Consider the following 57,671-nt stretch of genomic DNA (forward strand, 5'->3'; position numbering starts at 1 on the left):
TCAGGTTGAACTGGCTTATGAAGGTAAGCGTTTCGACGACATGTGTCGTTGGATGCTTTGGGATGGAGGAGAAGGACAGGGAAGCCTTAATGCGTCATGGGCGCTCAGCGGATTTGGCGGTAATACTTGTACTTATTTGAATGTGGAGCCTTTTAATGGTAAACGTCGGGATAATCTTGAGCTTCGGGTGAATGACAACGTTGCAAATGGTATTGCCAATGCGAATCGGGATAGTGATCCGATTAAAGCCAACCGACCTGCCGCATGGAATTTAAAAAATAACAAAGACGCCAGTGCTGAACTGATCGACTTTTATACGACTAAGCTGACCCGTAAAGAAAGACTTGGTGATTCGAATGGTAAATATGTCGATTTTAAACCTAAGTACTACTTCCTGGGTCTAAGTAGAAATGTACAGCAAAATAACGTTACATTAAAGCAAAATATCGGTTGGGAAGATTTGAATAACGGAAATGCCCCCGGTACCTTCGATCCTTTGGCAGAATAATCTTTTTAAAAATAGAATTTGTGATAGCAGGATTTCCTGCTATCATTTTTTTAAGATCCCCCTATTAACAATTATTAAGACATGAAGAGGAATGTATTTGCGGGAGTTTGTGCTTTGTTTTTGCTGGCATATACTACCGAAGTTAGGGCCCAATACCCCACCATTTCGGATGAAGACAAAAAAGCTTCTCAGGAGTTGATTGACGAAACCTATCGTTTGTCTGATATCGCCTGGGAGAAGGCCCTGCCAACTGTTGAGAAAGAAGCGGCTGAAGGCCGTCCCTATATCCCCTGGGCCGGTCGCCCGAGTGATTTGCCTCAGGCCGATATTCCAAGTTTTCCGGGAGCTGAAGGTGGCGGTATGTACACCTTTGGTGGCCGTGGCGGAAAAGTGATTACGGTGACCAGTCTGGCCGACAGCGGTCCGGGTACCTTGCGCGAAGCTTGCGAAACCGGCGGCGCCCGTATCGTGGTATTCAATGTGGCAGGGATTATCAGGCTCGAACGCCCGATTATTGTCCGTGCCCCCTACATCACCATTGCCGGGCAAACCGCCCCGGGCGACGGTGTTTGCCTGGCCGGTGAAAGTTTCTGGATCAACACGCACGACGTGATTATCCGTCACATGCGCTTTCGCCGGGGCGAAACCTGGGTGGGCCGTCGCGACGACGCGATTGGCGGAAATCCCGTCGGTAATATTATGATCGACCATGTGTCGGCAAGCTGGGGTTTGGACGAAAACATGTCGATTTACCGTCACATGTGGAACGAAGGCATCGGAAAACCGGACCTTAAATTACCTACCGTAAATATCACGATCCAAAATTCCATTTTCTCCGAAGCCCTGGATACCTGGAACCATTCGTTCGGAAGTACTCTGGGCGGCGAAAACTGCTCGTTTATACGCAACCTGTGGGCCAACAACACGGGCCGCAACCCATCAATCGGCTGGAACGGTACCTTCAATTTTGTAAACAACGTGATTTTTAACTGGATGCACCGTTCGGTAGATGGAGGCGACTACACCGCCAAATACAATATCATCAATAACTATTATAAACCCGGACCGGTAACTCCGGTTGACCGTCCGATCGGCTATCGCATTCTGAAACCCGAATCGGGGCGCAGCGCCCTGAAACAACGGGTCTACGGAAAAGCTTACGTGCACGGTAACATTGTTGAAGGAAACGAAAAAGTGACCAAAGACAACTGGGCAGGCGGCGTTCAGCTTGAAAATACGCCCGATCCGAATAACCGCTATGCCGAAACCTTACTGGCCGACAGCCTGGGCGCTTACAAAGAAATGGTTTACTGGCGCCGTCCGTTTGATATGCCCTATATGAGTATGATGCCGGCAACCGATGCTTTTAGCTATGTATTGGAAAATGCCGGGGCGACCATGCCGCGCCGCGACCCGGTTGATCAGCGGATTTCGCGCGTGGTTAAAACCGGTGTTATCGAATATGAGAAAAAAGTGAGTACGAAGGATGTTCCGAAATTTAAACATCGCCGTTTGCCGGACGATTCCTATAAAATGGGAATTATTACAGATCCTTCGCAAGTAGGCGGTTATCCCGCATATAAAGGAACCCCTTATGTGGACACCGATAAAGATGGCATGCCTGATGCATGGGAAAAACAGTTTGTTTTGAACCCGAACGATCCTTCGGATGCCAATGGCGATTTGAACGGCGATGGTTATACCAACATTGAAAAATACATCAATGGCATTGATCCGCGCACCCGGATTAACTGGCAGGACCTGAGGAACAACTTCGATACGCTGAAAGATAAAAAGAACGGTTTACTTGAATAACTGCTTTTTGGTTGGTCTCATGAATTTGGAGACGGCAATCATTTTTTTTAAATTGATATAAACATGCAAACGATCTATCGAATCATCAGTATAAGTCTGTTGTTTGGTATGCTATGCTCCGGTGTGGATACTTATGCACAGAATAGCGAACATACCTCCAAACAGCCCGAACCCGGACAAATTCCCCCGCATCCGACGCGATTGCCCGAAGCTGTCATTCCGGCATTTCCCGGAGCATGGGGCGCCGGTATGTTCACTACGGGCGGACGTGGCGGCAAAGTCATCGCCGTGACGAATCTCAGCGACAATGGCCCTGGCAGCCTGCGCGCCGCGCTCGAAACGGAAGGACCTCGTATCGTCGTGTTCCGTGTGGCAGGTACGATTAAGATCCACGAGGATCTCAATATCAATCATCCCGATATCACTATAGCCGGCCAGTCTGCGCCGGGTGATGGTATTTGCGTGGCCGGTACGCTCAATATCAACACATACAATGTCGTTATCCGACACTTGCGTGTGCGGCGTGGTGTTCCCGTCGGCGGGCAAGGCGACGACAACATCGGCGGTAATCCGGCACATCATATCATCATCGACCATTGTTCGACCAGTTGGGGCATGGACGAAAACATTTCGCTCTACCGGCACATGAGGCCTTCACTCGATGGAAGTACCCAAATAAAAGATGCAGCCGAAAACATTACGGTCCAGTGGACGATATCCAGCGAAGCGCTTGACGCCCGCGGTCACGCCTTTGGCGGCACCTGGGGAGGAAAACCTTCCACATTTCATCACAACCTTTTTGCCTGCAACACGGCCCGGAATCCATCTATTGGCATGTCCGGCCCGTTTGATTTCCGAAACAACGTCATCTTCAACTGGCGCCATCGTACGATGGATGGCGGCGACGAAACCTCCCTCGTCAACGTCATCAACAATTACTACAAGCCCGGCCCTGCCACCAATGACAACATGCGCGCTGTTTTTGCCCGCATCGAATCGCGCAGCATGTATTCGCCCGGCAGCGCATGGGCTGAAGGCGACTGGTATCCCAAGGCCCAAAACCGGCCCGGCAAATGGTATGTGGCCGGCAATGTCATGGATGGTAATGAAGAGGTCACCGCCAACAACTGGGCCGGCATGGTCGGTCCTGAACAACTCGCCCGTGTGAACACGCCGTTCGAAGGTTGGCCTGTTGCGCCGCATGAAACCGCCGGGGCTGCTTTTGAATCCGTGCTCGCGAAAGTTGGCGCCACGCTGCCAAAGCGCGACGCTGTCGATGCGCGTGTCACAGAAATGGTGCGCACCGGAAAGCCGATGACGACAACTGGCATCATCAAGGATATTTCGGAAGTCGGAGGGTATCCTGCCTTGTCTTTCAACCCTGCCGAAGTTCCGGTTGACAGCGATGGCGACGGCATGCCCGACGAATGGGAAATCAAATACAAGTTTGATCCCAAAAACCAGGCAGATGGCGCGCTTGATTCAGACGGTGACGGTTATACGAACGTTGAAGAATACCTCAATGGCACCAATCCGCTTGAAAAAATTAACTACCGGAACCTCGGCAACAACATCGATACCATCTCCGGTTAATTTAGCCACACAAACCGGCTGTGTATGAAAAAAATCATCATTGGTAATAAAATGAGATATTTGAAATTGTTGTTTATGGCTTTAATCATTATGCAGGTTGCTTTTGCGCAACATGCTGATGGTGAAACGGCTCATTCGGAGCGTTATAAAATAGGGGTGGTGGACCTGATGATCCTGAAGCGGCAGAAGGTTAGCGCGTTCCCCCTGGCGAAAGAGCTGAGAGCCGATGGGGTGGAAGTGGACATGGGCGGATTGGGAAACCGTCCGACCTTCGACAATAAGTTGGCCGATCCCATTGTACGTAAAGCTTATCTCGACACAGCCCGAGTACTGAACCTGGAGATCAGTTCGCTGGCGATGACGGGCTTTTATTCCCAGTCGTTTCCCACGCGCGAAGGGGTTGAGCTTACCGTTCAGGACTGCATCAATACGATGGCGCTGATGGGAGTGAAAGTGGGCTTTTTGCCACTGGGGGTCGAGGGCGACCTGAACAAATATCCCGAACGGCGTCAAGCCATTGTTGAACGTTTAAAAGTGGTGGCGAAAAAAGCCGAAGCTGCAGGGGTTGTTATTGCCATTGAAACCGCCCTCGACGCTGCCTGCGAGCGGGAGTTACTCAGCGAGATCGGCTCGCCTGCCGTTCAAATCAGTTTCAATTTTTCAAATCCCTTGGCTGCCGGCCGCGACCTTTACCGCGAGTTGGAAATTTTAGGTAAAGACTGCATTGCCCAGATCCACTGCACCAACAAAGACGGCGTGTGGCTGCAAAATGATCCGGAAATTGATATGCAGAGGGTAAAGCAGAAGCTCGATCAAATGGGTTGGAGCGGTTGGTTACTGGTAGAGCGTTCGCGCGACGCAGCCAAACCGCAGGATGTGCGGGCTAATTTTGGAGCCAATGTGGCGTATTTAAAGTCAGTTTTTCAGAAATAATCAATACATTGAGATCATGTTTAAGATGTCGTTAAATATTATGGCCATCATGTTGTTGATGGTTTTACAGGGCGTTGCACAAAAAAGTACCGGGAAAAAACATGCCGATGAAGCCTATTGGGAAGTGGTGAGCAAACGGGCCGAAAAGATTGTGAATGCGCTTAATATTCAGGATGAAGCAAATTTTGTGAGGGTACGTGACCTGGTTGCCCAACAGTATTATGATTTGAATGGGATTCACGATCAAAGCAAGGCCGCCAAGGAGCAAGTGAAAAAAGAAAATGAGAACAAGGAATCAGTCACAGCAAAGACTGCGAAAATTCAGCAAAAGGCGGATAAAGAACTGGCTAAATTACACAGGCAATACCTGAAAAATCTGGCCAAAGAGTTGAACGACGAACAAATTGAAGGCGTTAAAAACGGCATGACCTACGGCGTGCTACCCATTACCTATGCCGGTTATCTCGATATGATCCCGGAGCTGACCCGGGAGGAACAGCAGCAAATCTACGACTGGCTGGTTGAAGCCCGTGAACAGGCGATGGATGCCGGTTCGTCGGACGAGAAGCACGGCTGGTTCGGAAAATACAAAGGGCGGATTAATAACTATCTGTCGGCCCGTGGTTACGATTTGAAGACGAAAAGTAAAGAATGGGAAGAAAGGGTTCGCGAAGCTCAGAAAATTAAGCGCTGAACCGAATTCCTTGCCGGTTAATAAATAGGACTCTGAGCGGTCTGCAAGACCCAGCGATGAGTCGGTGTTGGACTACACCCGCCGGGCCCAGGGCTATGCACTTACCGCAGGTTTTTAGTGATTTTTAAAAATAAAACAGGCAGAAAGCGGCCTGAGGTTCTTTGACGTATGACAGGTTTTTGTGCTTTTTCACGCCAATGACACAAGCACGTTGATGGCTATGCCCTGTTTTTTTGCCGTTTTTGCCGGTAACGGGGCATACCTCTCCCGGTTGCGCGGGAACGCAAGTTGGAGTTGTTGATTATGATTGTGTTAACGGTTTGTTCAACTGGCCCCATGCCGGAGACCGGATGCGTGGCAGTTCTCTTACAGCGATCATCTTCCCGGTTTTGCACACCGGGCAAAGGCAGGGGTTTATGCCAGTCAGCCTTGCAAACCGTTCAACATTGGTTTCGGGAGGTTTTTGCTTTTTGATTAGCGCGTCAATGTCGGGCTTTTCTTCCGAAACAAACTGTAATTGAAGGTTCCGTTTTACGGTGTGGTTGTATATACCAAAGCGCCGGATCTTGACAAACCGCCGGGGCAGGATGTGCAAAGCAAACCGCCGCAGGAACTCCACACCATCAAGGGTAACGGGCTTCTTAACGGCCCTGTCGCGGTAATCTTTGGCAACGAAGGTTACTTTTCCACCGGCAATGTTCAGGATGCGCTGGTTGGTAATGGCCACCCGGTGGGTATATTGCCCCAGGTATCTGACTACATGTTCGGCGCTGGCCAGCGAAGGCTCGCAGTGAACTACCCATTTGGTTTGATAAGCCTGCTGCACGGGTTCGTTGAAAAGGGAAAGTTCGTTTTGTTTTCGCAGGGCCCGTTTAAGGCTGTCGAGGAACTTGCTTTAAAGGCTTCGCTCAGCTGGTGTACCGGGTAAAGGTATTGTCCCGAATGGCCGATATTTTTCCATATTCCATCCAGTGTGTATCCGGCAGCGGGTACCAGGCAATGGAGATGGGGATGCAACGAAAGATTCTGCCCCCAGGAGTGCAATACAGCTACCGCCCCGGTTTCAACGCCAAAATGCGAGTAACCAAACTGGCGCAGGGTTTGCCAGACCGCCGCAAACAGCAGGTCGTAATACATTTTTTGGTTATGCAGGCAAACGGTATTCAACACGTGCGGAACGGTAAACACCAGGTGGTAATGCTTCACGGGCAAGGTGGCATGCGCCAGGTCGTCAATCCAGAAAGCCTGTTTGGCCGCCTGGCATTTCGGACAGTGCCTGTCTCTGCAACTATTGTAGCTGTAACGTACGGTCCCGCAGTTTTCACAGGCTTCTTCGTGCCCGCCCAATGCGGCAGTACGGCAAGAGGTGATCCGGCCCAACACTTTCTGTTGCAGGGGGGTAAGCGTTGTTTTGTCGTGCAATGCCGGGCCAAATAAGTTGACCACATCGGCCAGTTCAAACCTTGTCCTCATTTTCCGATGAACCGGTGTTTTTTTTCTTCTTTTTCTTCGGAAAGTCATACAGCGTGTCCATCCAGCGGGCTGTGGGGTTTAATCAGCGTGCATTGGGCCACATGAAGATAAATCATGGTGGTGGTAATGTCGGCATGACCAAGCAGTTCTTTCAGGGTGACAATGTTTAGTCCCTGTTCCAGCAGGTGGGTGGCATACGAGTGGCGCAGCGAATGCAGGTTAACCTCCTTTGTAATCGAAGTTTTCTTCAGGTTTTCACGCATCACCCACGATAAACCCCGCACGCTGTAACGGCCATCGGGCTCCTTCCCGTTAAACAGCCAGATATGCGGGTTCTCGGCTTTCAGGTACTTTTTCAGGCCAAGGGCCATACTTTCGGCCAGCGGAACAATGCGGTCTTTTTTGTATTTACTTTGGCGGATGTGAATGGTTTTGCGCTCAAAATCGATGTCGGAGATTTTCAGGTTGATTACTTCCTGGCCGCGCAGTCCGGCCGAATAAATGAGCGTCAGCACAACCCGTTGTTTCAAAAGGCTTGGTGCTGCAAAGAGTTCTTTCAGCTCAAGGTGGTTCAAAATGACCGGTAACTTGGTGTCTTTTTTCAGCGAAGGCAGGGCGATCGCATTTTTATTCATCCCCAGCAGTCGGTAATAGTAGCGCAGCCCGTATACCATGTGCTTAAAACTGCTTCGCGAAGGCGAGCGTGGATCACGGGCCAAAGCGGCCAGGTATTCGTTGATCTCTTCGGGATCGATCTGCTCGGGCAACTTCCCGAAATGAACGACAAACAGCGCGATACGGCGGATGTAATTGTTTAATGTACTTTTGCTTTGCCCGCGCAAAGTCACCTGTTGTTCCAGCTTGCGGACAACTTTTTCAAACTCAGGAACAAGCACAATGGCCTGCTCAATCATCGTAAAACCCGATTTCTTTCTCATATTCAGAAATTTTAAGGTAAATAATCTCCGAGTATAGGAAGAATCGGGTAATTTTAAACCAGCTACCCGCGAAGGCGGGTTTAGTTCAATCGAGTAGACTGCCCCGCCAGTAATTAGCTGACGGGGAGAGCCTCTCACACCACTGTACGTACGGGTCTCGTATACAGCGGTTCATTAAGATATGGGGCAACTTTCTCGTAATACGTAAGCAACGCTTGATAACCTCTTTTTCGCAATCGCTCCAGGGTAATGGTCGTTCCCAGAATCGGGCTTTGGGCAATAGCCCATCCCCCCATTCGCGAACGGCTCCATTGGTAGGCCTGTTCGGGTGAAACACCCAACCGGATCAGGTTCTTTCGTTTCCGTTCCGGCTTTTTCCAATGATGCCAGATACAGTACCGCAGGCGATTCCTCAACCACCCGTCGATATCCTTCAGTTTGACCTGGATACTGGCCATCCGGAAGTAATTAAGCCAACCCTGGGAGACTTCTTTGAGCTTTTGGATGCGCTCGTCGAAGCTCATCGGGGTGGTTTTTCGGGTGATCGTTTTCAGCTTTTCTTTGAGTGATTTCCAACTCTTTTCGCTTGCAACCAGTTGGTATTTGCCTTTCTCCCCTTTTCGGTAAGTGGGTACGAATCCGTAGCCCAAAACCTTGAAGTTGACCGGACGGCGGATGCCGCTTTTCTCCCGGTTGATGGGCAGTTTCAGCTTATCCTTTAGAAACAGGAAAATGCTGTTGCCAATCTTGCAGGCTGCCGTTTTACTGTTGGTGTACACACTAAAATCATCGGCATAGCGCACATAGCGAAATCCTTGCTTTTCCAGTTCTTTGTCCAACTCATTGAGCATGATGTTGGACAACAGCGGGCTAAGCGGGCTTCCCTGTGGCACGCCTTTACGGCGCTTGACCAAGTTGCCGTTGATTTGAATCGGCGCTCTCAGCCATTTGCGGATCAGCCGTAGCGTGAGCGGGCATTTGACCTTCCTGTAGATCAATTGCAGTAAAATACAGTGGTCTACTTCATCGAAGAAGCTTTTCAGGTCGATATCAACAATATGCTGATAGCCCGAGTTGATGTATTCCTGCGCTTTTAACACGGCCTGCCGGGCATTGCGGTTAGGCCGGAAACCATAGCTGTAATCTTCAAACTCCATCTCAAATTTGACAGCTAAAACCTGACCAACGGCTTGTTGAAGCATCCGGTCGGTTACGGTAGGTACGCCCAACAGGCGGACTTTACCGTTGCTTTTGGGGATTTCCACCCCTCGAATGGCTTGTGGTTGGTACTTCCCTTGCCGGATTTCGGATTCTATCTGCTCCCTGTTAGTGGTCAGGTGGGCATATAGTTCCTTCACCGGCATACCATCAACGCCTGCCGAACCTTTGTTCGACACCACCTGACGGTAAGCACGCATCATATTCCTCCGGTTGAGTACCTGTTCAATCATTCCCGTTTTCGTTTTATTCGGTTGCCCTGTTCCGCTTAAGACAGGGCTGGCAATGCCTCCCTGACGAATTTGGAACATCTTAATGTTCGGCCCTTCACTACCTCGGTGAGTCCTCCGATTCATTCATCGGCTCGTTACCGATAGCTACTATGTCCGGCAGCTGCCGGATGACTTCTCACTCCGGCCAACACGTGGTTAGTGAGATCTCCCCTGGTAAAAGCTTTTCCCTTCCTCCAATGCCTGCGTGATCTACATAGTGTCTCTAAGAAAACCTGCAATAATTTATAGATCAACAATATAGTATTGATATCTTTTTTGAATCTTTTGGGTTAATTGTTTTGATAAGTTGATTATAGTGCAGATATTCAGGGTATTATTACATGAGGATAGGATATTTTGACCACTTGACAAAAAAAGATTGAACCATGAGAAAAAGATTCGAACAACAATTGGGGTTAGGGCAATTGCCAATCGAAGCTACTTATATTAATCCCAAAAGCAAGAATGCTTTAGATCAACTTTTAGCAGCGTTGAAGGCGATCTATTGCAACAAGAAATACAACGAAGAGATATTCAGTATTTTGGAAGATCATATCAATTCCGGGAAGAAAAATACGGGAAGGACAGGAATGGACCTATGGAGTATTTTTGTTTTGGCCCAGGTTCGCTTGTGTTTGAATTTAAGTTATGATGTGTTGCACGATCAGGCAAACAACCACCACAATATGCGGTGTTTGATGGGCGTAGAAAAGGGCTTTGGTTTTGAACGTATCGAGTTTGAATACCAGAATATTTATGACAATGTCGCCCTGCTTAGCGATGAAATGGTTTGGGAATTAAACAAGGTAATCCTGGATTTTGGGCATGGAGAGGTGTTTAAAAAAAAAGAACATACAGCATTGCGCTTAAAATCAGATAGTTTTGTTGTTGAAAGCAATGTTCATTTCCCCACAGACTACAACCTGTTGTGGGACTGTGCCCGAAAATGCATCGGCACCGTTTCAAGGATAATGAACAAACATAAGGATATTGGAGGTTGGCGCAAGATCGGCAATTGGCGTACAGAGTTGAAAAAGTTGATGCGCAATTTGGGCCATGCCAACCGTTCAGGAGGCAAAAACAAGAAAGAAAAAGTAGTTGCCGCGGCCGAAGAATACCTCAATAAATCAAGGTTATTGCTCAAAAAACTAAACGAAGAAAAGTCCGGTTTCCCGCTAACGGACATGGGCGATCTGGTATTGATCATTACGTTGGAGCACTACATGGAACTTCTTGAAAAGCATATTGACCTGGTCGACAGGCGTATATTAAAAGGCGAAACCATTCCGCATGAAGAAAAGATGTTTTCGGTATTTGAAACCTACACCGAGTGGATTACAAAAGGGAAGATGAACCCCAGTGTTGAACTGGGCAAAAAACTGAACATCACCACCGACCAGTGGGGGCTGATCGTGGATTACCAAATAATGGAACAACAACAAGACCGGGACATTGTTATCGAAATGGCCGACAGGATTTTAACAGAACATAAAGTCGCATCGTGGAGCTTCGACAAAGGCTACTGGTTAAAAGAAAACAAGGAAACCCTTCAGTTGGAAGTTGACCAGGTTATCATCCCCAAACTTGGGAAGCGCAACAAAAAAGAGAAAAAGGAAGAACGCAGCAGGTCATTTAAAAAACTGAAAAACAAGCACAGCGCGATCGAATCAAACATCAACGAATTGGAACACCGGGGGCTCGACCGTTGTCCCGACCGGAGTTATGCGCATTTTAAAAAGTACATCGGGTTGGGCGTGTGCGCCTACAACCTCAAGAAAATTGGGAAACAAATCCTGAAGTTGGAGCGTGAAGCGCTTGAAGCGCCCACCAAGCAGATTAGGAAAGCTGCTTAGTAAAATCGGTTCAAGGAAAAAACATGAAAATTAAACATGAAAGGGAGAATTATGCCTGGAAACTAAAAAATTACACCGAAAACCCAATTTTCGGTGGCGAAAATTACGGCAACCAATTAATAGGCTAAAAAATTTAGTGGTAGTAACCGAAAAAACAAGCCGATTACATATAATTATGTACACCTTTCGAAAAAAACGGGTAGTTTTCTTAAAGACACTACATAGTGACCCTTTTGGTATTCTTGGGGCGTTACAATGATGTGCTTGCTTACCCGAATAACTATGCCTCATATCACGTTTCTGTTCGTCAGTACCGGATTTTGCCGTTTGACTTCCTTCACTGCTGCCGTCGCCAGCAACCAGCTTGTCACTTGCTAATACTTCCGGGCGTTACCCCAGCGTATAGGGACTTACACCCTTTGGAAAAATACACACTTGTTATTTCGCTACTATGTAAAGTTTATTTGTATTTTTAAACTTTTTCCAGAGCTTACAACAAGTGTGCGCGCTGCTTATGCAGGGCGCACACATCGTGTATAAAACATTGGGGGTTAGGTGGTTATCTGCAGGTTTCTGCCCCGATTTAGCATTTGTGTCGGCAGATAGTGACGAAGCACGCAATCCCCAACGTTTCATACACGTAACCGTTGGGCGTCATTCTAAAAAACTGCGAGACAGACAAAATAATCATCAAAAACGCAAATTTGAAATATATTTGCAAATTTGAATTTATGAATATATATTTGCAGTTTAAATTAATAAGACAATTAAGATATGTTAATAGAATTCAGCATAGAGAATTTCCTGTCATTTAAAGACTTGACTACACTTTCAATGGTTGTAGCGAAGTCTTTCAAGGAACACCAAGACTCCCATGTAATAAAGACAGGTGGTGGTTTGAGTTTGCTTAAAACTGCCGTGATTTACGGAAATAATGCAAGTGGAAAGAGTAATTTACTAGAAGCAATGGGATTCATGAGACAAACCGTCTTGAATTCATTCAGAGATGCTTTAATGGATAATAACGAACGAAAATTTCCATTAGAGAAATTTGCTTTGAACACCCAATCTGAGAAAGAAACTAGCTTTTTTGAGATTTCATTTATTCACAAAGGGACAAAATATCGCTATGGCTTTGAGATTGATTACGACAAAATAGTTTCAGAATGGCTATTTCATACTACTAGTAAAGAAGTATATCTATTCAAACGGGATTTACAAAAAATTGAAATAAATAAATCAGCCTTTAAAGAAGGTTTAGGTAAAGAGGAAGACGTAAAAGAAAATGTTCTTTTTCTTTCACTTCTTGCAACACTTGGCAAAGAAACATCAACAAACATTGTTGAATGGTTTAAAAAATTCAATTTTGTAAATGGTATTCATGACCGAGGACACAAAAGATACACGATTGATAAATTGAAAGCCGACAAGCGATTTTTTAATTGGGTTTTACACTTTGTGAAATACTTAGAAATTGCGAATCTATCTACAACAGAAGAGGATGTAAATGAAATTGATTTGGATATTTTGAGAGAAAAAGAAAAGGATGAAGAAATTATAAATCTTTTGACAAGCATTCAAAAAATCCAATCAAAGCAGCCTAAAAGAGACCAGCTAATAACATTCCACAGAAAATACGATGAAAACAATGTCCTAGTTGATACTGTTCCTTTTAACTTTGACAAACAAGAATCTGAAGGAACTAAGAAAATTCTATATTTACTTGGCCCTTGGTATGATACCCTCCAAAACGGAAAAGTTTTAATTATTGATGAGCTTGATTCAAGATTACACAGCCATTTGACTTTAAGATTGGTAGACTTTTTTCACAAGTTTAACAAAAGTAATGCTCAACTAATTTGTGCAGTTCATGATATTTCATTACTCAATAAGGAAACTTTCAGAAGAGACCAAATATGGTTTGTAGAGAAAAATCAATTTGGAGCATCTGAACTAACTTCATTAGGCGACTTCAAAACAGATAAGGTTAGAAATAAATCAGCGTTTGATAAAAACTATTTGGAAGGTAAATATGGAGCAATACCTTATTTTGATATTGATGAAAAACTAAATGAACTTTTGTATGGGAAAAGGGAAGCAGAACAAGTTTAAAGAAAGGAATGCTGCTTCCTACAAAAGAGAAGTCAAGAGCATTGATATAAAACAAGGTCGAAAAGAACCATTAATCGTATTAAGTTTTAAGGATTTTGACAGAAATCAAGGTCAAAATTTTGAAGAGTGGGAACACGAACAATTATTGGCATTAGCTGTCAATAAATTGAGAGAAGTATGCCAATTAACTGTTGGACAAGCAACCGCTCAACAAATAATAAAGCCATATACAAAAGTCGGTTTTCCTCCTGATTCAGGATTTGTTCATCCTAAACATATTTTACCCGACGTGATTTGGTGTTCAATGCATATTCAAGGAAAAGAGTGTGTTATTGGTTACTTTGAGGATAATATTTTTCAAATAGTTTTTCTGGATAAAGAGCATGAGTTTTGGATAACAAAGAAGAGAAATACTTGACAATAATAAAGAACGAACGCCCAATATGGGGTAGTGTCAAGTCAACGATACTCCGTGGTAATCGAGTATCCTGTCCGGCAACTGCCGGACGGCATGACTATACGTCATTTAAGCGTTGAAACAACAATCGTTGTCATTTAGCATTCTAATTGATACAAAAAATAACGGTTTATGAATGATTCATTCAAAAACAATATGAAAACCTTCACATGGCAACACGGTGCGAAGGTTTTGTCTTTTTTTCTGCTGCAAAGCGTTGTTTTGACAAGCCTCGCGCAGCAACCGGTTTTCAAGCCTCTGAAAATTTCAGGTGACGAGCTCGTCGGTATGCCCGATTCGTTGGGCAACCGGATACCCGATTTTTCTTATGCCGGTTACATGGCCGGAGAGCAGGCAATTCCGCAGGTGCCGGTGAAAGTGGTTGTTCCCGCCAGGGACGGCGATGCCACGGCTGCCATTCAGTCGGCGATTGATTATGTGGCTGCATTGCCCGCCGATGCCTGCGGATTCAGGGGCGCCGTTTTACTTGAACGGGGAACACATGTGGTTTCCGGAGGCCTGGTCATTCACACTTCAGGGATTGTATTGCGCGGGTACGGGCAAGGCGAAAACGGAACAGTGCTTTTGGGAGCCGGAAAAGACCGGCAAACCCTGCTTCGGGTTCTTGGTTCGGATAACCGTCAGGAGGATGAATCCGTCGAAATTACCGATTCCTATCTGCCGGTTGGAGCCTTTTCGTTCTCAGTAGAGGATGGACACGGTCTGAACCCCGGCGATCAGCTGACGGTTTGGCGCCCTGCGACCAACGAATGGATTGAAAAGCTGGGAATGAAGGAGTTTGGCGGCGAAACCGGCTGGCTGGGTTGGCGTGAGGGTGATCAGGATATCCGCTGGGACCGCACGGTGGTTTCGGTGGACGAAAACCGGGTGACGGTTGATGCCCCGGTCACCACTGCAATTGACCGGCAAATGGGCGGAGGCAGGCTGATTCGTTACCAATTTCCCGGCCGGATTAGCCAGGTGGGGATTGAAAATATGACCCTCCGCTCGGCGTTCGATCCGGAAAATCCGAAAGATGAAAACCACCGGTGGATGGCCATTACGATAGAAAATGCACAGGATGCCTGGGTGAGGCAAATCACCTTTGAACATTTTGCCGGATCGGCTGTAGCAGTTTTCGAAAGTGCCCGCCGTATTACGGTGGAAGATTGCCTTTCGTTGAAACCGGTTTCTGAAATTGGCGGACAACGTCGTTATTCATTCTTTATAAATGGTACCCAAACCCTGGTGCAGCGTTGTTACGCCGAATTTGGCTACCACGATTTTGCTGTAGGCGCCTGCGCTGCCGGGCCAATCGCTTTTGTACAATGCGAATCGCATTTGCCGTTTAATTACAGCGGTACCATTGATAACTGGGCATCGGGTATTTTGCTCGATGTTGTAAATGTCGACGGTCATGCCCTGGGATTCCCGAATCGCGGGCCGGAAGGGCGCGGCGCCGGGTGGACCGGGGCCAACAGCATGATGTGGCAGTGCTCGGCCGCCCGGATGGACAATCCTGCGCCTCCGGGAGCTATGAACTGGGCCTATGGAGCCTGGTCGTTATTCAACGGTAATGGCTACTGGGAAAGTCCGAACAGTCATGTCAATCCGCGAAGTCTTTATTACGCACAACTCAAAAGCCGCTTAAAGGTTGACCTGACTGATCGTGCCCGGCTGCTGATTGTTGAAACGAATGCGACCAGCAGTCCCACCGTGGAGCAGGCAGCTGAACTGACGGTATTGTCGCGTCAGCCGGCAACTACCTTGCAGGAATGGATCGCCCGGGCACCCGAACTTAATCCCATAACAGTAACATCTTCAGGTGTAAAAACGATTGATCAGATTGGAATTCAACAAAATAAGGAAAAAGCTTCCGGTTTGCCGGCGAGCCTGAAAAACGGCTGGCTGGTCCGGGACGGCCGGGTACTGACCGGCATGCGTCAATCGGTTCCCTGGTGGAGCGGCAATATCCGCCCGAAGGGATTAGCGGGAGCGAAACCGGCGATAACCCGTTATGTTCCGGGACGTACTGGGACCGGATATACTGATGACCTGAATCAGCTTACCGACAACATGCTGAAAAATAACCTGATCGGCATGGAGCAAAATTATGCGCTTTGGTACGAGCGCCGGCGCGACGACCATGAACGTGTCCGCCGGATGGACGGCTATGTGTGGCCCCCTTTTTACGAACTTCCCTTTGCCCGCTCGGGCCGGGGAACGGCCTGGGACGGTTTGAGCAAGTACGATCTGACAAAGTACAATCCCTGGTACTGGATGCGATTGAAACAATTTGCCGACCTGGCCGACCAAAAAGGACTGGTACTGGTACATCAAAACTATTTTCAACACAACATTCTGGAAGCGGGGGCTCATTGGGCCGATTCGCCCTGGCGGCCGGTCAACAACATCAACGATACTGGTTTTCCGGAGCCGCCACCCTATGCAGGCGATAAACGGATTTTTGTGGATGAGCCTTTTTATGATGTCACGCATCCGGTACGCCGGGAATTACACCGGGCCTATATCCGCCAATGCCTGGAAAACTTTCGCGGAAACACGGGAGTGATTCAACTCACCAGTGAAGAATATACCGGACCGCTGCACTTTGTTCAATTCTGGATTGACGTGATCAGCGAATGGGAACAGGAAACAGGCGAACAAGTTATCATAGGTTTGAGCGCTACCAAAGATGTACAGGATGCGATTCTGGCCGACCCGGTCCGTTCCCGGTTGGTTGACGTGATTGATATTCGCTATTGGGCTTACCGCGCCGACAGCAGTTTGTATGCGCCCCCGGGCGGACAGCATTTGGCTCCGCGCCAGCATGCCCGCCTGGTTAGTTCGGGAAAACGTTCGTTCGAACAGGTTTACCGTGCTGTGAGCGAATACAAATCGGCCTATCCCGAAAAGGCTGTCATGTATTCTGAAGGGCAGTATACGGCTTTTGGCTGGGCGGTTTTTATGGCCGGCGGATCACTGGCAGCAATTCCTCCGGTTGAGCCGGTTGGGTTTTTGAAGAGCGCTTCGTCGATGCAACCCGTTGACTGTCGGAACGAGGGAGTTTACATTTTGCAGAATAAAGCGGGAGAATCGATCATTTACCTGGACGGGGGACAGGACACAACATTGGATTTTTCGTTCATGAAAGGAAATTTCAGCTTGCACCCGATCGATCCTCAAACGGGTAAACTGACTGGCAAAATCAGTAAGTTAAACCTTGGAAAACCAGTCCGTCTGGAAAATTTGGGTAAAAATCCGCTTATATTTTGGATCAGCCGTTGAGATAAGCGAATTGAAGCAAATGATTTTTTTATTGTTCAGGTTTTTACCCGTTGGCGATAAGCCCGTGGCGAAATGCCCATCTTTTTTTGAAAGTCTTTCGAAAAATAGTAGGGATCGGAATAACCAAGTAAAAAAGCGATTTGTTTGACTTTCAGCTTGGTATGGTCGAGATATTCGCACGATCGGGTAATTTTCAGGTGGGAGAAATAACTCAAGGGACTATAGTTGGTTTCTTTTCTGAAGATCGTTGAAAGGTAAGTAACCGAAAAACCTACTTCATTGGCAATGTCCTGAAGCGACAATTTCCGGTCGATGTTCTGTTCCATAAAACGAATGGTCTTCTGAATCAGCGGATTGTCTTCTACCTGGATGTCTTCGCTGGTTTTCGAGGCGAAAACGAAGGTGGCCAGCAGGTGGGTAAACGTGAAGTTTACATAGTGCATGTTGGCATAAAGATAACCGCGCGACAGGTTGTTGAATAGTTCGTCAATCAGCATTTTGCGGTTTGCCACACGGTTGTTTACCGAAGGAATCAAGTCGCGGACGACGGTAAATTCCTGTTCCAGAATTTTACTTTTTGAGCCGTTGAACTGGCAAAAGAACAGGATGGTGGGTTCGGTTGGCCCGGAAATCAGTTTATAAGTAAAGCCGTTGGGGATAATGCAAAATTGTTCGGCCGATAAAACAACATCATCCGTTGCAATTTTTAAGTGGCAACCTCCTTTTAGACAATATAGAAGTAAATGATTCCGAAGGGGCGTGCTTTCTTCCAGAACAGAGTGTTTCCCGAAAAGTAATTCGGAAAGTTCACAGAGATAAAGATCTTTTGTTAACGGATCTACCGTTTGCCCTTCAATAATAAATGGAGGTATTTTGACGAACCGTTTTTTGACGATCATTAAAAGAAGGATTAGACAATCAAATAAAGTAAGATTTTCCATCTTTTTCAAAGAAAATCCTATTTTTTCTGTCTGTTTTAGCAGGTAGATTTGTAACTAAAACTAAATCTGAATGTTATGAATGATCTATTAGAAAAACTGGCCGAATGTGTTGAATTTGGCAAAATAAATAAAGCTGCTCCGTTCCCGCCGCAAATGAAGGGACAAGACGGCGCCGACGAAATTACCCGGCAGGCGCTCGAATCGGCTGTCCCGGCACAGGACATTCTGACTTACGGACTAATGCCCGGCATGGAACGGATCGGGATTAAATTCCGTGAGAATAAAGTGTTTGTTCCCCAGGTGTTGATGTCAGCAAAAGCAATGAGCACCGCCATGATTCACCTGAAACCTTATTTTGCTTCGGGCGAGGCCAAACAAAAAGGCACTTTTATTATTGGAACTGTGCTGGGCGATTTGCACGATATTGGTAAAAACCTGGTGTCGATGATGGTGGAAGGAAACGGCTACAAGGTGATTGACCTTGGCACGGATGTGGGGTCCGATAAATATTTGGCGGCCTTAAAAGAAAATCCCGGCGCGGTGATTGGTCTGTCGGCGCTGTTAACCACGACGATGGTCAATATGGAAAAAATTACGAAAGAAATTAAGGAAGTGTTCCCGCAAACCCTGGTGGCTATTGGCGGCGCCCCGGTGAATGACGATTTTTGTAAAAAGATTGGAGCCGATGCGTATGCCGCTGATCCGCAGGGGATTGTTGAGTTTCTGAATACAAAAATTGCTTAAGACAGAAAAATGAACGGATTAAAATTACTTGAAAAGGCATTTCGACTGGAAGAGGTAGAGCGCGCACCCTGGGTTCCCTTTGTGGGTGTTCATGGCGGCAGGCTGATTGGTGTGGATGCCGAGGCGTATTTGAAATCTTCAAAAAACATTGTTGACGGGATCAGCAAAGCGATTGAATTGTACAAACCCGACGGAATTCCGGTGTTGTTTGATTTGCAGATCGAAGCGGAGATACTAGGTTGTAAAATAGTGTGGAGCAAAGAAAATCCTCCGGCGGTGGTTTCACATCCGCTGGTTGAAGGGGTATCGCTTGATTCCTTAAAATTGCCTTCAGCAACGGATGGACGCTTACCTGTTGAACTTGAAGCGACATCAATCCTGCGAAAAAAATATCCGGAACTGGCCTTGTACGGTTTAATTACCGGACCGTTTACCCTGGCCCTTCACCTGATGGGGACCGATGTGTTTATGAAATTGTTTGAAGATCCGGATTACGTGGGAGAAGTGATGGAATTTTGCAGCCAGGCGGGGATAAAACATGCAGAGATGTTACTCGAGGCAGGCTGCGACGTGGTTGCCGTGGTTGACCCGATGACCAGCCAGATCGACCCCATGTCATTCGAAACCTTCGTAAGTCCGTATGCCCGGAGAATTTTCGACTTTGTGCGGTCGAAAAATAAGTACAGTTCATTCTTCGTATGCGGCCATGCGCAACAAAATATTGAAGTGATGTGCGATTGCAGGCCCGATAATATTTCGATTGACGAGAATATTCCGCTGGACTACGTCAGGGATGTGGCTTTGCAAAAAGGAATCAGCTTTGGAGGAAACCTGAAACTGACCAGCGTGTTGCTGTTGGGCAACGAGTTGGATTCGAAAAAAGAAGCCGTGAACTGTCTTGATCTGGGCGGGAACAAGGGCTTTATTTTGGCTCCCGGTTGCGATTTGCCCATGGATACACCTATTGAAAACCTGCAGGCGGTAACCGAATTGGTTTACGACGATTATGCCCGGCAGGTGACCCGCGAAATGGAACACAGTTCATCGCTTCAACCCTTAAGTCTTGACGGTCATTTTACTGAAGGGAAGGTGATTGTCGATATCATCACCCTCGATTCGGCTTCCTGCGCGCCTTGTCAGTATATGGTGGAAGCGGTCAAACAGGCTTCTGCCGGATTCGGTGATCGGGTCGTGGTAAACGAGCATAAAATTAAAGACATCGACGGTATTCGGATGATGATGGCCCTGGGCGTACAGAACGTACCTACCACCTGTATCAACGGCAAGATTGAATTTATCAGTCAAATACCCCCGAAAACAGCAATCGTGCAGGCCATTAAAAACAGGCTGGGGCAATGAGCATTCCGCTGCATCTGGTGACCGGTTTTCTGGGAAGCGGGAAAACTTCTTTCCTGAATCATTTTATCAGCCGGGACGAAGGGAAAAGAAAGATTGCGATTATTCAGAATGAGTTTTCGCCGGTTAATATCGACGGGCGAAAACTTCGGCAAACATCCGGACACGAAATCCTGGAGATAAATAACGGATCGGTGTTCTGTGTTTGTTTACTGGGATCGTTCATTAATTCACTGTCTGATTTTGTCGATAAATACCAGCCGGATGTATTGATTATGGAAGCATCCGGCTTATCCGACCCGATCGGCGTGGGGCAGGTTTTTCAGGCCGAAAAGCTGAAAGGGAAGGTTTACCTCGAACACGTTTGGTGCCTGGTTGACATGCTAAATTTCGACCGGATTCCGGCTGTAAAGTTGAGGTTAAACCACCAGTTGAGGGTGGCCGATACCATCATTATGAATAAAATTGATCTGGCCGGCGACAAAATTGCCGGGATTGTTTCCGAGGTAAAAAAGATAAACCCTTATGCCCGGTTGCTTCCGGCGACTTACGGAAAAGTAGAGTTTAACGATGCGAAAAAGTCAATCCGCTTTTTCCCGGAAGAGGAGTCGCTTGGCCGGCCCGATGTCGAATCGGTGGTGATCAGGAATAACCGGGAAATCAACAGGGAACGCCTGTTTCAGTTTCTCGAAAAACTGAAGCCAAACTGTATCAGGTATAAAGGTTTTATTAAATTAGTTGGCGGGAAAACGGTTCTTGTGCAAGGCGTGTTTAACGATTATACTTGCAAAGAGGTCACGAACTTCCCGGAGGCGGGAGAAATGGTTTTGATTGGGCATTTTGAAGAACGGAAAAACCTGCAAACCATGTTTGATGAGTATAGCAGCTTATGACCAGAGAAATTTCTTTTTGTTTTGATGAACTGAATATCGATCGGCTCCGGCTGATCAAACTGCTTGGGTACGACGAAGGTTTTTTCCCTGACCCTTTCCCGGAGTATCTGAAACAGGCGTTCGGATTTGCTGCTGGTCTCGACGATATACGGGGAGCATTCCGGATGGTTGACCGGTTCGCCTGGGGCGAAAACAACCGGTCGGTATGGGTTGATGAACAGGAGTTTAAGGTTGGAAAGACGATTGCCGGCGAGCTGAAGGGTTCCGGCAAACTGGTTTTTTTTGTATGTACGGCAGGAAAAACCGTCAGCGAAAAGTCGGAACAATTGCTCAAAGGCGACGACCCGGTATTTGGCTATGTGTACGATGTGTTGGGAACGCTGATAGCTGAAGCGGCGGGAGACCGGCTCCAGGAAATAATCAGAGACGAAATTGCCGGGAGCCATGAAAAGATGACCAATCGTTACAGCCCGGGCTACTGTCATTGGCAGGTGGCCGATCAGCATAAACTGTTCTCCCTTTTGGGCCAATCGCCTTGTGGTGTTCAATTAACACCTTCGTCTCTGATGTATCCCGTCAAGTCAATCAGCGGACTGATTGGCATCGGGCGGGATGTTAAATTTCGTGATTATCAGTGTACCCTGTGCGAAATGGAACACTGTTTTTACCGCGAAGTTCATCGGGTTTAAGCCTTGGAGCGCGAAATTGACCAAAAGTTAGTTGAACAATCATGAAGCGTTTGCCCCGAATAGCTGGCGCCGACGTTCCTGTTCCGGCAATTTCAACCTGCGTTTTGTACATTTTGAACTACCGGCCGGTGGCTGCAACTTTTCGGGGCAAACACTTATTTCCCTGATTGTAAACAGTTATTCCTGTGCCTTACCTTTTTCTTTGTGGGCCTGATACCAATGACCGGCAACCAGGCCGAAACCTCCCATCAGGAAGATCATGGATACATAAGCGGTGCCGCTTTCCAGACTGGTGTACATGTCGAGAATATTGCCAAACAACACGCCAACGGCAATTCCCATAAAAAGGAAGCCTATTTTTAGCAGAAAGTAGTTCAGCGAAAAAAAACTTCCGCCACGAGGCCTTACGTTAAAGAGAGAGGCGTCGGCCCCTTTTTCAATTAAGGCCATTCGTTCTTTGTTCCGGGTACTGATATACACGTACCACATGGCGAAAATAAACGCGAAAAAACTGACCGGGATTACAATTGCTTCATTCATGACGTTATCATTTTTATTGTTATTAATTTCAAATTCGTCCTTATGACGCAGCTTGATGTCACCGGTTACAAGTTTGTCTGTTTATTTTTGTATTTCTCGGCTTTTTGGTTGGTCTGCGGGTATTTTTCAGGTAAAGAATAAATAATTTTGAACGATCTGTAACCTGAATGATATATTGTCGTCATATGGGAAATATGAGCCCTAAAGATGATCAATATTATATTGAGCAGGTGTTGCAGGGAAATGCAGCAGCTTTTTCATACCTGGTTGAAAAATACCAGGATCTGATTTATGGGCTGGCCTTAAAAATGCTGCGAAATGCAGAAGATGCAGAAGAATTGGCGCAGGATAGTTTTGTGAAGGCTTATCGTTCATTAAATTCGTACCGGCAGAAATCGAAGTTCTCCACCTAGTTGTACAGCATCACCTATAATGGGTGTATAACCTTGTTGCGTAAGCGAAAAGTGGAAGTGCGGTCGCTGGACGAGCAGTATTTAAGTGAAAAGGACGAAATTAAAATACACGAACAGCTAAGCGAAATCAATAAGGCAGAGCTGGAGAAATGTTTGAATGAAGCGCTTTCGATGCTTCCTGAACAGGATCAGGTATTGATTACCTTGTATTATTACGAGGAACAAAAAGTGGAAGAGATCAGCCAGATTACCGGTTTGTCGGAAAGCAACGTGAAGGTGAAAATTCACCGGGCGCGAAAAAAAATGTACGAGCTGCTCAGCAGTTCTTTTAAGGAAGAGATCTACAGTATATTATAAAGGGGAAGAACATGAAAACACAGGATCAGCAATTCAGGGAGATGATGAAGTCGTACCGGCCCGAACGGGCCCCGGTTGATTTTACGAAAAAAGTGATGGCGCAAATACATCAGCAATCCATTGTAAAAGTGTATGAGCCGGTGTTTGGCCGATGGTTTTTACCTGTGCTTGGCGTTTTGTTTGTTCTGTTTATTCTTTACGCTTTATTGGGCTCCGACACGGCGGCCAGTACCGGAAAACCGGGATTAGCCGATATGTTGTTTTCAAAAGTGCCCAAAGCCGACTTCACAGCGGTGGCGAACGCGGGCGACCAGTTAACCGGAATCTTTGGTCAGCTTCCCTCCGTACTCGTATTTGCCTTGGTTGCAGCCGCGTTATTACTTCTTCTCGACTGGTTTATTCAACGACGGTACAAACCGCTTACCGGAAGATGACAAATGGAGTTGCCCGATAAATACAGAGCGTGTTCATCGGGCAATTTCGTTTTATAACTTTACCACACCAAATCGGAGTCGAAAAGTTTTTCCGGTTCAAGATTGTTTTCTTCAATGGATTTGAAGTGTTTGTAAGTGCCTACCTTTAACTCGTAGGTGGCATGTTCGTCGCAAACAATCATTCCTTTCGGGTGTAACTGAAGAGCGCTGATCGTCCACATGTGGTTTACCCCTTCTTCAACGGCATGCTTAAGAGCGCGGGCTTTTCCAAAACCATTCACGATGATAAGCACTTCTTTTGAATCGAGGATGGTGGCTACGCCTACCGTTAAGGCTAGTTTGGGCACCTGGTTGACATCGTTGTTGAAAAAACGCGAATTGGCGACAATGGTGTCATAATTCAATTCTTTGTCGCGGGTGCGCGAGGCAAGCGACGACCCGGGTTCGTTAAAGGCGATGTGTCCGTCGGGCCCGATTCCTCCCAGGAACAGATCAATTCCGCCAAGCCAATTAATTTTTTGTTCGTAGCGGGCGCATTCTTCCTTCAGGTTTTCCGGGTTGCCATTCAGGATATTCACATTTTCAGGAAGGATATCGATTTCACTGAAAAAATTGTTCCACATAAACGTGTGGTAGCTTTGCGGATGATCTTTGGGGATACCAACGTATTCGTCCATGTTAAAGGTTACTACGTGTCTGAAACTGATTTTCCCGCTTTTGTTCAGCGCAATTAATTCTTTGTAAACGCCAAGCGGGGAGGAGCCGGTTGGTAAGCCCAGCACAAAGGGTTTTTCGCTTGTTGGCGCTGCCAGCTGAATTTTCCGGGCGATGTAGTTTGCGGTCCATTTCGACAGGGCCTCGTAGTTGTTTTGAATAATAAGTCTCATGTTGTTTGTATTTTTAAAGCTTCCTGTAATTGCAGGATCACCCGGTTTCCCAGGTCGGTTTTTCGTTCAATATGATTTAATACTTCTTTTACAAAATCATTGTCTTCAAAACGGCCGCGTACTTGTTCAAAGTCCCGTTGCTTAATTTTATGATCTCCGTCGATTCCAAATCCGGTCATGGCATCCATGCGGAATTCTTTTTTTGCGTCTTCATACAGCATCCGGTCGATCCGGATTACGCTTTCGCGCCATTCCTTAACCAGTTCAATCAGTTCGTTCACCGAGAATTCGGTAACGGGTTTATGCAGGTAGGTTTCAATAAAATCGGCCGTCCAGTTCCACTCGTATTCGTAATAATTGGCATGTAGTTCATAAAAAAACTGTTCAATATCTTCGAGGCGGTTAACCCGGTTGTGTTCAATGGCTTCGAGCAAGTCAATCACTTCGGCTTTGGGCGCGATTAAACCGGCCAGATCAATCCAGTTTCCTTTGCCGGCGGCGCTCTTTGGCCTCAGGCATTCCCGTACTTTTTCGGGCGATGTCAGCGGACATTGATTCAGTCGGGTAATAATCGAGTTCCCGATAAACTTCATGATGGCCAGGTGATATAAGTTGAGTCCGCGTTCGAGCGCATCGCGGGTAATTTTCGTGTTGTTGTAAGAGAAAACTTCGGTCGTTTCTCCCGAAATATGTTTGATCTGGTGCAGGATATCGATGGCATTGGCCATTTTTCGGATGGTGAACGGACTGAGCAGGTTAAAGTTGATGCAATCCATTTTTCGCGGATCGGTCCGTTTATCGCGTTTTGGCCATTTCATCACGTCGCGAATGGTTCCCACACTTTTCAGGTTTACACCGGGAGCCAGCCAGCTTTCGTCTTTGTTTTCAATCAGATAAGAAAAAGGCATATCCGATGTGTCCGAGTTTTTGTAGTGCCGTCCCATCACCAGCGTAAAAGCGCCTATTTTAGCAGGCCATAACAAATACGAATCGCTGGTAGTTTTTGATCCGCGTTCAACAATACCGTGATGAATTGGTCCCAGCTTATACATGTGGTTGCTCTGGTTCGATCCGCTGCCCGCGTTACAAAACGAGAACATGCCCGCGATCAGCAAGGTCGATTTGTGATGCGTTACGGTGTACGGTCCCGCAAAAACAGCGCAGGCTTCACCGTGGAAACCCTGGCAGTTGGCAAAAAACAAGGAGTTTTGCGCCGAATACTGCGAGCTGAGGATACATCCCTGTCCGATAAAACAGTTCGAAACAATTGCACCGTCCGAAATTTCCGATCCGGAAGAAACAATAAAATTCTTCAGGATCGCTTCATTCCCCAGTTTCACGGGCGCTTCGCGGTTGCCGTTGAGCGAACCGTTTTCAAGCACACTGGCCCCGTTGATCCGGGTGTAAGGACCAATTTTAACATTTCGTATTTCCCGGCAGTTGAAGATTTGGCTGTGTTGGCCAATTCGTCCCCGCGTTGAACTAACGTCCCGCGCATATTGCCCGATCAGGTTCTCAATTTTCTGAATGGTACTGTGGCGGTGTTTATAAAAGGCCATAATATAGGCCAAATGAGCCGACAGCTTATCGTAAACAGGCACTTTCCGGCCTCCGGTCTCATCAAGCACTTCCACCAGGATTCCGTTTCCGAACGAGCTGCTCCCGTCGACGGCGCAAATATCGGTATTATCGATGATGACATGGTCTTCAATATCGTAATTGGCGATGTAGTTTTTGATGTGGTTGATGTAAACGTTGGGACCAATCGTGCAATTATGAATGTGTGAAAAATAAATCCCGCATGCTTTGGTTACGCCGCCAAATAAGTAAACCTCTTCGGTTTGGGGCGCAATGTAAACGGTTCCGCTGAACCGGCTGTTTAAAAAGCGGGATGGATCGAAATTGGCAGAAACCTGAACCAGCCTCCAGTTTTCGGAGCTGCAGTTATTTAATTTTAATGCGTCAATCTCGGCTTCGGCCAGTGGGCGGTATTGAATTTTGTTCATCGTTTAAATGTGTTTGATGACGGACAGGTAGTCAAAGTGTTCGCCATATATTATTTTTTCAACTTGAAGATCGTTTTGACGGGCAATTTCGCTTAAGGTTTCCGGGTCGGCGTATAACCACGAAAAAGCAGCGCCTTTTTGCCCGTTATATTCCGTTTGGTAGGTCAGTTCTCCGTAATAGCGGTCTGCATTCAGGTCAAGCCGGGCAGTACCGTCTTCTTCCAGGTATAAATAAATCAAATCGGATGAATCGATCAGGATTTGTCCGCCGGGGGCGAGCAATACCTTTAAATGACTAAAAAAACAGTTAAGCCGGTCTAAGGTTCCTGCAATACCGGTTCCGTTCATCAGGAGCAGGATGGTGTCGAATTGTTGCCCCCGGTAATCGAAAAAATCTTCCTGAATAACCTGCCTGACGCCCCGGTCGGCCAATACCCGGCAACAGAGTTCAGCTTGTTCAAGCGCGAAAACCTCGTACCCTTTGTTTTGCAGGTAAACCGAATGACAACCGGCACAAGCCCCGACATCCAGAATTTTACCTTTTGCCAACTGAAGCGCCTGTTGCTCCAGGTCCGGCATTTCATTTATTTTTCTGAAAAAATAGGAAGGCAAAACTTCGTCCGGTTCAAATTCATCGCAGTGGATGACGACCGGCGAGTTGATTCGTTTAAAGTGATAATCGTAAACTCCCTGTGCTATCGGATCGGTTAAGGCCATAAATCTGGAGGCTATTTCAATTCTATTATTGCAGCCTCAAATTTAAGACAAGTTTCTTGTTTTTGGGAATAAATATAAAATCCTTCTGTATCTCCTTCGCCGATAATAAAAATTTTCAGGTCGGGAAATTTGAGCGAAATCGTTTTAATCAGGTCCAGATTAATGTTTTCTTTCTGCAACCACATGGATGTACTGAGGTCGCCAATTTTCAACCTTCTTCCGGCATATTCTGCTTTCCTGAAAATTTCCAGAGAAGTATGATAATCGATGTTCCTGAAATTATCCATAAAATTGGGAATAAATAGTGTAGACAAGTTACGTCAAAATAGCTTTTGGACACGCCTCCCACGCCGGATTATTTTATGAACAGCTATAAATTGGGTGTCGAAATGCCGGTTTCGGCCTATAAGCGGGCATTTTTCAGAAAATAACTCACCCAACCAGACGAGTCATGGAGGAGGTCATCCGTTAAAAACGAAAAAAGAAAGCTTGTCTGAAAAAACCTGAATCCGGATCCTGAACTAAACTCGGTAAGAGGTTGTTTGTCAGTTGATTTTCTTTTTTGACCGGATTTATTTCTTATTTTTCCAGACAAGCTTTTGCTCAGAACCTAAAGCCCAGTGTGAATTTTAATTCGTTGTTGGTATATTCTACCGGAACGCTGGTGTAGTTGGGCTGCGGGTCAACCAGGTTGTTTTTTCCCAGGTATTGTTTGAATGCCGTATCAATATAGAAATTCTTAACCGAGTATCCGAAGCCTAATGAAAATGAACTGATGTTGTCTGTCTGCGTCTCTTCATTCCAGTTCATGTTGTTTTTGAACGGATTGCCGTACGACTCGTATCCGCACAATAAGCTGAAGGACGGCGCTACTCTGAACTCGGCGCCAAGCCGGTAATTAAATGTATTATCGAAAGCCTCGTCGATATCTGCATTCAAATCGCTCATCGAGTCTCCGCCGCTGCCATTCCGAAAACGCATGGCGGTATAATCCAGGTACTCGGCATCGAAACTGAGAATCGCAGCCTTGTTTACCACGAAGGCCCCGCTGAGGATGGTTCTCATTGGCGTGTAAAAATCGTACTCATAGAGATTAATACCTTCAGCATAGCTGCTTTCCTGTAAATACGACCGCATCGCCAGGGCATTTTCTTCGTCGAGTACATAGTAGGTTGGCGTATGGAAAGCCAATCCCAAACGAACAGACGATACCGGTTTGATAATCGCTCCGACTTTAAAAACATAACCTGTTCCGGTTACCTTGTAATAGTCGGTAAATCGAAACGAATAGTCTGAAAACTGCTCCGAGTAGAATGATTCCTGACGGTAAAACACATCGTGCAGGCCGAGGGTAGCCCCCAGGTAAAATTTGTGGTTGAAGTTTAATCCGGCAGAAAATAAATATTCATTGATCCGGCCGCTTCGTTCCCAGGTTTTATTTTGGTCAACCGTTTCGCCTTCATATAAAATATTAACATATTCACCGTCGATAATCTGACCAAGATCATTTGTGGCCGGATCGATCAGATAGGTTTCCCAGGCCAGTTTTGCATGCCAGTCCCTGAAATCAATATTGCGGAAGTCTCGGTCTAAATAGTTGTTTGACAGCCGTTCATTGCTGGCATAGTCGGCAATGCCGTCGAGAAAAGAGACAGGTGAATTTCCGTAACTTCCCGCGAACGACTGGTTAAAATCGGCTAATTTGTTAAACCCGATTCCGTAGTTAAACCTGACGATGCTGGATGAGCTCTCGTTAATTTTTACAGAACCGACATATCCCAATTGGTCGAAGGTGAGTTTGAAATCATTATCTGAAAAAGACCGGTTGTCAATGGTTGTTTCAGCTTTAGGAAAACCGAATGTTGGCGTGAACGTAAATTCGCTGGTTTGATAAATGCCAATACCCGCCGGATTTACGGAAAGGGAGGTGAAATCGCCTCCCACTGCGCCTATGGCATTCCCCATCGCGGCCGAACGTGCCGTTCCCTGAATCTGGTAATTGGACAGCCTCACGGCATCTGCTAATCCTTGTCCGAAGGCAGTTGTGCCCAAAAAAAGCGTAGCAATTGTTAGATATTTAATTTTCTTCATGGCATTTGTTCTGTTAAATTAGACATCGTTTCATTTAATTATCGCTTGGGTCTGTTACCTTCTTCCGCCGCTGCTTCCACCACTGCTTCTGGAGCTACTGCCCGATGAAGAACTGCCGGAAGAAGTAGAACGGCTTCCACTGCTAACTGAGCCGCTGCTTCGTGAGCCGCTGCTGCTTGGGCTATAGCTGCTGCTTGGACGGGAAGTGCTGCTATTGCTGGGCGGAGTGTAAGTTTGTGTACTTTTGCTACTTGACCCCTGGCTGTACGACGAACTTGACCGGTAAGTGCTTCTGGTGTTCGTACCGGATGAACTGTTCGGTGTTATGCCGGTTGACGATGAGCTTGCGGGTCGGCTGTACGACGAACCTGAAGAATTGCTGCTGCTGTTGTAGGTAGAACGGGTAACCGTTCTTGGCTTACTGTAACTTGGCGTATATTCTTTTTGCTGCGTTGTAGTGGTCGACCTGTTTTGGTAAGTACCTGTGCTAACCGGCGTTGTCGCTCTTCTGACAGCCGAATTTTCAGCGCCGGTAACGGTTGTTGACCTGACTGAGGGTGTTTGCCCGACAGCAGTGCCCTGGTTAAGGCCTGTTCCTGTCGTTGAAATACTTCGTCTACCGGTAGAACTCACTTCGGTGTCGGCAGTTGTTCTTCTTCTTTCCATAAGGGTAGCGCTCTGTGCACCACTTACTTGCCGGCTGACTCCGGTTGAACTGACCGTACCGGTAGTGGCCGAACGGGACACGCTTCGTGTACTGCCTGATCCTAATGCCGTTCCGCTATAATCATAGCTTGGAGTGCTTCTTCTTCCAACGCGAACGTCATTGTTCCGGATTCCATAGTATCCTCCGCCATAGTATCCACCACCGTAATATCCACCGTGATAGTGTCCATAGTAAGGATATCCCCAGGATGAATAGTACCAGGGGCTGTACCAGCCTATGCCAAATCCAAAGCCAAATGATGGTCCGTACCAGTAGTCGTAATACCACGGGTCATAATATCCCCAGGAATAATACGGATAGTAGAAAGGATCATAGTAATATCTGTTCCAGTAATACGACGAATAATACGGATACCGGTGAAACCGGTTAATGCGGTAGCTAAAGTCAAGATCATCAGCATCATAATAATTGTTGATGACATAATTAATTTCACGGTCATTCTCATAAACCGTGGTATCCGATCCGATCAATTCCATCCCTTCCATGTCATAATAATGGGCATCTGCTGAAGGACGATCTGTTTCCAGGATGTAATTCTTCAGCGTGCCTCCGTCATTTTGATCTTGTTCACTCATGATCATGACCGGGGTATTGGATGTGCGGTCAGTGCTTCTGACAGTTGCATTTTGAACAACAACCGGAGGCGGAACATCACCGGGCGTAAAGTAGATATCATCATACCTGTCCGTTACGTAGGTCCCGGTTGAACAGGCGCCTAATAAAAACGCCAAAGCCGAGAAGATGGTAACTTTTGATTTCATAACGATTACCTCCTGATTCTTTTAAGAATAAATTTATTTACTTTGTACCTACAAAATTCAATACAAAAGAAGCAAATACCATACCAAAACAAAAGAAATGGCGAAAGAATTAACTTCAAGAAGTGAAAATTACTCGCAATGGTACAATGATCTGGTTGTAAAGGCCGATCTTGCTGAAAATTCAGCTGTTCGGGGCTGCATGGTGATCAAACCTTACGGATATGCCATCTGGGAAAAAATGCAGGCCGAACTGGACCGGATGTTTAAAGAAACCGGGCATGTGAATGCTTATTTCCCTTTATTTATTCCCAAATCGTTTTTCAGCAAAGAAGCCAGCCATGTGGAAGGCTTTGCCAAAGAGTGTGCCGTTGTTACACATTACCGTTTAAAAAACAGTCCGGATGGAAAAGGTGTCGTGGTTGATCCTGATGCCAAACTGGAGGAAGAACTGGTTGTCAGGCCGACTTCAGAAACAATTATCTGGAATACCTATAAAAATTGGATTCAATCCTATCGTGATCTTCCAATTCTATGTAATCAGTGGGCGAATGTTGTGCGTTGGGAAATGCGTACGCGTCTGTTTCTTCGGACGGCAGAATTTTTGTGGCAGGAAGGGCATACCGCGCATGCCACCCGCGAAGAGGCCCTGGAAGAAACCGAACGCATGATTAATGTGTATGCCGATTTTGCCGAAAACTTTATGGCTCTTCCGGTCATTAAAGGCGCCAAGTCGGCCAATGAACGTTTTGCCGGTGCCTTGGAGACTTATACCATTGAGGCGCTAATGCAGGATGGAAAAGCCTTGCAGTCGGGAACATCTCATTTTTTGGGGCAGAATTTTGCCAAAGCTTTTGATGTGCGGTTTGCTACAAAAGAAGGTACAGAAGATTATGTATGGGCAACCAGCTGGGGGGTTTCAACCCGACTGATGGGGGCTCTGGTGATGGCGCATTCGGATGATAACGGGCTGGTTTTACCACCGCGGCTTGCTCCTTACCAGGTGGTTATTGTCCCGATTTACCGGAATATGGAGCAACTGGCTGAAATTTCGGAAAAAGTGAACGAAATTATTCCCAAACTGAAAGCCCGCGGGATTTCGGTTAAATACGACAACCTGGATACAAAAAAGCCGGGCTGGAAATTTGCAGAATACGAGCTGAAAGGCGTTCCCGTGCGTTTGGCGTTGGGTCCACGCGACCTCGAGAACGGTACGGTAGAAGTTGCCCGTCGTGATACCCTGACCAAAGAAACGGCTTCGCTCGAAAATATCGATCAATATGTCAGCGACCTGCTGGAGGATATTCAGAAGAATATTTACAATAAGGCCTACGATTTCCGTGCAGAAAATACCACGAAGGTGGATACTTACGAGGAATTCAAAGAGGTGCTGAATACCAAAGGCGGCTTTATTCTTGCTCATTGGGACGGCGATGCCGAAACGGAACAAAAAATCAAGGAAGAAACCAAAGCTACAATTCGTTGTATCCCTTTTTCCGGGGAAAAAGAAGAAGGAATTTGCATGTATTCGGGTAAACCATCATCACAGCGTGTCATATTTGCCCTTGCCTACTAAAATTTTATTCTATAAATAAGAAAAGCAGTCATTGTTGGCTGCTTTTCTTATTTTTATAAAAAAAATAGTCAGATGAACCTTCCTGAAGATAAATCCAAAAATCTTGAGTCGATTGTACTCAAGTCGAATGTTAAGCAGAAAGTTTACCAGAATACCTTGTATTCCTTTAATTTACTGAAGGAGGCGCTCAGGGAACTGGTCGATGAATACTCCGTGTTGCTGAAAGGCAAGATCAGCGCCGAGTCTTTGCCCACTTTCCACGAAAAAGGCCTGTTTGAAGCTGAGTTTCGGCTGGCTGCCGATATGTTGCTTTTTAGCATGCACTCCAATGTGTTTGTATTTAACCGCGAACATCCGGTCTGGAAAATCGATTATATAAAAAATGATCCCTTAAATTCGTATAGCGGGATTATTCACATTTATAACTTTCTTTCGGATTCGTTTAAGTACAACCGGATGCAGGACCTGGGTTATCTTATTGCGCGGATTTTCATCAACCGGGAGAACCATTTTTTTGTTGAAGGAAAACGTCAATCCGGAGAACTGGTGAAAGATTTTCAAAACGATGTGATTTCAAAGGAGGTCATCAAGCAAATACTCGATACCTCTATCCGGTATGCCATTGAGTTCGATCTGTTGGTTCCTCCTTACGATCAGATAAAAATTGCATCGGTGGAACAAATGCAGGAAGAAATTATCCATTCGAAAATGAAAACGGGGAAACGGGTTGGCTTTAAATTTAATTCAGATGATGTTTAAATGATGATAGAAAAAGTAGTTGAACGTTTTGTCCGGTACGCTAAAGAGCATACGACTTCCGATCCTCAAAGTAAAACATTCCCGAGCACCGGCAGGCAACTTGTTTTTGCCGATAAGCTGGTTGGCGAGTTGAAGGAGATCGGAATGCTGGAAGTTGAAAAGGACAGTCATGGTTATGTTACGGCGACTTTGCCGGCCAACTGTGAAAAAAATGCGCCTGTAGTCGGCTTTATTGCCCACATGGATACAAGCTCCGACTTTTCGGGTGAACAGGTGAACCCGCAGATCCGGAGATATGAGGGCGGACCGGTTCGCTTGAACGAAAAGGTAACTTTATCCCCGGAACAGTTCCCCGATTTGGAAAGCTATATCGGGCAGGAGATCATTACGACCGATGGCTATACCCTATTGGGAGCAGACGATAAAGCCGGCTTAGCCGAAATTATGACCGCGATGGAATACCTGATCAATCACCCCGAAATAAAGCACGGCAAAATCCGGATTTGTTTTACTCCCGACGAAGAGATTGGCAAGGGAGCCGACCATTTTGATGTGGCTAAATTCGGCGCCGAATTTGCTTATACGCTCGATGGCGGCGAAATTGGCGAGTTGGAGTACGAGAACTTCAATGCAGCCATGGCAACCATTACCATCCAGGGCCGGAGCGTTCACCCCGGAGCCGCTAAAAATAAAATGATCAATGCCATTCATGTGGGACAGAAATTAAACAGTATGCTCCCGCCTGAGCAACGGCCCGAGCATACCGAAAAGTACGAAGGTTTTTTTCATCTGCTTACATTCAATGGCAAGGTTGAAAAAACGGAGATGACCTACATTATCCGCGATCATGACCGGCAGCTCTTCAGCTCCAGGAAAGACATGCTGACCCAAATCTGCCTCTTTTTAAACGATGAATTTGGTGAAGGAACGGTCCAGCTTGATATGGAAGACCAATATTACAACATGCGCGAAAAAGTGGAGCCGGTTAAATACATTGTTGATTTGGCAGAGGAGGCCATGAACGAACTTGGAATTATTCCCAAAATAAGGGCGATCAGGGGAGGCACTGACGGATCGCGCTTATCGTATATGGGACTGCCTTGCCCCAATATTTTTGCCGGCGGTCATAATTTTCACGGTCCGTATGAGTACGTTCCGGTCAATTCGATGAAAAAAGCGGTTGAAGTGATTGTTCGTATCGCTGAAAAAGTAGCTGCTAATTAAAATGTTTGACGTTTTTCAGGCATATATCAGAGACGAGAATCTGTTTACTCCGGCTGACAAGCTGATTTTGGCGGTCAGCGGCGGGGTCGATTCGATGGTGATGCTGAAGTTGTTTCAGCAGGCTGGTTTTGAATTTGTTGTGGCTCATTGCAACTTTCGTTTGCGGGGAACCGAGTCTGACGGCGAAGAGGTTTTTATTCGCGATTATTGCGGCGAGCAGGGGATTGAACTGTATGTGAAACAATTTGATACCCGCGAATATGCCGGGCTAAAGGGTATTTCGATTGAGATGGCTGCCCGGGAGCTTCGCTATGAATGGTTTCACCGGTTACTGGACGAACTTTCGTATGATTATATTGCAACCGCCCATCACCAGGACGATCTGATTGAAACCATGCTGATTAACCTGAGCCGGGGAACCGGAATCCGCGGATTGACCGGTATTCAGGCAAAAAATGACCGGATCGTGCGTCCCTTGTTGTTTGCAGGCCGCAGCCAGATTCTGGAGTTTGCAGCGGCACATAAAATTGACTTCAAAAACGATTCGAGCAATGATGAACTGGTGTATCAGCGAAACATCATTCGCCACCAGATTATCCCTCAGTTTGAAGAGCTGAATCCGGCTTTTCGGAAAAATGCAGCAAAAACGGCCTCCATCTTAAAACAAACGGAAAGAATTTATCAGCAACAGATTGATGAATTCCGTAAGGAGATGATGGTGGAGGAACCGGATGTCTTCAAGATTTCTATTGAAAGACTAAAAGGGCTGAATCAACAGCTTTCGGTACTTTTTGAATTTCTGCATCCCTTCGGCTTTAATGCCAGTCAAATACATGAAATTTATGGCGCACTGGATGCCGAGGCCGGTAAAATCTTTTACAGCAATCGATTCCGCCTGGTGAAAGACCGCGATTTTTTGATCGTTACCCCGGTGGAAGAAGAAGGTCTCCGCCGCTTTTACATCGAAGACGATTGCCTGGAAATAACAGAACCTTTACGTCTTCAGTTTGAATTAATCAGCAAAAGTCCGGCTTTCCGTTTTTCAACCAATGCCGGGGTAGCCGATTTTGACTACGATTTGTTACAATTTCCGCTTATCCTGAAAAAGTGGGAGCAAGGCGAATATTTTCAGCCGCTCGGAATGACCGGCTTCAAGAAATTAAGTGATTTTTTCATCGACGAAAAAATGTCGATCCCCGAAAAAGAAGCTACCTGGATCCTGTACAGCGGGCGGCAAGTGGTTTGGATTGTTGGCCGCCGAATCGACGACCGCTTCAAAATTACCAAAAAAACCCGGGAGGTTTTTCGCGTTAGCCTCGGGTAAGCGCGTTACACTGCCTGATTGTTTTGGAGCCATTGATGCGTAAGAATAGGTTCATAAGGCCACGAGACCTTCGGCATCATCACGGGCAGAAAATTTCCTGCCTTGCCGTTTTTTTTTCCTAGCCAGGAAATGAGAATTCCCTAGCCAGGAAATTTTTTTTCCTAACCAGGAAATTTTGATCTCCTCCGTCGTATCAAATATCCCAACAAATAGGGATTGCAACATCTGCCTGTCTCAGGTAATTTTGCCCGTGAATTTATTCAACTTAATGACTATTGTATGAAAATCAGAATTATTATTGCTGCTTGTTTGCTCATTGTTGCGACTTATGTAAATGCGCAAAATACTTCAGAACTGATGCTGGAGTCGGACCAGAAACTGACAATCGGGGGATATGCCCAGATCGATTATAACCAGCCCTTTTCGTCTGATACCCGAAGTAACGGAACCTTGGATGTGCACCGGGTGGTGCTGATGTTTGGTTACCGCTTCAACGAGAAAACGCAATTTATTACCGAAGTGGAATACGAACATGTTCAGGAAGTTTATATCGAGCAAGCCTTCTTAAATTATAAGATTAATGACTGGTTGAATTTCAGGGGCGGTTTGTTGCTGATCCCGATGGGGATTATCAACGAATACCACGAGCCGGCTACCTATAACGGAGTTGAACGGCCTAACCTGGACGGACAGATTGTTCCGACAACCTGGAGGGAAATTGGCGCCGGTTTTACCGGGAGGGTACAGAATTTAAATATGAGATACCAACTTTATGTGGTTAATGGCTTTAAAAGTTATGACGGTTCGGGTATTTTGCGCGGAAGCGACGGATTTCGCCGGGGACGTCAAAAAGGCGCCGAATCGATTATGTCTCATCCAAACCTGTCTGCAAAAGTTGGTTATTACGGATTACCGGGACTTAAACTGGGGCTGAGCGGTTATTTCGGCGAAACACAGTCGACCCTTTACAACGGCTTACCCAAAGATGATGCTTTATTGGAAGCCAGGGCCGACTCGTCGGTTGTTGGATTGAATATGCTTGGTTTGGATGCGGCCTATTCGGTTAAGGGGCTTGTTTTGAGAGGTCAGATGATTTATGCTTCGATCAATAACACCGGCCAGTATAACAAATTTACCGGGAAAGACCTGGGTAGCGAAATGTTTGGTTACTATCTGGAAGCAGGCTACGATGTGTTGAGCTCCGGAAAATCAGAACAAAAACTGATTCCGTTTGTCCGGTACGAAAAATACAATACCCATGCAAAAACGGAAAATCTGGTTAAGAATCTGGCTTACGACAGGTCCGATATTACCGCCGGATTAGGCTGGTGGATGACTCCGGGAGCTGTGTTAAAGGCTGATTTGCAGTGGTTCGAAAATGAAGCAACCGATACCAATAAAAAGCAATTAAACCTGGGAATTGGAATATGGTTTTAACAAGGTTTAAAATAGGACTTATTTTACTGATTGCACTTCTTTTTTTGTTTGATGCGGATCTTTTCGGCGCCGACGCCGGAAAGATCCTTAAAACCTTGGAGAAAGAGTTTCGTGTAAAAAAATCAGAATTAACACTCGAACATTTATCGGTAAACGGGAGCCTGAAAGCGTGTGTTGATGACGTGTTCCTGGTTAAGCTGAACGACGAAGCAACCGGATATGTCATCGATGCAACCGGAAAGGGGCGTCATGATGAGTTTGAGTTTCTGATTTTTATAAACTTAAAAAAAGATGTGGAGTTTGTTCGGATCGTGAATTACATCTCTGATCACGGGGGCGAGATTGCATCGAGGAGATGGCTCGACCAGTTTATCGGTTATAGCGGACGAGATCTGAAGTACGGTGAAGATATCCAGGCCATTTCCGGAGCGACCATATCTGCCAATTCAGTGGTTAGCCGGATTAAGGAAATTATCGGGCAGCTTAAGGCTGCCGATCTTTAGATCAGGCTTTTTCACTCAGTTCGAGCCAGCGCATTTCTTTTTCTCCCAACTCGTCGGTTAGTTCGGCAAAGCGTTTGCTTTTTTGCAGCAGTTCATCGGGTTGCAGTACTCCTGAATTAAGCGCTTCTTCCAACTCTTTCTTCTCGTTTTCGAGCTTTTCCAGGTCAAGTTCCAGTTGCTCAAATTCCTTTTTTTCATGAAAAGTCAGTTTTTGAGCCTGTTTTTTTTGCTTTTCACTTACCTGCTTCGGCCTGGAGGCAACTTGCTCCTGTTTTTCCAGTTGTTCGCGGTCGGACAGATAATCGCGGTAAATGGAGTAGTTTCCCGGAAAGTCTTTAATTTTTCCGTTCCCTTCAAACACAAAAAGGTGATCAACGATTTTATCCATGAAGTACCGGTCGTGGGAAACAATGATGACACATCCGCCAAAGCCGGCCAGATAGTCTTCCAGTACATTCAGGGTCATGATGTCGAGGTCGTTTGTCGGTTCGTCCAGGATCAGGAAGTTCGGGTTTTGCATCAGGATGGTGCACAGGTACAACCGGCGTCGTTCGCCTCCGCTGAGTTTTTCTATGGTGTTGTATTGGGTTTCTGGCGGAAACAGGAAACGGGTCAGAAGCTGGCTGGCAGTCATTTTGTTGCCGTCTTCAAATTGAATGACTTCGGCAATGTTTTTAATTACGTCAATAACCTTGTCTGTTTCTTTAAAGCTGATGCCTTCCTGCCGGTAGTAACCGATCTTTATGGTTTGTCCGGTATCCACGGCGCCGCTGTCGGCCGGAATTGCTCCCGTAATAATATTGAGGAAGGTCGATTTTCCGGTTCCGTTTTTTCCGACGATGCCAACCTTCTCAAAGCGCGAAAATTTATAGCTAAAGTCTTCAATTAGTTTTAAGTCGCCGTAGGCTTTTGAAATATGCTCCAGTTCCAGGATTTTACTGCCCATTCGCGACGATGAAATATTCAGTTCGATGTTATCATCGCGACGCCTGAAACCTGCTTTTTCTTTCAGTTCATAAAACTGATCGATCCGGTATTTGGCTTTATGGCTCCGTGCTTTGGGCATTCTCCGCATCCAGTCGAGTTCGGTGCGAAGCAGGTTTTGGGCTTTTTCGGTCGATGCCTGCAATTGTTCAATGCGTTCCTGCCGTTTTTCAAGGTAATAGCTGTAATTTCCCTGGTAGTTGAACACCTGGTTTTGATCAATCTCGATGATCTCGTTACACACGCGATCCAGAAAATACCGGTCGTGTGTGACCATAAACAGGGTGCAATTGGTTTTTTCGAGGTAGTTTTCGAGCCATTCGATCATTTCCAGGTCGAGGTGGTTGGTTGGCTCATCCAGCATCAGCAAATCCGGTTCGTTTACCAATACATTGGCAAGCGCCAGCCTTTTTTGTTGTCCACCCGAAAGTTCTCCGACCAACTGATCGTAGTTGTCAATTTTTAACTGGCTGAGAATCTGTTTTACTTTTACATCAAAATCCCAGGTATGAAGTTCGTCCATTTTCATGCTCAGCCGTTCGATCTCATTTTGTTGGTTGTGTTTTAACGCGGCTTCAAAGTCGCGCACTACCTGCAGAGCGGGATTATCCGACTGCAACGCTTGTTCCAGTACGGTCAGATTCAGGTTCAATTCAGGCGATTGCTTCAGATAGCCGATCTTTACATCTTTGGTCTGGGTGATTTTCCCCGCATCCGGGCTGTCATTTCCGGCCAGAACCTCCATCAGTGTTGTTTTTCCTGCTCCGTTTCGGGCGATCAGAGCCACCTTTTGATCTTTAAATATGGTAAAGGAAATATTTTCAAAGAGCATAAAATCAGCAAAGCGCTTCGAAATTTGTTCGGCCTGTAAGTAGGGAATCATTTCAAAATATTTTGCGCAAAAATAGGAATAATTTGTCAGGTAAAGCAGATCGCTTATTTTTGTTGATCAGCAAACAAGATGATTATGCAAAAGGAAGATCGTTACCGAAAAGTGATCGCGTATTTTCAAAAAGAGATGCCGGTTGCCGAAACAGAATTGCATTATTCGAATCCCTATCAATTATTAGTTGCCGTGATTTTATCGGCTCAATGTACGGATAAGCGGGTAAATCAGATTACGCCCGAACTTTTCAGCCGTTTTCCCACGCCCGAAGCGATGGCCGACGTTGATTCAGCCGAGGTTTTTGACTATATCCGGTCGTGCTCTTATCCGAATAATAAGGCTAGACATTTGGTTGGAATGGCCCGCATGTTGGTCGACGATTTTGGGGGAGTTGTTCCCGACGATGTGGACGAATTGCAGAAACTGCCGGGCGTAGGCCGAAAAACGGCCAACGTGATTGCATCGGTTGTTTACGAAAAACCAACCTTTGCCGTTGATACGCATGTGTTTCGGGTTGCCGCCCGCATTGGCCTGGTCACAAACGCGAAAACACCTTTTGAGACTGAAAAACAGCTCATGCAGCATTTCCCCGAAGAATTAGTTCCGTTGGCCCATCATTGGCTCATTCTGCACGGAAGATATACCTGTACGGCACGAAATCCGAAATGTGAAAAGTGCGGACTAAAAGAGTTCTGCCTGTATTACGGCGACGAAAAAAAGTGAGACGGGGCAGAGGGCACCGGTACAGACTACTTTGTCGCTGGCAACTCATGTTAATTAGACCTTAACCAGGCCGAAAAAAACCGGGAGGATTACTTTGAATTTTTATCAAACTTTGTACATTTGCCCTAATCTCTAACTTAAAAAGAAGTGTTATGGCTTATGTAATTTCAGATGAGTGCATTGCATGCGGAACTTGCATAGATGAATGTCCTGTTGAAGCTATTTCAGAAGGCGATATCTACAAAATCGATGCTGATCTTTGCACTGATTGTGGCTCTTGCGCCGAAGTTTGCCCGGTTGACGCAATCTCGATTGCAGAATAATACCGGAAAGCATAAAAAATTTCGCCCGTCATATCAAATATGACGGGCTTTTTTTGTAACTTATGCCAACCTTTTGGAACAGAACTTGCATGATGAGGTATAAACAATGAAAATATGAAGGCAAACTTTTTACTTTTTCTTTCTCTTTTTATTGGTTTATCAGTCTTTTCACAACCGGAAACAAATCTGGAAAATGATTTAAGGCTTTATCGAATTGAGAAAATTTTTCCCAATCCGGTAGAAAATCATGTGTTTGTTGAAATTGATGCCATTGATGATGCCACTGCAAATTTTGAGTTGGTTGATATTTTAGGGAATATGGTCCATCGGTGGGAACCCATACATATTATTTCAGGAAACCAACAGTTAAAACTGCAGATTAAAAATATCCATACCGGCATTTATCTGCTGCGGGTGCGAATAGAAGGAGAAATTTACGTTTTCAGAATTCGTAAAGTTTGATTGATTTTACCACTTTCCCATTTTCCGCGGTAGCAGGATCTGACAATAAGCTCAAAAGGGGAGAGAGCTAGATCTCTGACTCGATGTAATAATGCAGGTTCTCGCGCGTAATAATATCCAACGGCAGGTACTTAATCGGATTAATCTTCTTTTTAAACATGAGGTGATCAATCAAAAAATGGATTCCGTAATATCCCTGCTTCCTTGGGTTTTGGTTGATCAGAAAGTGGATGATGCCTTTGTTTAAATACGATAAATTTTTCTCCAGTAAATCATAACCCACGAGACGTATATTCCTGATATTTTTTGTCTGCAAATAATTTGCAACCGTATAAGCCCTGGACGTTGTCACAAATATTCCGGATACCTGTGGATGGTCGTTGAGCAGCTTATCCAACTGTTCGGAGAAAATGATCTCGTTCGAACTGTTTTTCAGATCGGCATGAATCATTTGAAAATCAGGTTTGGGAAACGGCTCAAAGTAGTCAAGAAAGCCTTGTTCTTTTTTGATCAGGTGTGACGAGTTCGAGACATCTTCGTCGATGTGGGCGATGATAAATGCTGAAGGACTGCCGCCTAAATGGCCGTAGTGAAGGAGTTTTGCTGCAAGCACACCGCTTTGATAGGAGTCTTGTCCGATATAGGCCAGCGGCTCGTAGTCGGGGATATGGGTGTTGAAAAGATTAAAAGGGATATTTTGTTCCTTCCATTTACGAAGAAATGTGAGCGACTCCCTGTAGAAAACAGGAGCCAGTAAAATCCCGTCGTAGTTTAATTCAGAAACTTTTTCCGCTTTTTCTTTAAATGAATCAACATCGAATTGATTAAAAATATGATAGCTAACAGTAAGTCCATATTGCTGAAGCTCCTTTTCTGCTTTTTTTATTCCGCTGACGGGTTGTTCCCAGAATTCATCGAGTGAGGCATCCGGAATTAAGGCCGCGATCCGGTATTCCCGTTTTGACACCAACGCGCGCGCCAACATGTTGGGCTCGTAATTTAGCTCCTGTGCAATTGAAAGAACCCGCTGCTTTACTTTTTCGGACACCCGTCCCCGGTTGTGCAGTACGCGGTCGACTGTCCCGGTAGATACGCCGGTTTTTTCGGCAATATCTTTTATGCGGACCATATTCTTTTTTAGTTCCTTATTTTCCATAATTTCCAGCATTTGGCCAGTAAACGTGCAAAAATATGGAATATCTTCTTTTCATGGCATTATCGGGTCGAAGAGTTTATAAAAAGCCAATTTCTCCAAAATAAACGGGTTGATGGAAATCCGGTTCCGGGGTTTTAATCGTTTGCCAGCTTACGAAATGCGGTTGATTAAGGTCGTCGCCGCATTTGTAGAAATTGGCCCGGGCTGTTTTTCCAGATAGTTGATTGATCTGATGTTTGAAAAAGCTTGAAACGGGTATTTTTAAACTCAACTGCCACTCAAAACACGGAAGTTGATGGTGTGAAACCCGGTTGATGACTGTTTGCGTCTGAATAAGATTTAACCGATCCGGATTTGCCCGTTCGCGTTGATGCCGGTCGGGTCCCCAGGCTGCCAGACAAGTCCCCAGGCTGTTGAATTCAAAATTGTAATAATTGGGTTCATCGTCGAAAGCGATGAAGAACTCAACGCAACTATCGGTATAAACCGGGTCGTTGTGCCGGGTATAACGGGCCAGAACCTGCTCTTCGGTTACACGGAAAAATAAAAAGATGTTTTCCTGATTATGTGCAATTTTAAACCCGACCCGGGGAAGCGACGATGCTTTTCCCCAGGAGAACTTATCGAGCGGAATTTCCGTCAATCGACTGAACAGGGAGTCCGGCTCCGTTTGGTTTTTTACCGGATGAGAGATCAAAGGGATTTCAAGCTTCATGCGGTTTGCGTGTTTTTTTAATTGAACTTAGCTGTTTAATCGTGTCCTGTATTTCATCGAATTGTTGCTCGATCTTCCTGACCAGTTGGAATTGGGCCCGTGCCCGTTGGATATTATGATCGGGGAAATGGATGCGGTAATAATGGTCGCCGTCAATGTAATCGGTTAAAAAGCGAACACCCATAATAAAAGGGAGCAGCAAACAACTCTGCGAAAGGGAATCCAGTTCATGTTCATTAAGAATATCAATTGTTTCACTGATAAAGCCTTCTGCATATGCTTTAAACAGATTCAGGTTGAGCTGAATTTTATTCAGGTCCTTTTCATCTTCTTCCGCGGTATTTATAATCGTTCTGACGGCATCTCCAAAATCGTAAGCCACATAACCGGGCATCACGGTATCCAGATCGATCACACAGACCGCCCGATCGTTTTCATTGAGCAACACGTTGTTAAACTTGGTGTCGTTGTGGGTTATTCGGAGGGGCAATTTCCCTTCATCTCCCATCTTTTTGATCAGGCTCATTCGCTCTGCTCTTTCCTGCACAAACCTGACTTCTTCTTCAACTTCGTTTAAGCGGTTTTTAGGATCACGCTTTTTTGCATCCCGAAGTTGTCCGAGGCGGAATTCGATGTTGTGAAAATTTGGCAGGATTTCGTGTACCGTTTGAGGATCGAGGTCCGACAGCAACGAAATAAATTTGCCAAATGCCCGTCCTCCTTCCAGAGCCTGCTCTTCTCTTTCTACCAGATCATAACTCCTGGTGTCTTTCAAAAATACGTACAACCTCCAAAAACTTCCGTCCAGATGTTTATAGTAATTCTTCCCCTGAAGTGTTGGTACCAGTTCCATAATTTTTTGGCCCGGATCTGAATGCAGAGCTTGTTCTTTTTTTTGGTGCAAGTGATTGATGACCTGTTGAATATTCTCCATCAGATGATCAATGTTTGTAAATATTACCGAATTGATTTTTTGAAGTACATAATCCGGAAATTCCGCGTTCGTGTTACCGACCCGAAAGGTTTCGTGAATATGTCCGGAACCAAAAGGGCGTACTTCTGCTATTTTTCCCTGTATCGCAAATTGAAGCGCTATTTCAACAATTTCGTTCTTGTTCATAGGTGTATTTGTTAAGTTATACTGGTTTATAGTCTGATTTATTCATACGCTGATATTCAGTTGAGCAGTTAAGCCTGTTTGATAAATCTCCTGATTTCGGGGACTAAAGTAATTCATATTTTTTCACGAAAAAATTTTTTTCACAAAAAAGTGTGTACGAACACGCACTTTTGATATATTTGTGATTCAATAAATAACCTAACGCTACTTTAGCGTGCTTTATATTGTCAGGCAATTGTCCGTTAAGGTAGAACTTAAAAGTAAAATCAAATGGAAAATAGCAATCGTCGCTCGTTTTTGAAGCATCTGTCTTTGGGGGTTGGCCTGGCTGTAACCGGTGTTCCTGCCTGGTCGGCCGAAGCGGAACGAAACAAAAAATCAACCGGGAGAAAGCCCGGGCAGTCTTTTAACATGTGCAATTATGCTGCGCCAAAATTGCCGGTAGTTCGCGTGGGATTTATAGGCCTGGGAATGCGTGGTCCCGGCGCTGTTGTCAGGATGTCTCATATTGACGGAGTTGAAATAAAAGCGCTTTGTGATATCCGGGAAAATTCGGTGAAAACATGCCAGAAGCACTTAAGAGATGCCGGTTTGCCCGAAGCGGAAGAGTACTTTGGAACGGAAGATTCGTGGAAAGCGCTTTGCGAACGCAGCGATATTGACCTGGTATACATCTGCACTCCCTGGCACCTGCATACCCCGATGGCTGTTTATGCCATGCAACAAGGCAAGCATGCCGCGGTGGAAGTTCCGGCGGCCGTTACCTTAGACGAAGCCTGGGAACTGGTCGAAACATCGGAAAAAACCCGCAAGCACTGCATGATGCTTGAAAATTGCTGTTACGACTTTTTTGAGTTACTAACCCTTAACATGGCCCGGCAGGGTTTGTTTGGCGAGCTGGTTCACGGCGAAGGAGCCTACATTCATAACCTGCTTGATTTGAATTTCGACAAAAACGCTTATTACGATATGTGGCGGTTGAAGGAAAATTACCGCGATGGAAACCTGTATCCGACTCATGGTTTGGGACCGGTTTGCCAAGCTATGAATATTAACCGGGGCGACAAAATGGATTACCTCGTTTCGATGGCTTCCAATGATTTTCAGATGGCTCAGCATGCCCGGGAGTTAGCCGCCGGGGATTCATTTTACAGTGAATTTGCAGGAAAAAATTACCGTGGAAACATGAATACGACTGTCATTAAAACCCACCAGGGAAAAACAATTATGGTACAGCACGATGTAACGTCCACCCGTCCGTATTCCCGGATCCATTTGTTAAGCGGAACAAAAGGAATTGCACGTAAATACCCTGGACCTGCAAAAATTTCGTTTGGTCATGATTGGATTGACGAAGCGGAAATGAAACAGTTGGAGGAAAAGTACAGCCCGGAGATTGTTAGAAAAGTGGGTGAAATGGCCAAAAAAGTCGGCGGGCACGGCGGTATGGATTTTATGATGGACTGGCGGTTAATAGATTGCCTGCGTAACGGCCTGCCGCTGGATCAGGATGTTTACGATGCCGCTTTGTGGAGCGCCATTGCGCCGCTGACGGAATGGTCGGTGGCCAATCGGTCAAACTCTATTGATGTGCCCGATTTTACACGGGGAGCCTGGCAGCAGAATACCCCCGTTAACCTGACCCTCGAGGGCGGCGGCACAACAGAAGTCAGGGGAGTTAAACTCTGAAATTGAAATTACACCATAATATTATTCACTCTGTAAATCATTCAAATATGCACATCTTGAAAAAAATTATTCCGGTACTGGCCATGCTGATGGCTTTTGGCGCCTGCCAAAACATCAATCAACGCCAGGATCTGACAATCGCGATCGTTCCGCAACCAAATGAACTGATTCAGCAGGAAGGATCGTTCACGGTCAATTCGCGAACAGTTTTTGTTGTTCCCGAAGAAGAAAGCCTGACGGCTGCCGTGGCCCTGATTAACCAACGTTTTAGCCGGGCTGCCGGTTTCAGTTTAAAAATCGTCGGAGAGAAACCCAAAAAGAATTTTATTGCCGTTGATCTGGATCCGGCTCTGGTTGGCGGAGCCGAGGCCTACGAACTGCTGGTTGAACCACAGGGAGTGACCGTAAAAGCCGGCACGGCAAGAGGCGCTTTTTATGGCCTGTCAACCATGCTTCAACTGCTTCCTGCAGCCATCGAAAGCCCCGAGCCGGCAGCTCAGGTGAGTTGGACGATGCCTTGCGTTCAGATCAAAGATCAGCCACGCTTTGTCTGGCGCGGAATGCACCTCGACGTGTGCCGTCATTTTGTACCGGTTGAGTTCATTAAAAAACAACTGGATGTGATGGCCTTGTTCAAGATGAATACATTTCATTGGCATTTAACCGAAGATCAGGGTTGGCGCATCGAAATCAAAAAATACCCGAAACTGACTGAACTTGGCTCTGTCCGTATCTTGGGCGACGGCTCGGAATACGGCGGGTTTTACACGCAGGACGAGGTGAAAGAGGTTGTGGCTTATGCCGCCGAACGTTTTATCGATGTGGTTCCCGAAATTGAACTTCCGGGCCATTCGCTTGCTGCCTTGGTGGGTTATCCGCAGCTTTCATGCACCGGCGGCCCGTTCCGGGTCCGTAATGTTTGGGGTGTTGAACCCGATGTGTATTGCGCCGGAAAGGACGGAACCTTTCAGTTTCTGGAAGACATCATTAACGAAGTGGTGCCTTTGTTCCCCTACGAATATTTTCATATTGGCGGCGACGAATGCCCCAAAGACCGCTGGAAAAAATGTTCCGATTGTCAAAAACGAATTCGCCAGGAAGGTTTAAAAGATGAACACGAGTTGCAAAGTTATTTTGTTCAGCGCATTGAAAAAGTGTTGCTGGCCCACGGGAAGAAAATGATTGGCTGGGACGAAATTCTGGAAGGCGGACTGGCTCCCTCGGCCACGGTCATGTCGTGGAGAGGTGAAGCCGGAGGGATTGAAGCCGCTCAGCAAGGACACGATGTGGTGATGACCCCGGGTAACTGGGTTTACCTCGATCATTACCAGGGAAGCAGTCAGGTAGAGCCGGTAGCCATTGGCGGTTATACCACCCTCGAAGAATCATACGGATACGATCCTGTTCCGGCGGAACTGGATGGCGAAAAATCCAAACATGTGCTGGGAACCCAGGGAAATGTTTGGTCCGAATACCTGTATACACCCGAAATGTTTGAATACCGCATTTATCCGCGCATCATTGCCCTGGCCGAAGTTGGCTGGACCGAAAAAGCAAACAAAGATTACACCGATTTCCTGCGACGGATGGATCTGCAGTTTGAACGTCTGGATTATCACGGGATTAATTACCACATTCCGCTTCCGGAAGGCCCGGTAAACCAGGTGGCTTTCACCGATGAGGCCACGCTCGAATTTACAACAACCCGTCCGGTGAAGATGGTTTACACCCTGGATGGACAGGAACCGGATCTGAACTCGGATGTGTACGAGTCGCCGCTTGTTTTTACCGAAAATGCCACCGTTAAAATCCGTTCGGTGCTGAACAGTGGTAAAATGAGCCGGGTACGGACGATTCAGGTAGAAAAGCAGGATTTGCTTCCTGCTGTAACGGTACAAACCACAGGCACCGGACTGAAAGGGCAGTATGCGAAAGGCTATTTTACATGGGTGAAAGATCTGGAATCGGTTGATGCCTGGACAGCTTTAACCGTGACGAAAGAAACGCTTGCTACGATTAATGATTATCAGGTTCCAACCGCCGCCATCCTCACTGGTTATATTGAGCTGCCGGAGGACGGTGTTTACGAGTTTCAAACCAATTTCGACCAGTTTTTTATCGGTGAAAAATTGTTGATCAATAACGACGGTGAAGTCAAACGCTTTTCTCGCCACAATGCCATGATGGCACTTGAAAAAGGAAAACATCCGGTCAAAATTATTTATTTAAACAACAACATCGGCGGATTCCCTCAATCGTGGAACCATTTTGTAGTCGAATATAAGAAGTTTGGTGACGGACAATTCACCCGGATTACCCCCGAAAATTATACGTATTAACCGAATAAACCGGAAAACGCCAATCAGATGAAGGCAATATTACTACTACTCATTACTTTCTTTTTTGTTGATTTAACTGTTTTTTCCCAATCTCCCGATCCAATAACCAACGTTTGGGGATATGTCGAAAATATTCAGATGATTGGCGAGCATAAGGAGCCGGCACATGCTTCGTTCGTTTCCTCTGCTTCCGTACAGGAAGCTTTACGTTTCAGGGTCGGCGAAACAGCGACCAGGCAATACCTGGACGGCATCTGGAAATTCAACTGGGTCCGCTCGCCCAACGACCGTCCGCTCACCTTCATGAATCCGGATGAACAGGTGGATCATTGGGATGACCTTAAAGTACCTTCGAACTGGGAAGTGGAGGGCTACGGTATTCCTATTTATGTCAATCACCAGTACGAATTTGCCGACTACAAAGCTCCGGTATCGCCCGAAATTGAATTTACGGACCGTATTCATCCGAAAAATCCCGGTAAGGTGCCGCACGATTATAACCCGGTGGGTTCGTATCGTCGCGATTTTATGCTCGCTGATGACTGGGACGGAAAAGAAATCTTTTTGCATATCGGAGCAATGAAGTCGGGAGGCTTTGTATGGATGAACGGCCACTACGTCGGTTATTCGCAGGACAGCAAACTACCGGCCGAGTTCAACATAACCCCATATCTTCAAAAAGGAAAGAATACCATGGCCTTGCAAATTTTCCGCTGGACTGACGGATCGTACCTGGAATGCCAGGACTTTTGGCGGATCAGCGGGATTGAACGCAGTGTTTTTATTTACGCCCAGCCCAAAGTGCGTATCCGCGATTTTGAAGCGGTTGCCACGCTCGACGGCGCGTATCAAAACGGAATTTTCCGGCTGAACGTTGATCTTCAGAATCATCTGCCCAAAGCAGGGCCATTAAAACTAAGCTATGAGTTGAAAGATGCTGCCAATGTGGTTGTTTCAACGGCAATCCGTGACGTGACCCCCGGCGTACAACCCGGGCTTTCGGTCTCGTTTCCTGAACTGATTCTCGAAAATGTGGGGCAGTGGAGCGCCGAACATCCCCGTTTGTATACCTTGCTGCTTCATCTTCAGGATAAAAAAGGGCATACGCTGGAAGCTGTCGCTACAAAGATTGGCTTCCGGAAAGTTGAAATCAAAAACGGTCTGTTGCTGGTCAACGGGCGGCGTATCACCCTGAAAGGCGTAAATACGCAGGAAACCGATCCGGAGACCGGGCATGTGATGAGCGAAGAATTGATCATGAAAGATATTCGCCTGTGGAAAGAAAATAACATCAATGCCGTTCGTTTGAGCCATTACCCGCGCGATGCCCGTTTTTACGAGCTTTGCGACGAACATGGCATTTATGTGGTGGATGAAGCCAATATCGAGTCTCATGGTATGTATTACGGCGAACACTCGCTGGCCAAACGACCGGAATGGGAAGAACAGCATGTTGACCGCATGGTCCGCATGGTTGAACGCGATAAGAATCATCCTTCGGTGATTATCTGGAGCATGGGGAACGAGGCTGGTAACGGGGTGAACTTCTATGCCGGTTACCGGGCTATGAAAGATGCTGACGCTTTGAAACGCCCGGTGCAGTACGAGCGTCCGTATAAAGATGACGATGGCAGTATCCTGGACATGGACTGGAACACCGATATTCTGGTGCCGCAATATCCGTCGCCCGCTTTTTTCGAGTACGTGGGCAAGCGAAAAACCGACCGCCCTTTTATTCCCAGCGAGTATGCTCATGCGATGGGGAACAGCACCGGTAATTTCCAGGATTACTGGGATGTGATTGAATTGTACGACAACCTGCAGGGTGGTTTTATCTGGGACTGGGTCGATCAGTCGATCTGGAAAATGAGTGAAAACGGGGAACGTTTTTATGCTTACGGAGGCGATTACGGCGAGAATATGCCAACCGATAATTCCTTCCTGAATAACGGCCTTGTTTTTCCCGACCGCAGTCCGCAGCCTGCCTTGTACGAAGTGAAGAAAGCTCACGAATTCATCAATTTCAAAGCAGAGGGCGTGAATCACCGCAACGAGTTGCGGGTGTTTGTCGAAAACCTGTATGATTTCACAAACCTGAGCGCCTTCAATTTTACCGCTAAAATCAAAGCCGACGGGAAGACACTGAAAACCTTCGAATTTAATGATCTGGATGTTGGGTCGCATACCGGAAAGCTGATCCGTATTCCTTTATCCGAAATCGGGACAGAGGAAAATACAGCGTATTTTGTCGAGCTGTCGGCCACGCTGAAAAATGACTGGGGTTTGCTCCCCCGGGGACTCGAAGTAGCCCGCGAACAACTGCCGCTTGATCATTTATACCGGGCAGGCGTTGTTGTGCCTGATGACGGCGGTGCTCTGAACCTGAAAGAAGAACCGGGTCAGCTTATGGTGTGGAACGATTTATTTCGCCTGGTTTTCAGTAAAGCTGAAGGCCGGATGGTCTCGTATGAATACAAGGGCGTTGAGTTGTTGAACGACCGGAAGGGCCCTAAACCAAATTTCTGGCGGGCTCCGACCGATAACGATTTCGGAAACCGGATGCAATTCAATAACCTGGAATGGAAAAAGGCCTCGCTGTTTTCGGAGGTGACTGAACTGAAGGCCGAAAAAACAGCATTCAACCGGGTCAGGTTTCAGGTCATCTATCATTTGCCCGGGGTGAATACCACCTTCGAAAGTATTTACGAAATTGCCGGCACGGGGGTGATAAACGTATCGAATACCCTCGCGGCAAGCGATTACAAGGCCGATATTCCCCGGGTGGGCATGTCGATGCAGCTCCCGGCTGAGTATAAAAACATCAGCTTTTATGGTCGCGGTCCCTGGGAAAACTATGTCGACCGGAAAGCGTCGGCTTTTATCGGCCTGTATCAATCGACTGTGAGCGAACAGTATGTGCCCTATGTCCGTCCGCAGGAAAACGGGTACAAAACCGATGTACGCTGGATGGCGCTGAGCAATGAGCAAGGAAACGGGCTGCTGGTTGTGTCAGCGAATCGGAAAACCGGACTTGGCATGAGCGCATTGCATATGCTGAACGAAGATTTCGATACCACGGTCGGTCTGGATTATGAAGGAAACAGCGGGCTGGAACCGGAATACCGGATCGACGGGATCCCCGAAGTAAACGGCAGCAAACACATTCATGATATTCGCGAACGCGACTTGGTTCAGCTGAACATCGACCTGGGGCAGCGCGGCCTGGGCGGCGACGACAGCTGGGGCGCCCGTCCGCAAAGAAAATATACGATGAGCGGGCAGGAAACGCATACGTACAGCTTCTTCCTGGTTCCGTTTGAAAATGCGACTGTTGAGAACTTTAAAGAACTGAGCAAAACGTTGTCACGCGAATAACATAGTTATTCATTTTTCATTGGATAGTGTGTCATTTATTGATTTTAAGATAATTTGTTTTTGTTTGTTGCAAAATTTTAATAAAGCGGGGAGGAGAAAACGTTAGGTAGCGGGGAAAAAGTTGCATGTTAATCGATGACTCAGGGGGCAGAATATGGCTGATATGTTTGTGAAAGCGAAAGCAAGACATGGGGGGAAACAAAAATAGTAGCGCCAGCGGTGAGTTTTTTCCGGTAGTGGATACCGAAAAAGCAGAAGGTTATGGAGCGATATTCCGGAGCCGATTCCGGGATTTGTATTTTTACGGGCTGAAACTGGTTTCTCATTCCGAACTGGTAAAAGACACCATTCAGGATATTTTTGCCGATTTGTTGACCCGTGAAGAATCTTTGGGAAAAATTGAAAATATTCATGCCTACTTGTTTTTGGCTCTTCGCCGTGAACTCTTGCGAAGAATTAAAAAGATTCGTCAGGCCGACTTCTCTGAATTTAACGTTCCTGAGCCTTTTGTGTTTTCCAGCGAAGACTTTCTGATTCAGAAAGAACAGGGAGCCGAATCCGACCAAATGCTGATGAGTAGTTTGAAAGGTCTGACCGACCGTCAACGTGAAGTAATACTGTTACGTTTTAAGTATGAGCTCGACTTTGAGGTCATTGCTTCGGTGATGAAAATGAAAGTCCAGTCCGTCCGCAACCTTTTGTTTCGCGCCCTTGAGCAAATTCGTAAGAATTTTAAAGATCATTCTATCAGTGATATAGGTGATGTGGATATTTTGCTCACGACAATTTTTTTTAAAAACAGAAATTTTTATTCTAAGTACTGAGTATAAACCGGATCATTTTGCACTTTAGAAATAAAGATGCGGGAATGAGTGATTTTAACGATCATATTTTCAAGGAGCTTTTGTTTGATCCACAATTTGTTCGCTGGGCGAGAGGCGAAGTTACAGAGAGGCCTGCCCGATGGGAAGAATGGAAAATATGTCATCCGGATAAAAACAATGAGTTTGATGAGGCTGTGAGCATAGCCCGCGGATTGTCATTTTCTTCTCCGTCCATCAGCGATCAGGAAATCGACTACCTGTGGCATAAAACGCTGATCCGTAAAAAACAGGCGGGGAAACCGGTTAGAAAAATAACGGTTATTACTGTTCTGATGAGGGTGGCTGCCGCTTTGTTTCTTCCTTTGATGATTTATACAGGCATGATCTATTCGAACAAGCAGCAGCTGGAAACCAGTTATTCGCAGCTTGCCGAAAATCAGGCAGAGCAAACGATTTCGGTTGTGGCTCCTATCGGTACGCGCACGGTAGTGAACCTGCCTGACGGTTCAACGGTATGGTTAAATTCGGGATCGCGTCTGGTTTATCCGGCCTTATTTTCCAGAGATGAACGTGAAGTTCGGCTGGAAGGCGAAGCATATTTTGATATCAGGAAAGATGAAAAACCTTTTATCGTTGAGAACTTCGGGCCCACTGTTAAGGTATACGGTACCCGGTTTAATGTAAATGCTTACGCCGATGAAAAGCAAATTACCGTTGCCTTGGAAGAAGGGCGTATTTCTTTGGATATAAATGGCGACGAGCGGTTTTTGTTGCCGGGGCAAGTTTCGTTTTTTTATCGGGGCGAAAATCAATTGAAAGTTGAGAACCAGGACATTGAACAATTTGTTTGCTGGCGCGAAGGAAAACTGATTTTCCGCAATACCACACTGGATGCTATTACACGTGTTCTGCAGCGGCAGTATCATGTTGATTTTAAATTTGAGAAGTCTGCTCTGGCAGATTATAAATACAACGCCACCTTTCAAAACGAGAGTCTTGAACAGATACTTCAATTGCTTGAATTGTCAGCGCCGCTAAAATTTCAGTATACCCGTGGAAATCTGAACAGCAATGGTCTGTACCAAAAAGGGACAGTAAAGATTTACAATAACTAAAAAATGAACCAGTAAAAATAGATTGCCTATGTAGAAAAAGAAATGCGAATAATGTCCACACATTATCCGCATCCCTAAAATTGAAATTCAATTAATTGTTAGAATTAATCAGTACAAAATTATGAAAAAAAATGATTTGTATGGTTTACCTGTGAGGCTAAACCTAAGAAAAGTATTACGGATTATGAAACTAAGCATCTTTTTGTTGATTTTCAGTCTGGCCCAAGCTTTCGCATTTTCAGTTCAGGCCCAGCGCAACCAGCTTACCCTGGATAGCCGGAATGTGAAACTGGAAGATGTATTGTACCAGATTGAGCAGCAGAGTAATTATGTATTTCTTTACAACCGCGACCGGGTTGATGTCGATCGCTTGACGACAATTCAGGTGAAAGACGCTTCCATTGAAAAAGTGCTGAATCGGCTTCTGGAAGATACAGGGGTGAGTTACCGGATTATAGACAGGCAGATTGTCCTTTCGTCGGTTCAGGGCATCATGCAGCAATCCCGAACCATAAACGGCAGAGTAACCGATGCTTCGGGGCTTCCGTTGCCGGGAGTAACCGTTATGGTTAAAGGCGCTACTGCCGGTACAATTACCAATGCCGAGGGTGAATATTCATTAAAAAATATACCATCAGAAATAATTTTGGTATTTTCTTTTGTCGGGATGCGTACCCTCGAAATTGTAGTCGGCGACCAGGCCTTGATTAATGCGGTTCTGGAAGAAGAAGCCATTGGTATTGAAGAAGTGGTAGCCATTGGATATGGAACCCAGAAAAAAGTAAACCTTACCGGATCTGTGTCTGCGGTTACCGCAGAAGTGTTGGAATCCAGGCCGGTACAAAATGTAGGACAGGCGCTTCAGGGAATTATACCCGGTCTGAATTTTCAAACCTCTGGTTTGGGTGGAGAACTGAACCAAGACCTTAGTTTTAATATCAGGGGAGCGGGTACAATCGGTGCCGGATCTAACTCGTCGCCGCTGGTGCTGATCGATGGTATGGAAGGGGATATGAACTCGTTAAATCCGCAGGACATTGAAAGTATCTCTGTGCTTAAAGATGCGGCTGCAGCCTCGATTTACGGTTCACGAGCGCCCTTTGGAGTTATCCTGATTACAACCAAATCGGGAAAGCACGGGAAAGCCACTGTGAGTTATAACAGTAATTTCCGCCTGACCTCTCCGCTGGGTTTGCCTGACATGCTTGACTCCTATTCTTTTGCACTTTACTGGAACGAAGCAGCTGCTAACGGGGGCGAAGGCGCTAAGTTTTCACAGGAAGTTATCGACCGAATCCTCCAGTACCAGGCGGGTGAGATCGACTACGGAACTGTTCCCGATTCAAACGGAGATCGTTGGCAATATTACACCGGCTCGCATGCCAATACCGATTGGTTCAAGGAACAATATAAAAAGGCTGCTTTTGCTCATGAACACTCCATCAGCTTGAACGGAGGGAATGAAAACGTTCAGTATTACGTGTCCGGTAATTTTCTTGATCAGGATGGTTTATCGCGCCACTCCGGCGACCAGTTTAGTCGCTATACCTTGACAGCAAAGATAAATACGAAAGTCAGCAAACATGTAAAGTTTAATTACAGCACCAAATTAATTCGGGAAGACTATGAAAAAGCCACACAGCAATCTGATTTGTTTTATCATAATATAGCCCGCCGCTGGCCGACAGTTCCGGTTAAAGATCCAAACGGATATTATACCGATTCCAGTGAAATTATTCAGATGAGAGACGGGGGACACATCAACGACCGGTCTGACTGGATTTATACGCAGGGACAACTCATTATTTCTCCGATCAAGGGATGGAATATCTATGCTGACGGAAATTATCGCGTTAAGTACTACACGTATCATCGGGATGTACTTCCGGCTTATGCCTATGATGTGAACGAAAATCCCTATCCGGTGGCTGTGGGATGGAATTCTGCCGGTTACAGTTCTGTTTATGAATATGATTTTGCCGACAACTTCTTTACCTCGAATATTTATTCTGATTTAGAATTGACATTGAACGAGGGGCATTATTTTAAACTAATGGGCGGGTTCAATTCGGAGCTGATGAAATACCGGACTTTGGCCGCTTCCCGAAGTGGATTGATTTCTCCCTCGTTGCCAACCATCAATACGGCAACCGATAACAGTAAAGCGGATGAAGGCCAATACCAGCATTGGGCTACAGCCGGTTTCTTCGGTCGTTTGAATTACAACTACAAAGAACGGTATTTGCTTGAAGTAAACCTCCGTTATGACGGAACTTCCCGTTTTCTTGAAGATAAGCGTTGGAATTTATTTCCGTCGTTTTCGCTTGGCTGGAATATTGCCAAAGAAAATTTCTGGACGTGGAATAATACGATACAAACTTTCAAATTCAGGGGATCATATGGGGAACTCGGTAATCAGAATACATCAAACTGGTATCCCTTCTTTCCTCAGATGCCTGTTGGCATTAACAACGGGTCGTGGTTGCTTGGTGGGGAAAAGCCCAATACAGCCAGTGCGCCTGGTTTAATCAGTACTTTGTTAACCTGGGAACGGGTGACTAGTTGGAACATTGGCGTTGATTTGGGTATGTTTAATAACCGGCTTTTGGTGAACGCGGATTATTTCAGCCGAAAAACCTTCGATATGGTTGGTCCGGCGCCCGAATTACCGGTAATACTTGGAACCGGCGTGCCGCAAATTAACAATGCCGACATGAAGTCTTATGGCTTTGAACTGGAAGCTTCCTGGAAAGACAAAATCGGCAAATTTAACTATTCTGTAAGAGCAGTTTTATCTGATGATCAGCAGGAAGTTACCAACTATCCCAACCCAACGGGAAATATCGGTACGTGGTACAACGGACGAAAAATGGGTGAAATTTGGGGATATACGACTGTGGGTATTGCCAGAAATCAGGCCGAAATGGATACCCATATGGCCAATGTAAACCAAAACAATCTCGCCAGTACCTGGGGGGCAGGTGATATTATGTATGCCGACCTGAATAATGATAAAAAAATTGACGGCGGATCGGGAGTCCTGGGAAATACAGGCGACCGTACGATCATTGGAAACTCAACGCCTCGGTACCGTTATAGCCTCGACCTGACAGGAGCATGGAAGGGCTTTGATCTCAGAGTGTTGCTACAAGGCGTTGGAAAAAGGGATTGGATGCCCAACGGACCTTATTTTTGGGGTGCAAGCGGAGGAATGTGGCAATCTGCGGGTTTTAAGACGCATATGGATTATTTCCGGAACGAAAATTCAGTTATGGTTCAGGCCGGGCATGCCGATGTAAATCTGGATGCCTATTTTCCAAAGCCATATTTCAATACAGGTAAAAACCAGCAATCACAAACCCGTTATCTGCAAAGCGCTGCTTACCTGAGGGTCAAAAATCTCCAACTGGGATATACGTTACCGGCTCACATTACCGGGAAAATCGGCATCTCAAAAGCCCGTTTCTATATATCGGGTGATAACCTGTTAACCTTCACCTCGATGATTGACACCTTCGATCCTGAAACAGTTGGTCTAAGTGGATGGAACGATGGAAAAACATATCCATTGGCGAAAGTATTTTCTTGTGGCTTAAGTGTTAATTTTTAAACAGTATGCAGATGAACAAAAAAATAACATATCCGATCAATGCGGTCATTATGCTGTTGGTTGTTGCACTGACAACATCATGTAATGATTATCTCGACCGCGAGCCGTTATCAAACGTAACGCCCAACGAATATTTGTGGAGTGAAGCCGATTTGGCGGCCTATACCATTAACCGGTATAGTTTTCCAACGCATGGCGGCTGGGGCCCGGGTACCTTCTCGTATGACAACCACACCGATAACCAGGCTACAAGCAGTTATTCCAATCAGTGGGTACCTGGTGAGTGGCGCGTACCTCAGTCCGGCGGAAGTTGGAATTTCTCCAATATCCGCAATTGCAACTATTTTCTTCAAACGGTAGTTCCCCGTTGGAAAACAGGCGAGATTACCGGTAATGCAGGAAATATTGCCCATTACATTGGCGAAGCCTATTTCTTGCGGGCATATGAATATTTTACAAAGGTGCAGGCTTTTGGCGATTTTCCCATCGTGAAGAGGACCCTGAATGATACGATGGACGAATTGACAGAGGCTTCAAAACGTCGTCCGCGCAACGAAATTGCCCGCTTTATTTTGGCTGATCTGGATTCGGCAATCATGCTTTTAAAAACAAATCCGCCTTATGGTAAAAATCGTATTTCCCAACATTCGGCTTATTTGATGAAATCGCGGGTGGCATTACATGAAGCCAGCTGGTTGAAATATTTGGACGACAACAATCTGTCTGAAAATACGCTCGTCGTTTATACTTCGGACCAGGGTTTTTATATGGGAGAGCATGGCTGGTTTGATAAACGTTTTATGTACGAAGAGTCGTTCCG

At 46.0% G+C, this 57,671-nt stretch carries 46 protein-coding genes and 1 pseudogene (2 of these 47 running past the window's edge); 32 read left to right on the forward strand and 15 right to left on the reverse strand.

Going from position 1 to position 57,671, the window contains the following annotated elements; translation table 11 throughout:
* From AC6H3C_RS11475 to AC6H3C_RS11495, 5 genes are all read left to right on the forward strand, one after another.
* Window positions 1–508 carry the 3' portion of a RagB/SusD family nutrient uptake outer membrane protein gene (locus tag AC6H3C_RS11475; protein WP_497520939.1) on the forward strand. It extends 1,628 nt beyond the left edge of the window, so only the last 508 of its 2,136 coding nucleotides appear in the window; its start codon lies beyond the left edge, outside the window; the stop codon is at window positions 506–508.
* An 81-nt stretch (window positions 509–589) separates the two neighbouring features.
* Entirely contained in the window at window positions 590–2,323 is a 1,734-nt protein-coding gene (locus AC6H3C_RS11480; protein ID WP_497520941.1) for a pectate lyase family protein, read from the forward strand.
* A gap of 63 nt (window positions 2,324–2,386) precedes the next feature.
* The gene (locus AC6H3C_RS11485; RefSeq protein WP_497520943.1) at window positions 2,387–3,916 is read left to right on the forward strand and encodes a pectate lyase; all 1,530 of its coding nucleotides are present in this window, start codon (window positions 2,387–2,389) and stop codon (window positions 3,914–3,916) included.
* Between the two features lie 24 nt (window positions 3,917–3,940).
* Window positions 3,941–4,849 carry a sugar phosphate isomerase/epimerase family protein gene (locus AC6H3C_RS11490; protein WP_497520945.1) on the forward strand — a complete coding sequence of 303 codons (909 nt, stop codon included), beginning with the start codon at window positions 3,941–3,943 and terminating at the stop codon, window positions 4,847–4,849.
* A gap of 25 nt (window positions 4,850–4,874) precedes the next feature.
* Window positions 4,875–5,543 carry a DUF3826 domain-containing protein gene (locus tag AC6H3C_RS11495; RefSeq protein WP_497520946.1) on the forward strand — a complete coding sequence of 223 codons (669 nt, stop codon included), beginning with the start codon at window positions 4,875–4,877 and terminating at the stop codon, window positions 5,541–5,543.
* Between the two features lie 301 nt (window positions 5,544–5,844).
* On the opposite strand, the pseudogene AC6H3C_RS11500 reads toward AC6H3C_RS11495, so the two are convergent.
* The 3 genes and pseudogenes from AC6H3C_RS11500 to ltrA all read right to left on the reverse strand — a co-directional run bounded on the left by AC6H3C_RS11500 (window position 5,845) and on the right by ltrA (window position 9,483).
* Window positions 5,845–7,064: pseudogene (locus AC6H3C_RS11500) on the reverse strand (IS91 family transposase).
* Window positions 7,061–7,954 (reverse strand): tyrosine-type recombinase/integrase, encoded by an 894-nt coding sequence (locus tag AC6H3C_RS11505; protein WP_497520948.1) that lies wholly within the window; start codon window positions 7,952–7,954, stop codon window positions 7,061–7,063. Before AC6H3C_RS11505 ends, AC6H3C_RS11500 begins: the two are co-directional and overlap by 4 nt.
* A gap of 134 nt (window positions 7,955–8,088) precedes the next feature.
* Window positions 8,089–9,483: a group II intron reverse transcriptase/maturase gene (ltrA, locus tag AC6H3C_RS11510; protein WP_497520564.1), complete on the reverse strand. Its 1,395-nt coding sequence runs from the start codon at window positions 9,481–9,483 to the stop codon at window positions 8,089–8,091.
* Between the two features lie 347 nt (window positions 9,484–9,830).
* Here ltrA and AC6H3C_RS11515 point away from each other — a divergent pair, with 347 nt between their 5' ends.
* The 4 genes from AC6H3C_RS11515 (at window position 9,831) to AC6H3C_RS11530 (ending at window position 17,154) form a co-directional block, all read left to right on the forward strand.
* Window positions 9,831–11,297 carry an ISNCY family transposase gene (locus AC6H3C_RS11515; RefSeq protein WP_497516513.1) on the forward strand — a complete coding sequence of 489 codons (1,467 nt, stop codon included), beginning with the start codon at window positions 9,831–9,833 and terminating at the stop codon, window positions 11,295–11,297.
* A 774-nt stretch (window positions 11,298–12,071) separates the two neighbouring features.
* Window positions 12,072–13,409 carry an AAA family ATPase gene (locus tag AC6H3C_RS11520; RefSeq protein ID WP_497520949.1) on the forward strand — a complete coding sequence of 446 codons (1,338 nt, stop codon included), beginning with the start codon at window positions 12,072–12,074 and terminating at the stop codon, window positions 13,407–13,409.
* The gene (locus AC6H3C_RS11525; protein WP_497520950.1) at window positions 13,381–13,827 is read left to right on the forward strand and encodes a hypothetical protein; all 447 of its coding nucleotides are present in this window, start codon (window positions 13,381–13,383) and stop codon (window positions 13,825–13,827) included. The genes AC6H3C_RS11520 and AC6H3C_RS11525 overlap by 29 nt, the downstream gene beginning before the upstream one ends.
* 171 nt (window positions 13,828–13,998) lie before the next feature.
* The gene (locus tag AC6H3C_RS11530) at window positions 13,999–17,154 is read left to right on the forward strand and encodes a DUF6298 domain-containing protein (protein ID WP_497520951.1); all 3,156 of its coding nucleotides are present in this window, start codon (window positions 13,999–14,001) and stop codon (window positions 17,152–17,154) included.
* Between the two features lie 35 nt (window positions 17,155–17,189).
* On the opposite strand, the gene AC6H3C_RS11535 is transcribed toward AC6H3C_RS11530, so the two are convergent.
* The gene (locus AC6H3C_RS11535) at window positions 17,190–18,053 is read right to left on the reverse strand and encodes a helix-turn-helix transcriptional regulator (protein WP_497520953.1); all 864 of its coding nucleotides are present in this window, start codon (window positions 18,051–18,053) and stop codon (window positions 17,190–17,192) included.
* Between the two features lie 117 nt (window positions 18,054–18,170).
* On the opposite strand from AC6H3C_RS11535, the gene AC6H3C_RS11540 reads away from it, so the two are divergent.
* The 4 genes from AC6H3C_RS11540 to AC6H3C_RS11555 are packed head-to-tail and all read left to right on the forward strand — an operon-like array spanning window position 18,171 to window position 21,777.
* Entirely contained in the window at window positions 18,171–18,839 is a 669-nt protein-coding gene (locus tag AC6H3C_RS11540; RefSeq protein ID WP_497520955.1) for a cobalamin B12-binding domain-containing protein, read from the forward strand.
* Window positions 18,840–18,848: 9 nt separating this feature from the next.
* Entirely contained in the window at window positions 18,849–20,198 is a 1,350-nt protein-coding gene (locus tag AC6H3C_RS11545; RefSeq protein ID WP_497520958.1) for a uroporphyrinogen decarboxylase family protein, read from the forward strand.
* Window positions 20,195–21,088: a CobW family GTP-binding protein gene (locus AC6H3C_RS11550; protein WP_497520959.1), complete on the forward strand. Its 894-nt coding sequence runs from the start codon at window positions 20,195–20,197 to the stop codon at window positions 21,086–21,088. Before AC6H3C_RS11545 ends, AC6H3C_RS11550 begins: the two co-directional genes overlap by 4 nt.
* Window positions 21,085–21,777 (forward strand): vitamin B12 dependent-methionine synthase activation domain-containing protein, encoded by a 693-nt coding sequence (locus tag AC6H3C_RS11555; RefSeq protein WP_497520961.1) that lies wholly within the window; start codon window positions 21,085–21,087, stop codon window positions 21,775–21,777. The genes AC6H3C_RS11550 and AC6H3C_RS11555 overlap by 4 nt, the downstream gene beginning before the upstream one ends.
* A 177-nt stretch (window positions 21,778–21,954) precedes the next feature.
* On the opposite strand, the gene AC6H3C_RS11560 is transcribed toward AC6H3C_RS11555, so the two are convergent.
* Window positions 21,955–22,317 carry a DUF6249 domain-containing protein gene (locus AC6H3C_RS11560; protein WP_497520963.1) on the reverse strand — a complete coding sequence of 121 codons (363 nt, stop codon included), beginning with the start codon at window positions 22,315–22,317 and terminating at the stop codon, window positions 21,955–21,957.
* Window positions 22,318–22,511: 194 nt separating this feature from the next.
* Between AC6H3C_RS11560 and AC6H3C_RS11565 the strand changes: the two genes are divergently transcribed.
* The 3 genes from AC6H3C_RS11565 to AC6H3C_RS11575 are packed head-to-tail and all read left to right on the forward strand — an operon-like array spanning window position 22,512 to window position 23,521.
* Window positions 22,512–22,730 carry an RNA polymerase sigma factor gene (locus tag AC6H3C_RS11565; RefSeq protein WP_497520965.1) on the forward strand — a complete coding sequence of 73 codons (219 nt, stop codon included), beginning with the start codon at window positions 22,512–22,514 and terminating at the stop codon, window positions 22,728–22,730.
* Window positions 22,731–23,087 (forward strand): RNA polymerase sigma factor, encoded by a 357-nt coding sequence (locus AC6H3C_RS11570; RefSeq protein WP_497520967.1) that lies wholly within the window; start codon window positions 22,731–22,733, stop codon window positions 23,085–23,087. It abuts the gene before it with no gap.
* Between the two features lie 11 nt (window positions 23,088–23,098).
* Window positions 23,099–23,521 (forward strand): hypothetical protein, encoded by a 423-nt coding sequence (locus tag AC6H3C_RS11575; RefSeq protein WP_497520969.1) that lies wholly within the window; start codon window positions 23,099–23,101, stop codon window positions 23,519–23,521.
* 59 nt (window positions 23,522–23,580) lie between these two features.
* Here AC6H3C_RS11575 and nagB read toward each other — a convergent pair whose 3' ends face one another.
* The 6 genes from nagB to AC6H3C_RS11605 form a co-directional block, all read right to left on the reverse strand.
* Entirely contained in the window at window positions 23,581–24,408 is an 828-nt protein-coding gene (gene nagB, locus AC6H3C_RS11580; protein WP_497520971.1) for a glucosamine-6-phosphate deaminase, read from the reverse strand.
* The gene (locus AC6H3C_RS11585) at window positions 24,405–26,414 is read right to left on the reverse strand and encodes a DUF4954 family protein (protein WP_497520973.1); all 2,010 of its coding nucleotides are present in this window, start codon (window positions 26,412–26,414) and stop codon (window positions 24,405–24,407) included. Before AC6H3C_RS11585 ends, nagB begins: the two co-directional genes overlap by 4 nt.
* A 3-nt stretch (window positions 26,415–26,417) precedes the next feature.
* On the reverse strand, window positions 26,418–27,131 hold the full coding sequence (locus AC6H3C_RS11590) for a class I SAM-dependent methyltransferase (protein WP_497520974.1): 714 nt from the start codon (window positions 27,129–27,131) through the stop codon (window positions 26,418–26,420).
* Window positions 27,132–27,142: 11 nt separating this feature from the next.
* Window positions 27,143–27,418 (reverse strand): hypothetical protein, encoded by a 276-nt coding sequence (locus tag AC6H3C_RS11595; RefSeq protein ID WP_497520975.1) that lies wholly within the window; start codon window positions 27,416–27,418, stop codon window positions 27,143–27,145.
* Window positions 27,419–27,734: 316 nt separating this feature from the next.
* Window positions 27,735–29,222: an OmpP1/FadL family transporter gene (locus AC6H3C_RS11600; RefSeq protein WP_497520977.1), complete on the reverse strand. Its 1,488-nt coding sequence runs from the start codon at window positions 29,220–29,222 to the stop codon at window positions 27,735–27,737.
* Window positions 29,223–29,276: 54 nt separating this feature from the next.
* Window positions 29,277–30,710, reverse strand: a complete 1,434-nt coding sequence (locus AC6H3C_RS11605) for a hypothetical protein (protein WP_497520978.1) — start codon at window positions 30,708–30,710, stop codon at window positions 29,277–29,279.
* A 97-nt stretch (window positions 30,711–30,807) separates the two neighbouring features.
* Between AC6H3C_RS11605 and proS the strand changes: the two genes are divergently transcribed.
* The 6 genes from proS to AC6H3C_RS11635 all read left to right on the forward strand — a co-directional run bounded on the left by proS (window position 30,808) and on the right by AC6H3C_RS11635 (window position 37,530).
* The gene (gene proS, locus AC6H3C_RS11610; RefSeq protein ID WP_497520980.1) at window positions 30,808–32,283 is read left to right on the forward strand and encodes a proline--tRNA ligase; all 1,476 of its coding nucleotides are present in this window, start codon (window positions 30,808–30,810) and stop codon (window positions 32,281–32,283) included.
* 72 nt (window positions 32,284–32,355) lie between these two features.
* On the forward strand, window positions 32,356–33,042 hold the full coding sequence (locus AC6H3C_RS11615; RefSeq protein ID WP_497520982.1) for a hypothetical protein: 687 nt from the start codon (window positions 32,356–32,358) through the stop codon (window positions 33,040–33,042).
* Complete coding sequence (gene pepT, locus AC6H3C_RS11620) at window positions 33,043–34,266, forward strand: peptidase T (protein ID WP_497520983.1); 1,224 nt, start codon at window positions 33,043–33,045, stop codon at window positions 34,264–34,266.
* Between the two features lies 1 nt (window position 34,267).
* Window positions 34,268–35,590 carry a tRNA lysidine(34) synthetase TilS gene (gene tilS / locus AC6H3C_RS11625; protein WP_497520985.1) on the forward strand — a complete coding sequence of 441 codons (1,323 nt, stop codon included), beginning with the start codon at window positions 34,268–34,270 and terminating at the stop codon, window positions 35,588–35,590.
* A gap of 279 nt (window positions 35,591–35,869) precedes the next feature.
* Window positions 35,870–37,027 carry a putative porin gene (locus tag AC6H3C_RS11630; RefSeq protein WP_497520986.1) on the forward strand — a complete coding sequence of 386 codons (1,158 nt, stop codon included), beginning with the start codon at window positions 35,870–35,872 and terminating at the stop codon, window positions 37,025–37,027.
* Window positions 37,018–37,530, forward strand: a complete 513-nt coding sequence (locus AC6H3C_RS11635) for a hypothetical protein (RefSeq protein WP_497520988.1) — start codon at window positions 37,018–37,020, stop codon at window positions 37,528–37,530. The genes AC6H3C_RS11630 and AC6H3C_RS11635 overlap by 10 nt, the downstream gene beginning before the upstream one ends.
* 1 nt (window position 37,531) lies before the next feature.
* Here AC6H3C_RS11635 and AC6H3C_RS11640 read toward each other — a convergent pair whose 3' ends face one another.
* Entirely contained in the window at window positions 37,532–39,397 is a 1,866-nt protein-coding gene (locus AC6H3C_RS11640; protein ID WP_497520990.1) for an ABC-F family ATP-binding cassette domain-containing protein, read from the reverse strand.
* A gap of 84 nt (window positions 39,398–39,481) precedes the next feature.
* Between AC6H3C_RS11640 and nth the strand changes: the two genes are divergently transcribed.
* The 3 genes from nth (at window position 39,482) to AC6H3C_RS11655 (ending at window position 40,908) form a co-directional block, all read left to right on the forward strand.
* Window positions 39,482–40,123, forward strand: coding sequence for an endonuclease III (nth, locus tag AC6H3C_RS11645; protein ID WP_497520992.1), 642 nt, complete (start codon window positions 39,482–39,484; stop codon window positions 40,121–40,123).
* A gap of 152 nt (window positions 40,124–40,275) precedes the next feature.
* Window positions 40,276–40,446 carry a 4Fe-4S ferredoxin gene (gene fdxA, locus AC6H3C_RS11650; RefSeq protein WP_423128136.1) on the forward strand — a complete coding sequence of 57 codons (171 nt, stop codon included), beginning with the start codon at window positions 40,276–40,278 and terminating at the stop codon, window positions 40,444–40,446.
* Between the two features lie 114 nt (window positions 40,447–40,560).
* Window positions 40,561–40,908: a T9SS type A sorting domain-containing protein gene (locus AC6H3C_RS11655; protein WP_497520993.1), complete on the forward strand. Its 348-nt coding sequence runs from the start codon at window positions 40,561–40,563 to the stop codon at window positions 40,906–40,908.
* A 67-nt stretch (window positions 40,909–40,975) separates the two neighbouring features.
* Here AC6H3C_RS11655 and AC6H3C_RS11660 read toward each other — a convergent pair whose 3' ends face one another.
* The 3 genes from AC6H3C_RS11660 to AC6H3C_RS11670 form a co-directional block, all read right to left on the reverse strand.
* Window positions 40,976–42,064 (reverse strand): LacI family DNA-binding transcriptional regulator, encoded by a 1,089-nt coding sequence (locus tag AC6H3C_RS11660; RefSeq protein WP_497520994.1) that lies wholly within the window; start codon window positions 42,062–42,064, stop codon window positions 40,976–40,978.
* Between the two features lie 76 nt (window positions 42,065–42,140).
* Window positions 42,141–42,779 carry a carbohydrate-binding family 9-like protein gene (locus AC6H3C_RS11665; RefSeq protein WP_497520995.1) on the reverse strand — a complete coding sequence of 213 codons (639 nt, stop codon included), beginning with the start codon at window positions 42,777–42,779 and terminating at the stop codon, window positions 42,141–42,143.
* Window positions 42,769–43,899, reverse strand: coding sequence for a phosphotransferase enzyme family protein (locus AC6H3C_RS11670; protein WP_497520996.1), 1,131 nt, complete (start codon window positions 43,897–43,899; stop codon window positions 42,769–42,771). The genes AC6H3C_RS11665 and AC6H3C_RS11670 overlap by 11 nt, the downstream gene beginning before the upstream one ends.
* A 270-nt stretch (window positions 43,900–44,169) precedes the next feature.
* Here AC6H3C_RS11670 and AC6H3C_RS11675 point away from each other — a divergent pair, with 270 nt between their 5' ends.
* From AC6H3C_RS11675 to AC6H3C_RS11705, 7 genes are all read left to right on the forward strand, one after another.
* Window positions 44,170–45,588, forward strand: coding sequence for a Gfo/Idh/MocA family protein (locus tag AC6H3C_RS11675; RefSeq protein WP_497520997.1), 1,419 nt, complete (start codon window positions 44,170–44,172; stop codon window positions 45,586–45,588).
* A 56-nt stretch (window positions 45,589–45,644) separates the two neighbouring features.
* Window positions 45,645–47,927 carry a family 20 glycosylhydrolase gene (locus AC6H3C_RS11680; protein ID WP_497520998.1) on the forward strand — a complete coding sequence of 761 codons (2,283 nt, stop codon included), beginning with the start codon at window positions 45,645–45,647 and terminating at the stop codon, window positions 47,925–47,927.
* 27 nt (window positions 47,928–47,954) lie between these two features.
* Window positions 47,955–51,302 carry a glycoside hydrolase family 2 TIM barrel-domain containing protein gene (locus AC6H3C_RS11685; RefSeq protein ID WP_497520999.1) on the forward strand — a complete coding sequence of 1,116 codons (3,348 nt, stop codon included), beginning with the start codon at window positions 47,955–47,957 and terminating at the stop codon, window positions 51,300–51,302.
* A gap of 188 nt (window positions 51,303–51,490) precedes the next feature.
* Window positions 51,491–52,126 carry an RNA polymerase sigma factor gene (locus AC6H3C_RS11690; protein WP_497521000.1) on the forward strand — a complete coding sequence of 212 codons (636 nt, stop codon included), beginning with the start codon at window positions 51,491–51,493 and terminating at the stop codon, window positions 52,124–52,126.
* A gap of 44 nt (window positions 52,127–52,170) precedes the next feature.
* Complete coding sequence (locus AC6H3C_RS11695) at window positions 52,171–53,241, forward strand: FecR family protein (RefSeq protein ID WP_497521001.1); 1,071 nt, start codon at window positions 52,171–52,173, stop codon at window positions 53,239–53,241.
* Window positions 53,242–53,362: 121 nt separating this feature from the next.
* Complete coding sequence (locus AC6H3C_RS11700) at window positions 53,363–56,851, forward strand: TonB-dependent receptor (RefSeq protein ID WP_497521002.1); 3,489 nt, start codon at window positions 53,363–53,365, stop codon at window positions 56,849–56,851.
* Between the two features lie 11 nt (window positions 56,852–56,862).
* Window positions 56,863–57,671 carry the 5' portion of a sulfatase/phosphatase domain-containing protein gene (locus AC6H3C_RS11705; protein ID WP_497521003.1) on the forward strand. Its footprint extends 439 nt past the window's final position, so only the first 809 of its 1,248 coding nucleotides appear in the window; the start codon lies at window positions 56,863–56,865; its stop codon lies beyond the right edge, outside the window.

The organism is Gaoshiqia sp. US2 (genome assembly GCF_059705485.1).

Bases quoted from the DNA above. Each gene is read 5' to 3' on its own strand.
- AC6H3C_RS11630 (WP_497520986.1), top strand. From the start codon at position 35,870: ATGAAAATCAGAATTATTATTGCTGCTTGTTTGCTCATTGTTGCGACT.
- AC6H3C_RS11505 (WP_497520948.1), bottom strand. From the start codon at position 7,954: ATGAGAAAGAAATCGGGTTTTACGATGATTGAGCAGGCCATTGTGCTT.
- AC6H3C_RS11480 (WP_497520941.1), top strand. From the start codon at position 590: ATGAAGAGGAATGTATTTGCGGGAGTTTGTGCTTTGTTTTTGCTGGCA.
- AC6H3C_RS11600 (WP_497520977.1), bottom strand. From the start codon at position 29,222: ATGAAGAAAATTAAATATCTAACAATTGCTACGCTTTTTTTGGGCACA.
- AC6H3C_RS11495 (WP_497520946.1), top strand. From the start codon at position 4,875: ATGTCGTTAAATATTATGGCCATCATGTTGTTGATGGTTTTACAGGGC.
- AC6H3C_RS11540 (WP_497520955.1), top strand. From the start codon at position 18,171: ATGAATGATCTATTAGAAAAACTGGCCGAATGTGTTGAATTTGGCAAA.
- AC6H3C_RS11640 (WP_497520990.1), bottom strand. From the start codon at position 39,397: ATGATTCCCTACTTACAGGCCGAACAAATTTCGAAGCGCTTTGCTGAT.
- AC6H3C_RS11555 (WP_497520961.1), top strand. From the start codon at position 21,085: ATGACCAGAGAAATTTCTTTTTGTTTTGATGAACTGAATATCGATCGG.
- AC6H3C_RS11485 (WP_497520943.1), top strand. From the start codon at position 2,387: ATGCAAACGATCTATCGAATCATCAGTATAAGTCTGTTGTTTGGTATG.
- nagB (WP_497520971.1), bottom strand. From the start codon at position 24,408: ATGAGACTTATTATTCAAAACAACTACGAGGCCCTGTCGAAATGGACC.
- AC6H3C_RS11595 (WP_497520975.1), bottom strand. From the start codon at position 27,418: ATGGATAATTTCAGGAACATCGATTATCATACTTCTCTGGAAATTTTC.
- tilS (WP_497520985.1), top strand. From the start codon at position 34,268: ATGTTTGACGTTTTTCAGGCATATATCAGAGACGAGAATCTGTTTACT.
- AC6H3C_RS11585 (WP_497520973.1), bottom strand. From the start codon at position 26,414: ATGAACAAAATTCAATACCGCCCACTGGCCGAAGCCGAGATTGACGCA.
- AC6H3C_RS11530 (WP_497520951.1), top strand. From the start codon at position 13,999: ATGAATGATTCATTCAAAAACAATATGAAAACCTTCACATGGCAACAC.
- AC6H3C_RS11535 (WP_497520953.1), bottom strand. From the start codon at position 18,053: ATGATCGTCAAAAAACGGTTCGTCAAAATACCTCCATTTATTATTGAA.
- nth (WP_497520992.1), top strand. From the start codon at position 39,482: ATGCAAAAGGAAGATCGTTACCGAAAAGTGATCGCGTATTTTCAAAAA.
- AC6H3C_RS11660 (WP_497520994.1), bottom strand. From the start codon at position 42,064: ATGGAAAATAAGGAACTAAAAAAGAATATGGTCCGCATAAAAGATATT.
- AC6H3C_RS11520 (WP_497520949.1), top strand. From the start codon at position 12,072: ATGTTAATAGAATTCAGCATAGAGAATTTCCTGTCATTTAAAGACTTG.
- AC6H3C_RS11665 (WP_497520995.1), bottom strand. From the start codon at position 42,779: ATGAAGCTTGAAATCCCTTTGATCTCTCATCCGGTAAAAAACCAAACG.
- AC6H3C_RS11605 (WP_497520978.1), bottom strand. From the start codon at position 30,710: ATGAAATCAAAAGTTACCATCTTCTCGGCTTTGGCGTTTTTATTAGGC.
- AC6H3C_RS11550 (WP_497520959.1), top strand. From the start codon at position 20,195: ATGAGCATTCCGCTGCATCTGGTGACCGGTTTTCTGGGAAGCGGGAAA.
- fdxA (WP_423128136.1), top strand. From the start codon at position 40,276: ATGGCTTATGTAATTTCAGATGAGTGCATTGCATGCGGAACTTGCATA.
- AC6H3C_RS11490 (WP_497520945.1), top strand. From the start codon at position 3,941: ATGAAAAAAATCATCATTGGTAATAAAATGAGATATTTGAAATTGTTG.
- AC6H3C_RS11615 (WP_497520982.1), top strand. From the start codon at position 32,356: ATGAACCTTCCTGAAGATAAATCCAAAAATCTTGAGTCGATTGTACTC.
- AC6H3C_RS11695 (WP_497521001.1), top strand. From the start codon at position 52,171: ATGAGTGATTTTAACGATCATATTTTCAAGGAGCTTTTGTTTGATCCA.
- AC6H3C_RS11560 (WP_497520963.1), bottom strand. From the start codon at position 22,317: ATGAATGAAGCAATTGTAATCCCGGTCAGTTTTTTCGCGTTTATTTTC.
- AC6H3C_RS11545 (WP_497520958.1), top strand. From the start codon at position 18,849: ATGAACGGATTAAAATTACTTGAAAAGGCATTTCGACTGGAAGAGGTA.
- AC6H3C_RS11655 (WP_497520993.1), top strand. From the start codon at position 40,561: ATGAAGGCAAACTTTTTACTTTTTCTTTCTCTTTTTATTGGTTTATCA.
- AC6H3C_RS11515 (WP_497516513.1), top strand. From the start codon at position 9,831: ATGAGAAAAAGATTCGAACAACAATTGGGGTTAGGGCAATTGCCAATC.
- ltrA (WP_497520564.1), bottom strand. From the start codon at position 9,483: ATGTTCCAAATTCGTCAGGGAGGCATTGCCAGCCCTGTCTTAAGCGGA.
- AC6H3C_RS11670 (WP_497520996.1), bottom strand. From the start codon at position 43,899: ATGAACAAGAACGAAATTGTTGAAATAGCGCTTCAATTTGCGATACAG.
- AC6H3C_RS11590 (WP_497520974.1), bottom strand. From the start codon at position 27,131: ATGGCCTTAACCGATCCGATAGCACAGGGAGTTTACGATTATCACTTT.
- proS (WP_497520980.1), top strand. From the start codon at position 30,808: ATGGCGAAAGAATTAACTTCAAGAAGTGAAAATTACTCGCAATGGTAC.
- pepT (WP_497520983.1), top strand. From the start codon at position 33,043: ATGATGATAGAAAAAGTAGTTGAACGTTTTGTCCGGTACGCTAAAGAG.
- AC6H3C_RS11690 (WP_497521000.1), top strand. From the start codon at position 51,491: ATGGGGGGAAACAAAAATAGTAGCGCCAGCGGTGAGTTTTTTCCGGTA.
- AC6H3C_RS11635 (WP_497520988.1), top strand. From the start codon at position 37,018: ATGGTTTTAACAAGGTTTAAAATAGGACTTATTTTACTGATTGCACTT.
- AC6H3C_RS11685 (WP_497520999.1), top strand. From the start codon at position 47,955: ATGAAGGCAATATTACTACTACTCATTACTTTCTTTTTTGTTGATTTA.
- AC6H3C_RS11525 (WP_497520950.1), top strand. From the start codon at position 13,381: ATGGGAAAAGGGAAGCAGAACAAGTTTAAAGAAAGGAATGCTGCTTCC.
- AC6H3C_RS11575 (WP_497520969.1), top strand. From the start codon at position 23,099: ATGAAAACACAGGATCAGCAATTCAGGGAGATGATGAAGTCGTACCGG.
- AC6H3C_RS11565 (WP_497520965.1), top strand. From the start codon at position 22,512: ATGAGCCCTAAAGATGATCAATATTATATTGAGCAGGTGTTGCAGGGA.
- AC6H3C_RS11700 (WP_497521002.1), top strand. From the start codon at position 53,363: ATGAAAAAAAATGATTTGTATGGTTTACCTGTGAGGCTAAACCTAAGA.
- AC6H3C_RS11675 (WP_497520997.1), top strand. From the start codon at position 44,170: ATGGAAAATAGCAATCGTCGCTCGTTTTTGAAGCATCTGTCTTTGGGG.